This is a genomic window from Achromobacter sp. 18P8.1.1 (assembly GCF_057799415.1).
In genome coordinates, this window is record NZ_JBYOKH010000020.1 from 1 (window position 1) to 56124 (window position 56124).

Annotated in this window: 54 protein-coding genes and 3 pseudogenes (1 of these 57 only partly in view); 24 read left to right on the forward strand and 33 right to left on the reverse strand. The window is 60.0% G+C overall.

What is annotated here, in order from left to right:
- Window positions 1–153: 153 nt before the first annotated feature.
- On the forward strand, window positions 154–1299 hold the full coding sequence (locus AC27VE_RS14515) for an alpha-hydroxy acid oxidase (protein ID WP_006225193.1): 1146 nt from the start codon (window positions 154–156) through the stop codon (window positions 1297–1299).
- A gap of 66 nt (window positions 1300–1365) precedes the next feature.
- On the opposite strand, the gene AC27VE_RS14520 is transcribed toward AC27VE_RS14515, so the two are convergent.
- Both AC27VE_RS14520 and AC27VE_RS14525 read right to left on the reverse strand, forming a co-directional pair.
- Window positions 1366–2298: a 2-hydroxyacid dehydrogenase gene (locus AC27VE_RS14520; protein ID WP_280030121.1), complete on the reverse strand. Its 933-nt coding sequence runs from the start codon at window positions 2296–2298 to the stop codon at window positions 1366–1368.
- A gap of 109 nt (window positions 2299–2407) precedes the next feature.
- Window positions 2408–3307 carry a LysR family transcriptional regulator gene (locus AC27VE_RS14525; RefSeq protein ID WP_088591205.1) on the reverse strand — a complete coding sequence of 300 codons (900 nt, stop codon included), beginning with the start codon at window positions 3305–3307 and terminating at the stop codon, window positions 2408–2410.
- Window positions 3308–3418: 111 nt separating this feature from the next.
- Here AC27VE_RS14525 and AC27VE_RS14530 point away from each other — a divergent pair, with 111 nt between their 5' ends.
- Window positions 3419–4447: an NADP-dependent oxidoreductase gene (locus AC27VE_RS14530; protein WP_280030124.1), complete on the forward strand. Its 1029-nt coding sequence runs from the start codon at window positions 3419–3421 to the stop codon at window positions 4445–4447.
- A gap of 14 nt (window positions 4448–4461) precedes the next feature.
- On the opposite strand, the gene AC27VE_RS14535 is transcribed toward AC27VE_RS14530, so the two are convergent.
- Window positions 4462–4884, reverse strand: coding sequence for a hypothetical protein (locus tag AC27VE_RS14535; protein WP_488704254.1), 423 nt, complete (start codon window positions 4882–4884; stop codon window positions 4462–4464).
- Window positions 4885–4896: 12 nt separating this feature from the next.
- Window positions 4897–5832 (reverse strand): hypothetical protein, encoded by a 936-nt coding sequence (locus AC27VE_RS14540; RefSeq protein ID WP_488704255.1) that lies wholly within the window; start codon window positions 5830–5832, stop codon window positions 4897–4899.
- 174 nt (window positions 5833–6006) lie between these two features.
- On the opposite strand from AC27VE_RS14540, the gene AC27VE_RS14545 reads away from it, so the two are divergent.
- Both AC27VE_RS14545 and AC27VE_RS14550 read left to right on the forward strand, forming a co-directional pair.
- Window positions 6007–7920, forward strand: a complete 1914-nt coding sequence (locus tag AC27VE_RS14545; RefSeq protein ID WP_488704256.1) for a B12-binding domain-containing radical SAM protein — start codon at window positions 6007–6009, stop codon at window positions 7918–7920.
- Window positions 7921–8076: 156 nt separating this feature from the next.
- On the forward strand, window positions 8077–8460 hold the full coding sequence (locus AC27VE_RS14550) for a hypothetical protein (protein WP_488704257.1): 384 nt from the start codon (window positions 8077–8079) through the stop codon (window positions 8458–8460).
- A gap of 30 nt (window positions 8461–8490) precedes the next feature.
- On the opposite strand, the gene AC27VE_RS14555 is transcribed toward AC27VE_RS14550, so the two are convergent.
- Entirely contained in the window at window positions 8491–9276 is a 786-nt protein-coding gene (locus AC27VE_RS14555) for a DUF899 domain-containing protein (protein ID WP_488704258.1), read from the reverse strand.
- Between the two features lie 178 nt (window positions 9277–9454).
- Window positions 9455–10111 (reverse strand): DUF7716 domain-containing protein, encoded by a 657-nt coding sequence (locus AC27VE_RS14560; protein ID WP_488704259.1) that lies wholly within the window; start codon window positions 10109–10111, stop codon window positions 9455–9457.
- Window positions 10112–10288: 177 nt separating this feature from the next.
- Between AC27VE_RS14560 and AC27VE_RS14565 the strand changes: the two genes are divergently transcribed.
- The gene (locus tag AC27VE_RS14565; protein ID WP_035213300.1) at window positions 10289–10498 is read left to right on the forward strand and encodes a hypothetical protein; all 210 of its coding nucleotides are present in this window, start codon (window positions 10289–10291) and stop codon (window positions 10496–10498) included.
- Between the two features lie 33 nt (window positions 10499–10531).
- Here the strand turns inward: AC27VE_RS14565 and AC27VE_RS14570 are convergent, their stop codons facing one another.
- The 3 genes from AC27VE_RS14570 to AC27VE_RS14580 all read right to left on the reverse strand — a co-directional run bounded on the left by AC27VE_RS14570 (window position 10532) and on the right by AC27VE_RS14580 (window position 13036).
- Entirely contained in the window at window positions 10532–11107 is a 576-nt protein-coding gene (locus AC27VE_RS14570; protein ID WP_488704260.1) for a hypothetical protein, read from the reverse strand.
- A gap of 132 nt (window positions 11108–11239) precedes the next feature.
- Complete coding sequence (locus tag AC27VE_RS14575) at window positions 11240–12178, reverse strand: tetratricopeptide repeat protein (protein WP_488704261.1); 939 nt, start codon at window positions 12176–12178, stop codon at window positions 11240–11242.
- A gap of 528 nt (window positions 12179–12706) precedes the next feature.
- Window positions 12707–13036, reverse strand: coding sequence for a YciI family protein (locus tag AC27VE_RS14580; RefSeq protein WP_488704262.1), 330 nt, complete (start codon window positions 13034–13036; stop codon window positions 12707–12709).
- A gap of 782 nt (window positions 13037–13818) precedes the next feature.
- On the opposite strand from AC27VE_RS14580, the gene AC27VE_RS14585 reads away from it, so the two are divergent.
- From AC27VE_RS14585 to AC27VE_RS14610, 6 genes and pseudogenes are all read left to right on the forward strand, one after another.
- A complete protein-coding gene (locus tag AC27VE_RS14585) occupies window positions 13819–14244 on the forward strand; it encodes a hypothetical protein (protein ID WP_488704263.1) in 426 nt (141 codons plus the stop codon).
- 260 nt (window positions 14245–14504) lie between these two features.
- On the forward strand, window positions 14505–15467 hold the full coding sequence (locus AC27VE_RS14590; RefSeq protein WP_488704264.1) for a hypothetical protein: 963 nt from the start codon (window positions 14505–14507) through the stop codon (window positions 15465–15467).
- 407 nt (window positions 15468–15874) lie between these two features.
- Window positions 15875–16642 (forward strand): hypothetical protein, encoded by a 768-nt coding sequence (locus AC27VE_RS14595; protein ID WP_488704265.1) that lies wholly within the window; start codon window positions 15875–15877, stop codon window positions 16640–16642.
- Between the two features lie 675 nt (window positions 16643–17317).
- On the forward strand, window positions 17318–18610 hold the full coding sequence (locus AC27VE_RS14600; RefSeq protein WP_488704266.1) for a hypothetical protein: 1293 nt from the start codon (window positions 17318–17320) through the stop codon (window positions 18608–18610).
- Window positions 18611–18760: 150 nt separating this feature from the next.
- Window positions 18761–18937, forward strand: a pseudogene (locus tag AC27VE_RS14605) (macro domain-containing protein); the annotation flags it as partial.
- 198 nt (window positions 18938–19135) lie between these two features.
- On the forward strand, window positions 19136–19768 hold the full coding sequence (locus AC27VE_RS14610) for a hypothetical protein (protein ID WP_315139131.1): 633 nt from the start codon (window positions 19136–19138) through the stop codon (window positions 19766–19768).
- Between the two features lie 65 nt (window positions 19769–19833).
- Here the strand turns inward: AC27VE_RS14610 and AC27VE_RS14615 are convergent, their stop codons facing one another.
- The 12 genes from AC27VE_RS14615 to AC27VE_RS14670 form a co-directional block, all read right to left on the reverse strand.
- Window positions 19834–20145 carry a hypothetical protein gene (locus tag AC27VE_RS14615; protein WP_488704267.1) on the reverse strand — a complete coding sequence of 104 codons (312 nt, stop codon included), beginning with the start codon at window positions 20143–20145 and terminating at the stop codon, window positions 19834–19836.
- A gap of 275 nt (window positions 20146–20420) precedes the next feature.
- A complete protein-coding gene (locus AC27VE_RS14620; RefSeq protein ID WP_488704268.1) occupies window positions 20421–21284 on the reverse strand; it encodes a class I SAM-dependent methyltransferase in 864 nt (287 codons plus the stop codon).
- Between the two features lie 105 nt (window positions 21285–21389).
- The gene (locus AC27VE_RS14625; protein ID WP_488704269.1) at window positions 21390–22565 is read right to left on the reverse strand and encodes a CMD domain protein; all 1176 of its coding nucleotides are present in this window, start codon (window positions 22563–22565) and stop codon (window positions 21390–21392) included.
- Between the two features lie 24 nt (window positions 22566–22589).
- Window positions 22590–23930, reverse strand: a complete 1341-nt coding sequence (locus tag AC27VE_RS14630; RefSeq protein WP_488704270.1) for an acyl-CoA thioester hydrolase/BAAT C-terminal domain-containing protein — start codon at window positions 23928–23930, stop codon at window positions 22590–22592.
- 4 nt (window positions 23931–23934) lie between these two features.
- Window positions 23935–25506, reverse strand: a complete 1572-nt coding sequence (locus AC27VE_RS14635; RefSeq protein WP_280025934.1) for an ABC transporter substrate-binding protein — start codon at window positions 25504–25506, stop codon at window positions 23935–23937.
- A gap of 83 nt (window positions 25507–25589) precedes the next feature.
- Entirely contained in the window at window positions 25590–26606 is a 1017-nt protein-coding gene (locus AC27VE_RS14640) for an ABC transporter ATP-binding protein (RefSeq protein WP_280025935.1), read from the reverse strand.
- On the reverse strand, window positions 26603–27610 hold the full coding sequence (locus tag AC27VE_RS14645) for an ABC transporter ATP-binding protein (protein WP_006227051.1): 1008 nt from the start codon (window positions 27608–27610) through the stop codon (window positions 26603–26605). The genes AC27VE_RS14640 and AC27VE_RS14645 overlap by 4 nt, the downstream gene beginning before the upstream one ends.
- Complete coding sequence (locus AC27VE_RS14650) at window positions 27607–28524, reverse strand: ABC transporter permease (RefSeq protein WP_280025937.1); 918 nt, start codon at window positions 28522–28524, stop codon at window positions 27607–27609. The genes AC27VE_RS14645 and AC27VE_RS14650 overlap by 4 nt, the downstream gene beginning before the upstream one ends.
- A complete protein-coding gene (locus AC27VE_RS14655; protein WP_006227053.1) occupies window positions 28521–29495 on the reverse strand; it encodes an ABC transporter permease in 975 nt (324 codons plus the stop codon). Before AC27VE_RS14655 ends, AC27VE_RS14650 begins: the two co-directional genes overlap by 4 nt.
- Window positions 29492–30973, reverse strand: coding sequence for a SidA/IucD/PvdA family monooxygenase (locus AC27VE_RS14660; protein ID WP_488704271.1), 1482 nt, complete (start codon window positions 30971–30973; stop codon window positions 29492–29494). Before AC27VE_RS14660 ends, AC27VE_RS14655 begins: the two co-directional genes overlap by 4 nt.
- On the reverse strand, window positions 30970–31947 hold the full coding sequence (locus tag AC27VE_RS14665) for a LysR family transcriptional regulator (protein WP_488704272.1): 978 nt from the start codon (window positions 31945–31947) through the stop codon (window positions 30970–30972). The genes AC27VE_RS14660 and AC27VE_RS14665 overlap by 4 nt, the downstream gene beginning before the upstream one ends.
- A 377-nt stretch (window positions 31948–32324) precedes the next feature.
- A complete protein-coding gene (locus AC27VE_RS14670) occupies window positions 32325–32891 on the reverse strand; it encodes a sugar O-acetyltransferase (protein WP_488704273.1) in 567 nt (188 codons plus the stop codon).
- Window positions 32892–33141: 250 nt separating this feature from the next.
- On the opposite strand from AC27VE_RS14670, the gene AC27VE_RS14675 reads away from it, so the two are divergent.
- Window positions 33142–33351, forward strand: coding sequence for a hypothetical protein (locus AC27VE_RS14675; protein WP_088587078.1), 210 nt, complete (start codon window positions 33142–33144; stop codon window positions 33349–33351).
- 15 nt (window positions 33352–33366) lie between these two features.
- Here the strand turns inward: AC27VE_RS14675 and AC27VE_RS14680 are convergent, their stop codons facing one another.
- Both AC27VE_RS14680 and AC27VE_RS14685 read right to left on the reverse strand, forming a co-directional pair.
- A complete protein-coding gene (locus tag AC27VE_RS14680; RefSeq protein WP_488704274.1) occupies window positions 33367–33966 on the reverse strand; it encodes an OmpA family protein in 600 nt (199 codons plus the stop codon).
- 2 nt (window positions 33967–33968) lie between these two features.
- A complete protein-coding gene (locus AC27VE_RS14685) occupies window positions 33969–34505 on the reverse strand; it encodes a hypothetical protein (protein ID WP_488704275.1) in 537 nt (178 codons plus the stop codon).
- A 659-nt stretch (window positions 34506–35164) separates the two neighbouring features.
- On the opposite strand from AC27VE_RS14685, the gene AC27VE_RS14690 reads away from it, so the two are divergent.
- Window positions 35165–35566 carry an Imm1 family immunity protein gene (locus tag AC27VE_RS14690; protein WP_488704276.1) on the forward strand — a complete coding sequence of 134 codons (402 nt, stop codon included), beginning with the start codon at window positions 35165–35167 and terminating at the stop codon, window positions 35564–35566.
- An 18-nt stretch (window positions 35567–35584) separates the two neighbouring features.
- Here AC27VE_RS14690 and AC27VE_RS14695 read toward each other — a convergent pair whose 3' ends face one another.
- Together AC27VE_RS14695 and AC27VE_RS14700 are read right to left on the reverse strand one after the other, a co-directional pair.
- Entirely contained in the window at window positions 35585–36550 is a 966-nt protein-coding gene (locus tag AC27VE_RS14695) for a 2-hydroxyacid dehydrogenase (RefSeq protein WP_488704277.1), read from the reverse strand.
- A 45-nt stretch (window positions 36551–36595) separates the two neighbouring features.
- The gene (locus AC27VE_RS14700; RefSeq protein WP_315131298.1) at window positions 36596–37591 is read right to left on the reverse strand and encodes a Bug family tripartite tricarboxylate transporter substrate binding protein; all 996 of its coding nucleotides are present in this window, start codon (window positions 37589–37591) and stop codon (window positions 36596–36598) included.
- 178 nt (window positions 37592–37769) lie between these two features.
- Here AC27VE_RS14700 and AC27VE_RS14705 point away from each other — a divergent pair, with 178 nt between their 5' ends.
- The gene (locus AC27VE_RS14705; RefSeq protein ID WP_006224228.1) at window positions 37770–38654 is read left to right on the forward strand and encodes a LysR family transcriptional regulator; all 885 of its coding nucleotides are present in this window, start codon (window positions 37770–37772) and stop codon (window positions 38652–38654) included.
- 28 nt (window positions 38655–38682) lie between these two features.
- On the opposite strand, the gene AC27VE_RS14710 is transcribed toward AC27VE_RS14705, so the two are convergent.
- Window positions 38683–39063 carry a DCC1-like thiol-disulfide oxidoreductase family protein gene (locus AC27VE_RS14710; protein WP_006224229.1) on the reverse strand — a complete coding sequence of 127 codons (381 nt, stop codon included), beginning with the start codon at window positions 39061–39063 and terminating at the stop codon, window positions 38683–38685.
- A gap of 141 nt (window positions 39064–39204) precedes the next feature.
- On the opposite strand from AC27VE_RS14710, the gene AC27VE_RS14715 reads away from it, so the two are divergent.
- Complete coding sequence (locus tag AC27VE_RS14715; RefSeq protein ID WP_488704278.1) at window positions 39205–40257, forward strand: D-cysteine desulfhydrase family protein; 1053 nt, start codon at window positions 39205–39207, stop codon at window positions 40255–40257.
- A 4-nt stretch (window positions 40258–40261) separates the two neighbouring features.
- Here the strand turns inward: AC27VE_RS14715 and AC27VE_RS14720 are convergent, their stop codons facing one another.
- Both AC27VE_RS14720 and AC27VE_RS14725 read right to left on the reverse strand, forming a co-directional pair.
- A complete protein-coding gene (locus AC27VE_RS14720) occupies window positions 40262–41665 on the reverse strand; it encodes an HdeD family acid-resistance protein (protein WP_427962018.1) in 1404 nt (467 codons plus the stop codon).
- Between the two features lie 160 nt (window positions 41666–41825).
- A complete protein-coding gene (locus AC27VE_RS14725) occupies window positions 41826–42443 on the reverse strand; it encodes a DUF2239 family protein (RefSeq protein ID WP_488704279.1) in 618 nt (205 codons plus the stop codon).
- Window positions 42444–42696: 253 nt separating this feature from the next.
- Here AC27VE_RS14725 and guaB point away from each other — a divergent pair, with 253 nt between their 5' ends.
- Together guaB and guaA are read left to right on the forward strand one after the other, a co-directional pair.
- Entirely contained in the window at window positions 42697–44157 is a 1461-nt protein-coding gene (gene guaB / locus AC27VE_RS14730) for an IMP dehydrogenase (protein ID WP_006224233.1), read from the forward strand.
- A 103-nt stretch (window positions 44158–44260) separates the two neighbouring features.
- The gene (guaA, locus tag AC27VE_RS14735) at window positions 44261–45853 is read left to right on the forward strand and encodes a glutamine-hydrolyzing GMP synthase (RefSeq protein ID WP_006224234.1); all 1593 of its coding nucleotides are present in this window, start codon (window positions 44261–44263) and stop codon (window positions 45851–45853) included.
- Between the two features lie 273 nt (window positions 45854–46126).
- On the opposite strand, the gene AC27VE_RS14740 is transcribed toward guaA, so the two are convergent.
- Complete coding sequence (locus tag AC27VE_RS14740) at window positions 46127–46510, reverse strand: helix-turn-helix transcriptional regulator (RefSeq protein ID WP_488704315.1); 384 nt, start codon at window positions 46508–46510, stop codon at window positions 46127–46129.
- A 461-nt stretch (window positions 46511–46971) separates the two neighbouring features.
- On the opposite strand from AC27VE_RS14740, the pseudogene AC27VE_RS14745 reads away from it, so the two are divergent.
- Window positions 46972–47362, forward strand: a pseudogene (locus AC27VE_RS14745) (ATPase).
- 73 nt (window positions 47363–47435) lie between these two features.
- Here the strand turns inward: AC27VE_RS14745 and AC27VE_RS14750 are convergent.
- Window positions 47436–47804, reverse strand: a complete 369-nt coding sequence (locus AC27VE_RS14750) for a DUF2513 domain-containing protein (RefSeq protein ID WP_488704280.1) — start codon at window positions 47802–47804, stop codon at window positions 47436–47438.
- Window positions 47805–47900: 96 nt separating this feature from the next.
- Between AC27VE_RS14750 and AC27VE_RS14755 the strand changes: the two are divergent.
- Window positions 47901–48989: pseudogene (locus tag AC27VE_RS14755) on the forward strand (IS3 family transposase).
- 218 nt (window positions 48990–49207) lie between these two features.
- On the opposite strand, the gene AC27VE_RS14760 reads toward AC27VE_RS14755, so the two are convergent.
- The gene (locus AC27VE_RS14760) at window positions 49208–49924 is read right to left on the reverse strand and encodes a hypothetical protein (protein WP_488704281.1); all 717 of its coding nucleotides are present in this window, start codon (window positions 49922–49924) and stop codon (window positions 49208–49210) included.
- Between the two features lie 319 nt (window positions 49925–50243).
- Here AC27VE_RS14760 and AC27VE_RS14765 point away from each other — a divergent pair, with 319 nt between their 5' ends.
- Window positions 50244–50714, forward strand: coding sequence for a hypothetical protein (locus tag AC27VE_RS14765; protein WP_488704282.1), 471 nt, complete (start codon window positions 50244–50246; stop codon window positions 50712–50714).
- 1031 nt (window positions 50715–51745) lie between these two features.
- Complete coding sequence (locus AC27VE_RS14770; protein ID WP_488704283.1) at window positions 51746–53218, forward strand: Eco57I restriction-modification methylase domain-containing protein; 1473 nt, start codon at window positions 51746–51748, stop codon at window positions 53216–53218.
- Here AC27VE_RS14770 and AC27VE_RS14775 read toward each other — a convergent pair.
- Together AC27VE_RS14775 and AC27VE_RS14780 are read right to left on the reverse strand one after the other, a co-directional pair.
- On the reverse strand, window positions 53207–54079 hold the full coding sequence (locus tag AC27VE_RS14775) for a hypothetical protein (RefSeq protein ID WP_488704284.1): 873 nt from the start codon (window positions 54077–54079) through the stop codon (window positions 53207–53209). The two genes, AC27VE_RS14770 and AC27VE_RS14775, sit on opposite strands and share 12 nt — an antisense overlap.
- A 14-nt stretch (window positions 54080–54093) precedes the next feature.
- The gene (locus AC27VE_RS14780; protein WP_488704285.1) at window positions 54094–54309 is read right to left on the reverse strand and encodes a helix-turn-helix domain-containing protein; all 216 of its coding nucleotides are present in this window, start codon (window positions 54307–54309) and stop codon (window positions 54094–54096) included.
- A gap of 680 nt (window positions 54310–54989) precedes the next feature.
- Here AC27VE_RS14780 and AC27VE_RS14785 point away from each other — a divergent pair.
- From AC27VE_RS14785 to AC27VE_RS14795, 3 genes are all read left to right on the forward strand, one after another.
- Complete coding sequence (locus tag AC27VE_RS14785) at window positions 54990–55301, forward strand: hypothetical protein (RefSeq protein ID WP_488704286.1); 312 nt, start codon at window positions 54990–54992, stop codon at window positions 55299–55301.
- 273 nt (window positions 55302–55574) lie between these two features.
- Entirely contained in the window at window positions 55575–55991 is a 417-nt protein-coding gene (locus tag AC27VE_RS14790; RefSeq protein WP_488704287.1) for a helicase HerA domain-containing protein, read from the forward strand.
- 108 nt (window positions 55992–56099) lie between these two features.
- Window positions 56100–56124, forward strand: partial view of a hypothetical protein gene (locus tag AC27VE_RS14795; RefSeq protein WP_488704288.1) — the beginning only. Its footprint extends 209 nt past the window's final position; only the first 25 of its 234 coding nucleotides appear in the window; its start codon is at window positions 56100–56102; its stop codon lies beyond the right edge, outside the window.

Genomic DNA, 56124 nt, shown 5'->3' on the forward strand with positions numbered 1-56124 from the left:
CCCCCCGCCCCCCCGCCGCCCCCCCCCCCCCCCCCCCCCCCCCCCCCCCCCGACCCTGCACGTATGGGGCGGGGGTGCGCTTGACTCCCTGCCTGCGCGGCAGGGCAAACCGGTACGCGTGCCCGCGCGGGCAGCGTTGATAAGGGTCTTCCGATGCGTCTGAACCAGTGCCAGAACTTCCACGACTTTCGCCGCATGGCGCGCCAGCGGTTGCCCGGCCCCATCTTCAACTACATCGACGGCGCCGCCGACGATGAAACCACCTACCGGCGCAACACCGACGCGTTCGAAGCCTGCGACCTGGTGCCTGACGTGCTGCGCGGCGTGGCCCAAGTGGACATGTCCGTGACGGTGATGGGCCAGAAGCTGGCGATGCCCGTCTATTGTTCGCCGACGGCCCTGCAGCGCCTGTTCCATCACGACGGCGAGCGGGCCGTTGCGGCGGCGGCCGGCAAATTCGGCACGATGTTCGGCGTGTCGTCGCTGGGCACGGTCAGCCTGGAGGAAGCCCGCCAGATCAGCGGCGGCCCCCAGGTCTACCAGTTCTACTTCCACAAAGACCGCGGCCTGAACCGCGACATGATGGTCCGCGCCAAAGAGGCCGGCGTCCAGGTCATGATGCTGACCGTGGACAGCATCACCGGCGGTAACCGTGAACGCGACAAGCGCACGGGCTTCGCCATTCCGTTCCGGCTTAACCTGGCGGGCATCGCCCAATTCGCCGCCAAACCGGCCTGGGCGCTGAACTATGTCACGCACGAACGCTTCCGGCTGCCGCAGCTGGACGGCCACGTCGACATGGGCGGCGGCGCCATGTCGATCAGCCGCTATTTCACCGAAATGCTGGATCCGGCCATGTCATGGGACGACGTCGCCGACATGGTGCGGCAATGGGGCGGCCAGTTTTGCCTCAAAGGCATCATGTCGGTGGAAGACGCCAAGCGGGCCGTCGACATCGGCTGCACCGGCATCGTGCTGTCGAATCACGGCGGGCGCCAACTGGACGGCTCGCGCAGCGCTTTCGATCAACTGGCGGAGATCGTCGACGCGGTGGGCGACCGGATCGACGTGATGATGGACGGCGGGGTGCAGCGCGGCACGCATGTGCTCAAGGCGCTGGCGCTGGGTGCCAAGGCGGTGGGGTTGGGCCGCTACTACCTGTTCCCGTTGGGGGCCGCCGGCCAACCCGGCGTGGAGCGGGCGCTGGATTTGATGCGGATCGAAATCGAGCGCGCCATGAAGCTGATGGGGTGCCGGACCGTCGCTGAACTTCAGCGGCGGCATTTGCGGTTCCGTTGAACGGTTGCGTTGCCGGCCGCCGCGGCATGCGCGGCGGCTTGCTTGCCGCGACACCGGGCAGTGAATCTATACGGGCGTGACGGCGCCGCGGCCAGAGAAGTGGCCTTCGATGTTCTCCAGGAAGATCGTGAATTGCGCGTCGATGGATTCGGGCGACCAGCCCGCCAGGTGCGGCGTCAGGATCAGGTTGTCCAGGCCGATCAGTTCGGTGGGCGGCTTGGGTTCGCTTTCGTAGACATCGATGCCGGCGCCCGCGATGACTCCTGTGGCCAAGGCCGATGCCAGCGCCGGCGTGTCCACAATGCTGCCGCGGCCCACGTTGACCAGGAAACCCTCGGCGCCCAGCGCCTGCAATGCCGCTGCATTGATCGCGTGGTGCGTGGATGCACCGCCGGGCGCGGCGCAGACCAGCACATCGCTCCATTCGGCCAGCGCCAGCAGGCTGTCGAAGTACTGGTAGGGCGACCCGGCCTTGGGGGTGCGGTTGTGGTAGCCGATCGGCATGCGGAACGCGCTGGCGCGCGTGGCCAGCTTTTCGCCGATGGCACCCATGCCGAAGATGCCCAGCCGCTTGCCCGAGACATTGGGAGGCGGCGTGATCGCCGTGCGCCACACCCCGTCGCGGCAAAGCTGGTCCAGCTTGCGGAAATTGCGCATGCAGGCAATCACCAGGCCCATCGCGTGGTCGGCCACGCATTCGTCGTTGGCGCCGCGGCCATTGGTGACGACGATTCCGCGTGCGCGGGCCGCATCCACGTCCACGGTCTCGTGACCGACACCCATGCATGACACCAGTTCAAGCGCCGGCATCGCGGCGATTTCGGCGGCGGTCAGCCCGATGGTGCCGATGGTCAGCACCGCCTGAAAGCGCGAGGCGTGCGCGGCGATGGCCGCTTGCCGTTCTTCGGGCGTGGGCGCATAGGTGACGTCGTAGCGCTGCTTCAGGCTTTCAAGGTTGGCGGGCACCACGGGGCATAGGACAAGCAGGGATGTCTTCATTTCCGGTCTGCAAAAAAGGCAAGGCCGGGCGGTGCCCGGCGGAAGGTTTGGCTAGGGGAAAAACTATATGCCTTTTCGCACGGCCTGTCCGCGTGGCGGGGCGTCGGCGTCAGGTCGCGAGCAGTTCCGTGTGGCGCGGCAGCCTGGACGCCGTCCAGCCCTGCAGGCTTTCGCGCAGCAGCGACACGGCGGCCCGGCCGCTTTCGTTCAGCCGCGTCGATGCATACATGCCGAACTGGGCGTTCAGGCTGGACGCGCCGTCCGGCCCGATCGAGATGACGCGCATCGTGTCCGGTCGTATGCACTCGGTCGTCAGTACCGCCACGCCCAACCCGTTTTCCACCGCCGCGATGGTGGCGCCCACGTTGTGACTGGTCAGCGAGACCCGGAAGTCGCGTCCCGCCGCAGTCAGTTCATCGAACACCAGCCGGCGCCAGGAGCAGGGCTCGGCATACACGATCACGTCCAGCGGCTGGTCGGGGCGTGGCACGTCATCGATGCCGCACACCCAGTGCAGATCCACCGACCAGGTCTCGACGGGTTCATCCACAAAGGCGGCGCAGACGCCCAACGCCACATCCAGCGTGCCTTCCTGCCAGCGCGCGGCCAACCGTTCGCCGTCGTCGACCACCACTTCCAGATGCAGTTGCGGGCACGAACGTTTCAACCGGCCCAGGGCGGCCGGCAAGGCCGCTACGGCAACGTCTTCCGACAGCCCGATACGCACGCTGCCGGCGACGGCACGCTCGCGCAGCCGAGCCGACGCCGCCTCGCCCAGCGCCAGGATGCGGTGGGCGTAGCTCAGCAGCAGTTCGCCTTCGGTCGTGGGCGACATGCCGCGGCCCGTACGGTGCAGCAACCGCTTGCCCACCATTTCTTCCAGCCGCCGGATCTGCGTGCTTAGCGCCGACTGCGCGCGCCCCGCGTGATCCGCGGCGCGGCTCAGGCTGCCATAGCGGCAAACGGCCACAAAGGTGCGCAGCAGGGCAGGGTCGAAATCGCCTGACATTATCAATCCGTTAAGTCTGAATTATGAGAGTTCAGTCTACCTTTATCTCTTGCGGGTGCCTAGGATCGAGTTGTCGCTAACCGACTGACCTCATTCACGGAGATTTCCCCCATGTCTGCCCCCCAAAATCTGCGCGTCGTCCTGGCTTCCCGCCCCGTCGGCCGCCCCAAACCCAGTGATTTCCGCTTTGAACATGCGCCCATTCCCCAGCCCGACAACGGCCAGGTCCTGCTGGAGACCCAGTATCTGTCCCTGGATCCCTACATGCGCTGGCGCATCAGCGCGGCCAAGTCCTACGCGCCGCCCATCGAGATTGGCGACGTGATCGTGGGCGGCACGGTCGCGCGGGTGAAAACGTCGCGCCATCCCGATTGGCGGGAAGGCGACATCGTCTTGGCGGAATCTGGCTGGCAACATTACGCGCTGTCTGACGGCACGGGTCTGCGTCGCCTGGACCCCGCCATCGCGCCGCCATCCACCGCGCTGGGCGTGCTGGGCATGCCGGGCCTGACGGCGTACGTCGGTCTGCGCAACATCGGCCAACCCAAACCCGGTGAAACCGTCGTCGTCGCAGCAGCCAGCGGGGCGGTGGGCTCGGTCGTGGGCCAGATTGCCCGCATCCAGGGCGCGCGCGCCGTCGGCATTGCTGGCGGCCCGGAGAAGTGTGCCTTCGTGAAAAACGAACTGGGCTTTGACGCCGTCGTCGACCACCAAGCGCCTGATTTTGCAGAGCAATTGGCCAAAGCCTGCCCGGACGGCATCGACGTCTACTTCGAGAACGTCAGCGGCCATGTATGGGACGCGGTGGTGCCACTGCTGAACAATTTCGCCCGCGTGCCGGTGTGCGGGTTGATCGCCAATTACAACGACGGCCCGTCCACCCTAAGCGGCCCGGACCGCCTGCCCGGCACGATGCGCGAGATCCTGGCCAAGAGCGTCACGCTGCGGGGTTTCATCGTGTACGAGTTCGCAGATGCGCAGCAGGACGACTTCCTGCGCCAGGCGGGGCAGTGGATTCAGGAAGGTAAGCTGCGCTGGCGCGAAGACGTGGTCGATGGCCTGGAGCAAGCGCCCCAGGCGTTCATCGGCCTGCTGGAAGGAAAGAACTTCGGGAAACTGGTGGTAAGGGTAGGGCAGTAGCGGTTTCCCACCCCTTACGCTTCAGTCCGCCACGGCTTGCGGCGTCGCGCCTTCGGTTTAGGCACCACGCCCAACCGCGGGTCGCGCGCCAACGCAAGTTCCACTAGCTGCGCCGCGATCGCCTCGAAGGACTCGTCGGTCTGGGGCAGGTACAGCCACTTCCCGAGTTCCGGATGCGGGTTTAGGCTGGGAATATCCACCATCAGCGCTGCCTGCCGTTCATGCGACGTGCACACCATGACGCCGTTCCACGGCTCGTCCCGGTCAGCCACCACCAGGTACAGCATGTCGTCCAGGTAAGCGGCGTCGCAGCCGAACATCTTCCGGCGGACATAGCTGGCATCTTGCTCCAGGGGATCAAGGATCCACAGCAGCGAGTTCTGACGAACGGTGCGCTGCTTTCTGGGCGGGGCGAAAGGATCGGGTGCGTTGCGCATAGGAATCTGGGCCTACTCCAGGCCGGGGTCGGCTTGAACCAAGTGCTTCCAGGGGAAGACGTTCTGATCAAAATGGCTGACGTAGCCGCCTTGGGTCGCCTGTATCACCATGAATTGCAGCGACGGGCGCATGGCTCGCAGCGCGTGCAATTGTTCCAGGCTCAGGCAGGTGTTGCGCAGGCGCAGGCTATGCACGGGATCCAACGCGGCGCTGGCGAACAGCCTTTCGTAGGCGGCAAATGGCGTTACGGCGGTTTCAGGGCGGGACCGCGCCCAGGTGAACTGCAGTTCGCTGGACTCCGTGAAATCCAACAGCCCCAGCGTGGGCAAATTGCCCGAGGCTGCCAGGTTGTCGATGAAACCCTGCGTATCCGAACCTCCACCGATCCGCATTATCGACAGCTGGGGCAAGGGCACCTGGAAGAACGTCGCGTCCGGCGCGTTCGGCACCACCAGATCGCTCAAGTAAGGTGCTTTGGCGGCAAACCGCGCGATCTCGCCGCCTTCCTCCATGATGCTGCCGGCCCGCACGATCATCGACGTGTTGTGGTCCTCGGGGGCGGTCGGCCGGATCGACAAAAACCGCAAGCGCGGGAATTGCACCCCACTGTCCAGCAACGGCGTGAATTCCCACTCGCGCGTCCCGTTCGCGCCTTCATCGGGGCCGGTGAACGCCAGGGACACTAGCGTGTCGGCCACCTCTTGCCGGGCCAGGCATTCCAACGTCCACTCGAAAGGCTCGTCCCAGCTACCGCCGAAATACTCCACATGCAGGCCGCCATGCAGCGGCGCGATCGTCAGATACTGATAGAGGCTCGTCCACAGCGGCAAATCCGGCTGGTCGATATCCGCGTCCAACTCGTTTGCGGCGTCAATCGTGAACGCATGAATTCGTCGCTGCAGCGCCATCAGGGCCTGATAGCCGGGCGTGGAGAACAGGGTTGTCATCTAGGCTGTGTCGCGGATGGGCTCGCAGGGGGCGGATGGCGGGAAAGCGGACGCGCCCGTCGCCAGGAAACCGCCAGTTTAGCGGCCCGCGGCGCAGGCAGCGGGGGCTTGGCCCGCCGCACTGCCTATAATTCCCCCAATCCCCGCTTTTTGACGGCAACCCTGCCGTGCCTCATGTCCACCTCGCCTGTACGCGTGCTGTCGGTCATCCCGCCGATGACGCAGTTGAACACCCCATACCCGTCCACCGCCTACCTGACGGGCTTCCTGCGCTCGCGCGATGTCACTGCCTTCCAGGAGGACCTGGCGTTGGCGCTGGTGCTGCGCCTGCTGTCCACCGATGGCCTGCGTGCCGTCGCGGAGCGTATCGAGGCGATGCCGATCGCCAAGCACACGCCGCCCATCCAGGCGTTTGTGGCCATGCAATCGCGGTACCTGTCCACGATCGGCCCCACGATCGCCTTCTTGCAAGGCCGTGACTCCACGCTGGCGCACCGTATCGTCGGCCGACATTTCCTGCCCGAAGGCCCGCGATTCAGCTCGCTGGACGTCTACCTGGACGAAGAGGGCGGCGACCCCTTGGGTTGGGCCTTCGGCGCGCTGGGCCTGCACGACCGCGCCAAGCACCTGGCCACCCTGTACCTGAACGACCTGGCCGACGTGCTGCGGGACGCCATCGATCCGCGCTTCGAATTCGTGCGCTACGCCGAGTCCCTGGCAGGCAGCCAGCCCACCTTCGACCCCTTGGCCGACGCCCTGGCGTCCCCGCCGACACTGGTCGACGACACGCTGCAAGCACTGACGCGTGAAGCCCTGGCCCGCCACACGCCCACGATGGTGCTGCTGTCGGTGCCGTTCCCCGGCGCCGTCTACGCCGCCTTCCGCATCGCCCAAACCATCAAGGCGCAAGACCCCAGCATCATCACCGTGCTGGGCGGCGGCTTCGTCAACACCGAACTGCGCGAACTGAAAGACCCGCGCGTCTTCGACTACTTTGACTTCGTCTGCCTGGACGCCGGCGAACGGCCCTTGCTGGCCCTGCTGGAACACGTGCAAGGCAAACGCTCGCGCCAACGCCTGGTCCGCACCTTCCTGCGCGACAAAGACTCGGGCGCCGTCCAGTACGTGAACCTGGTCGAGCCCGACGTAGCATTTGCCGAAGTGGGCACGCCCACCTGGGACGGCCTGCCGCTGGACCGCTACCTGTCGCTGCTGGACATGCTGAACCCCATGAACCGCCTGTGGAGCGACGGCCGCTGGAACAAGCTGACCGTGGCGCATGGCTGCTATTGGAAGAAATGCAGCTTCTGCGACGTCAGCCTGGACTACATCGGCCGCTACGAAGGCGCATCGGCCTCCGTGCTGGCCGACCGCATCGAAGCCATCGTCCGCGAAACCGGGCAGACCGGCTTCCACTTCGTGGACGAAGCCGCACCACCCAAATCGCTGAAAGCCCTGGCCACCGAACTGATCGACCGCAACGCCGGGATTTCCTGGTGGGGCAACATCCGATTCGAAAAAACCTTCAGCCCGGAGCTATGCGAGCTGCTGGCCGACAGCGGCTGCATCGCCGTGTCCGGTGGCTTGGAAGTCGCCTCAGACCGGCTGCTGAACCTGATGAAGAAAGGCGTATCGGTGGACCAAGTGGCCCGCGTCACGCGCGCCTTCACCGACGCCGGCATCCTGGTGCACGCCTACCTGATGTACGGCTTTCCCACGCAAACGGTGCAAGACACCGTGGACGCGTTGGAATACGTGCGTCAATTATTTGAAAACGGCTGTATTCAAAGCGGGTTCTTCCACCGCTTCGCCTGTACGGTGCATTCCCCGGTGGGGAAGAACCCCGAGGAATACGGGGTGACGCTCAAGCCTCTGCCCGATGTGACGTTCGCCAAGAACGATATCGGTTTTCATGACCCGACAGGTGTGGATCACGATGCCTTGGGTCGTGCGCTGAAGAAGGCGATTTATAACTACATGCACGGCATCGGTCTGGAAGAAGACGTGCGGACGTGGTTCCCGTTCAAGGTGCCGAAGACGACGGTGTCGCGGAACAAGATTGCCAGGGCGTTGAGTCAGCAGGGGTAGGCAGCGTTCCTGCCTGGGCGATAACCCCTTGGATAGCGGTAGTGTCGTGCTTGCTGGCGTACAGGAACGGCAGGTGCGCCTCAAAACATAGCGCCGGGTATTATGGCGATCGACGTGTTCACGGACCGACTGCCCCGGTAGTCACAAGGTAGCTCGATGAGAAAACATATTGCACTGCTGGCGCTACCGACCGCGCTCCTGGCCGGATGCGGCCCGAACAAAATCATCGTGGATCTGCCTTCGCCCCAGGGCCAGTACCACGTTGAGGTCCGCAAATGCCCCCAACCTGGCTCCATGACTCGGACCGAGCAAACCCAGGTCTCGGTCTTGAAGTCCGGCACCTCAGAGAATTGCCAGTCCGCGGTGAACGCGCTGGCGCAATTCAAATCTCTTTCGCCGGACGACCAACTACAGTTGGAATGGCTTTCCGATGCGGAGCTTAGAGCTTGGCATCCCGGCTTTGATCCCAAGTTCGGGCCTGCCTCTGCCTCATACAAGGCTGATAATCCGGTCAAGATCATATTCGCGCCGGCCAAATAATCAGCGCGTCGCGTTCGACAGGAGCGGCGGCTACGTCGACGGCTTAGCGCCGTCGCAATGGTTCCGGAACGCCTTCTCGCCCGCATCAGAGATTTCTACCCACTTCTGATCCGGCGGGGCGTCCGCGACGTAGCTGTCGTGCCAGTTCCACCACTTATAGGTCTGCGTCTGCGGATACCCCTCGGGTGAGTCCTCCCAGACCTCTTGCCGGCCCAGCGGCGTGATGTCCAGATAGTTCCACGTCCCGCCCATCTGCTCGTCACCGCGGTTATTCAGAAAGTACGTGCGGAACACACGATTGCCATCGCGGAAGAACACGATCGTCCCGTGCCATTCGTCCACCCCGAAGTCTGCGTCGAAACTGTCGGTCAGCGTGAACCACGGCATGTCCCAGCCCATGCTGGCCTTCAAACGGGCGATGTCGGCTTGCGGGGCGCGTGACACGAAGACCAGCGTCGTATCACGGGCATTCAAATGCGCCAGATGCGCGACCTGATCCGCCACCATCGAGCAGCCACGGCAGGCGTGCTCGGGCCAGCCATAGACGCCAGGCTCGAAGAAGGCGCGGTAGACGATGAGCTGCCGGCGGTTGTCGAAAAGGTCGAGCAGGGTGAGCTTGCCATCCGGGCCTTCGAAGACGTATTTCTTGTCGACGGGTGTCCAGGGCATGCGACGACGTTCAGCCGCTAAGGCGTCGCGGGCGCGGGTTTGGGCTTTCTCTTTCAGTAGGAGTTGCTGGCGGGCGGATTCCCATTCGTCGGGGGTGACGATGGGGGGCGTTTGCATGGGGCCGGTGGGTTGGATGGGAGCGGTCATGGCGTTGATGCCTCCGAGTGTGGATACCTCTTGCTGGAATGAACGAGGGATCGCGCGGCGGTCCGTCGTTGGATGATGCTGAGGGATAGTGTTGCACCGGGAGGCGGGCGGCGGGAGTAACAAATGTGGCGCTATTTCAGTGGCTTAGCGGGCAACCGGGGCTGGGTCGAGCGCGGATCTAGCGACCCTTTTGCCAAACGAACGATACGTGCGTCGTTCGCTGCAACGGCAAACCAATACTGGCAAAGCGCGCCTCGATACGCTCGCACTCCCGCGCATCAATGCGTTCTCCGAGCACCAATGGAAGCCGCCTGCAACGATTAAGGGCGTCCGCTACGCCGATCTGGAACAGATCAGCCGTCGCGCGTGCCGCCGCAAGCACGTTGTCCATTGGGCACGACACCAGTTCAAGATCGAATTCTGCGAATAGGTCACGGGATATTCCCGGTGATGGCTGCGGCTCGCTGTCACCGCCATAAAATTCCCCGCGATCAAGAAACGCGTCCTGCTCAGCATAGTGTTCGAGCGCAGCCGCATAGTCTTCAAGCCGCGAAAGCGGTTGTTGGCGCTTCTGGACACTCAGCACGTCGGCGAAGGTGGCGGCCTCTAGGTAAGCCACCAGCCCGTGCGCAACCGCGAAGGCGGGCGGTTGCGCGCCATCTCCGTCAAGCTCGAGTTCCGTTTCGTCGTCCCTGGAAGACAAATAGATCTGGGCTTCGACCAGCGGAACCCCATCTGTCGCGTAGACCCAGCAATAGCGGTCCCACACATCCCTATCGTCGTGACACGCTGCAATGGCTTCGATGCTGTCGAGAAGGCTTAAACACTCACGCATGAAAATGATCTGTCCAAAGTAATGATGATGCCACCCTGTGGTTACACCATGCCGAAACAATGTGGCCGAGCCAGGGTTCCGCTGACCTGCAGCCCTAGTCTGACACCATTTTTTACCGACTTACCCAGCCGCCATGGTGATCGCGACCCGTACACTATCCGATCATCAAGGAGCGATATGTCGATGCAAACGTTGGGCCGTTACGGGGTGGTGCTGTTTCTTGCTGCCCTGAGTTCAGGGTGTTCTTCAGTCATTGGCGAGTGCGGACTTGTTCGCAGCAGCTGCATGTATGAGGGCCAGTACGAGCAGGGCGAGGAAGACTATGCCGAAGCGGAAGCGAAGCGCTTGAACAAGCAGTCGACGGATCAACTGCGCCGAAGCAATTGATACCCAGGCCGCGCCTGTCCCGCTTGTGAGGTCTTACTCTGACGCTTGCCAGTTTCGGAAGTGTTCGAACAGACGAAACCCAACATAAGTTTCGCGGTCGGGTTGGCGACGCCGGTAGTAGCAATCCCAATAGCTGGTCATGCGTTGCTGCGCCAACGCCAGAAAGGCAGGATTGTCTCTAAGCACCGCGCCGTAGACGTGCTTGTCCAGCAAGGGCAAGCAGGTCTCGATTTCCTGCAGGATTTCAATGACGTATTCGCTGCAAAGCTGCAGCAGGAAAGGCGCAACCCAAGGCTTCGAATCCCCAGCCAGCCGCTCAATCTGGCGTTGGCGCACGTGGCCATCGTGATGACGCGACTGTATGCACGCGTAGAGCAGCGCCTGGGATTCGTTCAACTGTGAAAACAGGGAATTGTCGCCTCGATGTTGAACGCGATAGGGCAGCGTCAATGATGCTTCCTGCACAACAACGGACAATCCGCGGCCTCTCATGACGCTGGGGCAGATGTATTCGGCGATCAGCGCGACATCGGGTTGCAGGTGCGCGGGGAATGCCGATGTTAGAAGCGCCGTTTGCTCTAGGGAGGCCTTGTGCTGGCGAGAGGGCATGGTGGGAAATAAAGTGTCAGGCTGCAGTTTGGCATGGGAAGCCTAGGAAAAATTGCAGTCTGGTGCCTATATTCTGTGAAGTGCCGCTCGCACCCGGTAGCCGGCTGCCGCAGGTTATCTATTGTCGAGACCTTAAAGATCTGCCTCACTCAGACGCGGCTTCAGGGCTGCGGCGCGCGCGATGTCGGCGTCTGCTCCAGATGCGTCTCCCAGTTGCCGTCTGACCAACCCGCGACCCAGAAATGCTCTTGCGTCTTGGTCTTGGGCTAATACATGGTCGAAGTCGGCCAACGCGCTTTTGAGCTGTCCGAGCTTTCTAAGTACGTTGCCCCGCTTCGTATAGTTGGTGATGTTGTTGGGCTTAAGGCGAATGGCCTCATTGATATCCTCCACAGCTAAATCCAGTTCCCCCAATTTCTCATAGCTCGCCCCACGCATGGCATATAGCGCAGCGCCGTGATACACGGGGCCGCCCTTTTTTTCGTCGATCAGGGTGGTATAGATGCTGGCGGCGTTCCGATAGTCTTTCTCTCGATCGTACAGCCACGCGACCTGGAGGTTATCCATGCCAAGGTCATCCTCTTGCGTCAGGGCGGCAGCAAGTTGATAGTTGGATATCGCTTGTTTGGCATCTGTATCGTAGAAGTGGTCGCCCAGATAGCGGTACGCCGTGGGCTCTTTCGGGTCGGTTCTTATAGCTTCCCGATAACGCTCTACCGAGCGAGATGCCAAGACTGCTTGCTCGTCAGCGCTCCCCCCGCTTGCCATGCGGTCATAGGCAAGGCCCTCGTGCGCAATTGCCCAGGCACGAAGCGCCGTGTCATTCCCGGCAGCCGCTCTTAACTTGATGCAGGCGGCAACAACGGCATCCAACGGGGTGCCCAAGGAAAAGCCGCAGTTGGCGCGCAGGTCAGCAAGGTTCAGCGGCGGGGCCACGACGGTGTCTGCGGCCGGTTGCGTGGGTTCCCGTGGGAGCGAGATGCCGGCAAGCGCGGTGGCTGCGATCAGAAGGGACGACGCACTGCTGGCGAAAGCTAAGGACAAGGTGCGTGCGCATTGCGTGGTAGACAAATGAACTCCTGGTCCTCGGGCTATAGAGTGAAACCACATAGTGATTCTGGTTGGCGATATTGTGCTATGCGCGATCCAAAATCGGGAAAACATACCTTGAATCAAGTCAGCTTAGATGCCGCTGGCATCATCCTCTACGACGCCGTCGAAACTGCATGACGCGCCAAGGTAATGAGAGCATCCGGCAACATCTTCAAGCTTCATCTTGTACTTGTCCAGCTATGCAGCGCTGTGGCGGCCTGTTCGTCAAATTGCAGCCTGACACCATAAATTCCGGAGAATGGGCGCGATTACCGGATATTGGAGCTGGATTGGCAGTACAGCCTGGCGATGGAGTTTCGGATGGTGCGGACGGAATGGTTGGATGATGGCAGTGCGAGGGGGCTGGCCAGGTTGATCGAGGGGCTGACCGGGCAGGTTATGGTTTGCAGCCATCGGCATTTGTGAATGCGGGGTAGGGGATGGCGCTGGGTTGCTATTCCCTTGTTCTTGCAAGACATAAATCTGCCGTGCGAATGAGAGGTGTCGCTACGGCTGTTCCAGCGGCCACACCTCAACGACGCCGTGCGCGACGGCGCAGGGCGTTTGCGACACCATCGCTATGACCTCGGCCATGTCGGCGGCTTCGATGATGGCGAAGCCGGCGACTGGCAAGGGTGATTTCATGAATGGGCCGGGTGTTGTTTCGATCCCGGTGGCTACGGGATTGCACACTTGCACTGGTTTGCCTGCAATGCCCGTCAACACTCCTTCTTTCTGCAATTTTGCGTCGTGCGCATGGGCTGCGTTTCGGATTGCCGTTGGGGTGCGATCGTAATCCTTCTTGTCTCCATATCCGATCGTCACGAACTTTGGCATGGGTTGTCTCCTTTGCGTATGGGAAAAAATATTCTGGGCTGAAATTTGCAGAAAAAATGTAGTCTGACATTAAGGCTTCCAATTTTAAGGCTTGCTACTTTTCGGATTTCAGTCAAAATACTTCCCCGCTAGAAGAAAAAAGGAATCCATATGTCAGATATTCAAGCAGGCTCCGTAGTCGTGTTGAACAGCGGGGACTCCCCCGTGCTGACTGTGCAAGAAATTACGCACGGAGGCAAGCAAGCTAGCGTAATATGGTTTGTTAATGGTCAAATTAATCAACACTATATTCCACTTGCTGCCTTGCGATTGGTGGAAAATTAAAAAAGTAGATGTGTAGGATTGATACTGCTACGTCTGGACCGAGCCCCGTCCCGTCGCGCTAGATGCTGTCAATTGCATAGATCAAATCACGTTGCATGCCGTGAGGACCCTTCCACTTGGTGAGGAACAAGATGTTGTGCTGCAAAGCTGCAAGCCAATGGATTTTTGCGATCACGTATAGATACGTCTAGAGCGAGGTCAGGAGGGGTCTGATGTCCCAAAACCCTGTGCTATTGCCATGCGGTCGAACGCAGCCCTAGTGAAGGTACTGAACTCTTCGTCACCAGAATACATGTGTTGATTTGAAAAAAGGTGCCAGCCTACAATTTAGCTAGTTGAATTGTAGGCTGGCACCTTTTTTTTGGGGGGGGTGCAAGCAAATGCCTAACTCATCATTTCCGCGGACAGCCTACAGCGGCCGCCGAATTCAAACCCTATACCCAAGCGAGGCGAAGTGCATGATTGAAAGAGTTCAAAAGACTGCGGCAGTCCTTCGCGATATTGGCGTAATCATCGGTGTGCCTGGGATTCTATATTTGGGCAGCCAGCTCTACGGGCTTCAGCAGCAGAGTATGCAAGCGCAGATCGGTGCGTTAAAAGAGCAAATCGAAACACTGAAGGAGCGGCAATATGATCGTGCAGCTACTGTCCTAAAGGCACAGAAAGAAGTGTCTGAGGCCGAGCTAGACGCGATTCAACGTTCAATCAATATGCTCGGTGGGAAGCAGATCAATGTGCGAGACTTCAGCAACAAGCTCTTGTGTCTCAACCTCAAGGGCTCCAGGAGTGAAGAGGCGATCCGAGACACGGTTGCTGCGAGCGACAAGCGTCTAACCCCTACATCAAGCGAACAGTCTACGGCTGCCGCTCATGTCGAACGTTAGCTGTCTACGCTCTCATCACTACAACTCGTCCAGATGAATTTGCCGCAGACCCGTTCGTAATAAAGGTGTCCAAATAATGGTGTCAGATTACAGTTTCGCTCTTTAAATTGTAGTCTGACACCATTAATACGCGGGTCGGAAGCGGGCCTTCGCTGGAAACAGTTCCCGGCCAAGAGCAGCCAGTCAGCGTCTACTAAACCAATAGGTGATTTAGTATGATGCGCTCAGTGTTATGAAAAGGCATCGCCTAAGAAGTGGTCATGATTAAACCGCCGTTCAAAATTCTTAAATCTCATCTGGAAGATGCATTTTTCATCACAACCGAAAAATTGTATAGGGAATTCGAGGAGCCTCTAGGGAAGGTGGAAAGATTCAAAAACGGCCGGATATATTTTATTATCAAACGACGAAAGGCGCGGTTTTCTAGTATTCGTCTAAGCAAAAAATGCCAAATCGTGTTTAAGTATTCCTCACAGTGCATGTTGTCGCGCCCGCACAAGATCGACATTGCACAACTTATGCATGCCGCACCGGCTATTAATAAAGAATACTTTCCGACCCCGGCTGATCTGCAATCAATGATTCAATATGTCAAGTCCGCGGATGAGTACAAGCGCCTGCTGACGCGAAATTCCTTGGTTGCAGCCATTATGCCGGGAAGTGGGGAAAAGGAACGCCCGGATCGGGCGATCGCTTTTCATTTCCTAACACCTGCGGACCCAATGCCTAAGAATGAGAATAGGCATATCATCTTTGCCTATCAACTGCTGCGCGTTACCGACGACCTTCCTGAAAAATACGAAGTCATGTACATCGGCAAGGCTATGGATCTGTCTGACAGAATGGATGGGCACAAGCGGGTGCAGCAAGCCCAGTCAGAATGTGGGGACGGTGAGGAAATTTATCTATACTTTTTCACGCCACGATTTGAGGCAGTGGAGTCACGCGATGGCATGGTCATTCAGCACCCTAACGACTATCAGAACCTTGGGGAAGAAAATCTCGTGCTTGCCGCCGAGGCCGGTTTCATAAATTACTTCTCACCTGAAATGAATGTTCAGAATAAAACGACGGACCTGCGTAAAAGCAAGGCTCTAACTCGCTTGAAGAATTTGAAATACACTCATTTTATTTCCGAATGTAATTTCGATGAACCTGATTATGCGTTCGAAACGATGAAAATCAGTAAGAATGGCAGGCATGAGAAAATTTACTCGCTCTAACTTACGTGTTCGAGGTTGAAGTCGAAGCGAGGCCCCTCAAAATTGAGTTTAATGTCTGCTTTGGGTCGGGAGTGGTCTGTCGTCATAGACGGCTCCCGGCCATAAGCGGTCGGCGCTCTCAGCGCCTCCAAGTGACAGCCGCAAACTGAGAGCAGCAGCTCGACCTATGTATCGCGAATTGCCGGTCTTACTGAGATCAGGCACGTAGTCAGTCCAACAGGGAAATCCCCGCTTCCTGAAACCAGCCAGTAGCTTTGATTGCTTCGGCTGCGGCAGCGCGATTTCCGCCCATAAAATAAAGGTGTCATACTATAATTTCAAAAATTAAGGTACCAGACTGCAGTTTAAATGGCCAAATTGTAGTCTGACGCCTTTTTACTCCGCGAAAATCTAGGCCGTGCAGAGCCTTGCTTTCGCCAATTGACAGCGTACGCGACATCGATTTTTTCCGTCGAAATAAAGGTGTTTTCAAGTGCTCGGGCAATCGAAAGAGTTGGTATACCAATGAAAAACTGTTGTTCTTGGCTCCCGGAGGCAACTGCAATCGCTGGTATGGCGATCGGCGCAGGAGTGGCATTTCAGGGATGGCCGAATGTGGAGGGTCAAACTTGGCGGCCTGGGTTCAGGCGGTTGGATCTGTCGGAGCAATTCTTGTTGCGGTGTGGGTTGCCCATGATCAGCACCGCAAAGCTGAAGCGCGTGCGCTTCAGCAAGAGGCCCAGGAATTGAGGAACTTTCTGTCCGGCGTGCGCGAGGAATTACGAGTTCATTGGGAGATCTACCAAGAGCAGGTAGGAAATGATCTCGATGTGCACAAGGAGGGTATGCCTTTTTTGAATTGGTGGCCATTGCCAATGCAACCCTTCAAGTTCTACAGGGCTGGAATCGATAAAATTGGAAAGCTAAAAAGCGACGGCCTTCGGCGCGAGTTAATTCGGGTCAATGTCGTCGTGGAGGGGTTGTTAGCGACATATCAAACGCACAATAGTCTGCTAGATGCATATCAAAACAGAGCGACAGTACTAAGGGAGTCTGAGTCTGAGCCAAATCGGCTTGCTGCGCAGGAGGCCGAGGATGAATTAATTCAATATTCGAAATCTCTACTTGATCACCATCGGCAGGCTAAAAGAGACGTTTCGAACGTGGATGCGCTAATCAGCGGCGAGTTGAAATGACGCGAGCCGGATCATATAAAGATCGAATAAAGGTGTCATGCTAAAATTCAACTCGCCAAATTGTAGTCTGACACCTTTTTCGTGAGACCCCTCCCAGAAATATATGTGGAAATAATAGTTAAATTGCAGTCTGGCATGTATTTGTTGAGTGAAGCCGAGCGGCGTTCTTTGTTCACCAAAGAATGGAAAAGACTGGTATGGAGTCTCCGTGGTCGCTTAGCCAATTGTCAGTTGCGGCGGACTGTGTAATACGCCCGCTGGAAATACAGTGCCAGACTGAAATTGCGATCAGGCGAACTGGGGAAATTGCAGTCTGGCACCTTAATTTTTAATTTTGACGGCGGCTTCAGTTGGCGCAGCGCACCCTATCTTGGATGTTGGCATATCATCCGTCCGAATCTTCTAGAGAGTATGGAACTATAGAGTTCGAATCCGGGCTGTGGCACATCTAGTCGTGAGACATCCCTATATGTGGTGCGTTGGCGGGTGGCATCGATAGTGGACCACAAAGCGTCAAGTGGTCCCTGATTTCGAGTTGCGCGCGCGGTGTCTACGGTGATACTGGATGCTGCTACACCTGGATGTTAAATCTGACGAAAAGTGCTTGGCCACGGCTTTAACGGGAAAGCTGACATTGGTGATCCACGTTTTTGATCGAATAAGTAAGAAAAGAAAATGACAGCCAAAAAACAAGCGATCGTACTTATTCACGGTATTGGCGAACAGCGGCCAATGGGTACGGCAACGACGTTTGCGGAAACGATCGCCGGCGATGATAGGATTTATTATAAGCCTAGCAATTACGGTCTTCGGGGTGAGATCAACAAAATTTCAATTCAAAAGAATAAGAATAGACCGACGACTGATATTTATGAATATTATTGGGCGCACGAGTTCAGGGACAATAAGCTGTCAACAATCCATAATTGGCTTTTTCATCTGGTTGTTGAATGCGCAAAAAAACTGATCGGTCGGGCGACGTCATCGCCTGGCAGTTCCCAGGAAGAACCGCTGCCTGTTAGCAAGGAAGGGTGGGTCGTGTTTGTGGGCTGCGCGTATGGCGCAGCGCTGATCTTGATCGCCGCCCTAGCGATCTTCGCCTCCCAATCCCTGACATCGCTGGTGGTGGCGGCCATCGCCGGGTATGGCGTCTACAAGCTGTTGCTGAGCAATATCCTGCTCGGGTATCTCGCGGACGCAGCGAAGTATTTGTCTAACCATCCCGACAATATCAGTGCCAGGGAGCGCGTCCGCTCCGGCGCAATAAAGCTGCTTCGCGACCTGAACGAGAGTGAGGATTACGATAGAGTCTTGGTGGTGGGGCACAGCCTGGGATCTGTAATAGGTTCGGACGCGCTGACTCAGTATTGGCATGAGGTCTGTGATAAAACCACTCATCGCGCCGATGGCCGTATCGGCCTTAAAGAAAAATGCGATGCGTTCATCTTGCTGACGGAAAATCCGTCGCAGCCGAATTTCATTTCGCAGTTTCAGATGCATCAGCGTCTGATGCGCGAGGCATTGGTTGAGTCAGGTTGTCCATGGAAGATCACCGATCTGGTAACTATCGGTTCGCCCTTGTCCTTTGCGAACTTTCTTCTGGCTCGCAACGATCATGATTTTCGATCGAAGACCGCGAAAACACGGCAATTGCTGCTTTGTCCTCCGCCGGGCAGGGCGAAAGATCATTTGTATTTGGGCCCGCCGGAAGGCGTCCCGCCCAGATCCTCGCGATACCCGGCGGCCTCGACCGCGTTCTTGTATACCCGCTGGACGAATTTGTACGGCACGAAAGACCTGATCGGTGGCCGAATTGCGCCGCTCTATGGGATTGGGGTCCTGGACGTAAAGGTGAATAGCACCGGGCGCTTCAGAGCACATACCGAATATTTTTCCGGACGCTCCGAAAAGATCTCCAATCAATTGCGGTCCGCTTTGAAGCTGGAAACCGGCCTGCATAGGGATTAGTACTCCTATCTCAAGGTGTCAGGCACTAAGGCGCCCAGTCTGACACTCTTATAAAATCGAACAGACGGCGTCTGCGATCTAGCGCGAAAATACCTGTTTCCGGGGAAAAGCGTGCCCACCGGCCTACGCGCCATCCGTTCCGATAACACCATGCTTCAGGTGGACGCTATCGTCAATGCCGCAAACCCCTCGCTGCTGGGCGGTGGCGGCGTCGATGGCGCTATACATCGCGCCGCAGGCCCGGATCTTGTGCACGAATGCCGGCTGCTCGGCAGTTGCAAGACTGGCGACGCGAAGGTCACCAAGGCCTATCGTCTCTCCGTTCGGAATAAAGGTGTCAGACTACAATCTAACTCGCCAAATTGTAGTCTGACACCTTTTTTTTGACAGCCCGCGTATCCGAAAATTTTAGGTGCACCTAAACTTGTACAAGCGGCTTCTTCCCAAAGTGTAGGATTAGGCTAAATCTGTTTCAGGCAACAAACCTTAGCATGCATTATGTTGCCTATTTGGAGCTAGAATCATATGAGCAGTCCTTCATTTACTCCATCCCCGGAAACGCATGTAGGTGTTGGCGGCGATTTCGCACGCGTGTTTGACACTCAGGACTATCTGATCATGTTCAACTCACTTGATGAGGTGAGCGTGGTTCTTCGGGCACACATGATTCTGGAAGAATTTATTAATATTTGGTGCGGCCGAGTTACCGATACGGAAGACCTATTCGCCGGCACGTTTGTGCCGTTCAAAACTAAATTAATCGTTGCGCGAAATTTGGGCCTGGCTTCGGAGTATGAAGATATCCTTGATCGGTTCAATGAAATAAGAAACCGTTACTCGCACAGGCGCAAATACGCGCTTGAAGAGTCCAGGTTGAATAGCATTAAGGATAAAGTTAACGCTCTCCATTCAGAGCCACCCATGCTCCCGTGCGAGGAATATCACCTATATGCTCAGGGCCATGATCAGTTTGGTCGTCCGCAGGAGATCCGCCACGAGTGGTCTTCAACTGATATGAAGAAGAAGGTCCTTTTGGTTGTTGTGCAACTCGTCATGAAGCTTGTCCAGTGGATGCAGGTTGAGTTCAACCGCAGAGGCATCCAGTACAGCCTAGTGACTTGGCCCGCTGCAGAGCAGTCATCGTCTTTGGTCTCTTGAACTTCCACTTCGGGTCGTAAGCCGACTCACGGACAGTGGTTTCTGCGCTTGCTGCCATGACGGCGCTATTGGGGCGAAGTCCCTGCTTTGGAAAATAAGGAATCTACCGGCGGTTTATCCATTGAGCTTGCTGCTATATCAGCGATCTGATGGCACAGGCTCTCCACTCCGCCCATCAAATTCGATACCACCCAACCATCCAATGGCCTTGCCCCCGTAGCCCCAGGTTCATTCGCACTATTCCCCACAATCCTCGTAATAGCCCAAATCCCCGAGCAAGCCCGCTCAATCTTCCTCAAATCATCAAACCGCACAACACCAAACTCCGGATCATCCGGCGTGGCCCAGCGGTCATAGGTAAAAGGGTGGTCGCTCATTCGGACGCTCCGTTGCAGTTGACGCGATGAAAGAAAGAAGACCGCCATTGCGGCGGCCAGTTGTTCTGCCTTTCCGGCTGTCAACCCGGGCTATCCTTTGGACTACGCGGCGAGTATGCCCCGTTAGGCGACGGACGCGAAGCGGTTCCGTGCCAAATTGATCACGCTTTCTCTTAAGTAAGCGCAATCGAGGAGGACTGCTGATCAGGGAAGGATCAGCAGCCCACCACCAGCAAAAGCTATCTCTGGTTCATGCCAATCAGCCAAGCAAATCCCTACTCAGCGACGGCCGCCGGTGCCACCGGCACAAAAAACCGATCCTTCAACTCCTGCAATCCAATCCTCTCCAACATCTCCGTCAACCTCTCCGCAGGCTTCCGGGTCGGCAGATTCTTATACTGCGCCACGATCAGCTCATTCTTCATCGAATGCTCCCACCCGACCAACTCCGTCACGCTAACCTGATACCCATGCGCCTCAAGCTGTAAACACCGCAGCACATTCGTAATCTGGCTACCAAACTCCCGCGTATGCAGCGGATGCCGCCAAATCTCGGCCAGCGGATCAGCCAGCGCCTTGCCTTTATTCTTCCGTAGCACCGAAGCCACCTCCGCCTGGCAGCAAGGCACAACGACGATGTACTTAGCCTTCTTCTCCAACGCAAAGTGAATCGCGTCATCGGTGGCGGTATTACAAGCGTGCAGGGCGGTGACAACATCAATCGTCGCAGGCAACTTATCCGACGTGATCGATTCCGCCACAGAGAGATTCAAGAACGACATCCCGGCAAACCCCAACCGCTTCGCCAGTTCCTCTGACGACTTCACCAACTCCTCGCGAGTCTCGATCCCATAAATATGGGACCCATTCCCGACGGCATCCTTCTGTTCCTTGAAGAACAGGTCATACAGAATGAACCCCAGGTACGACTTACCAGCCCCATGATCGGCAAGCGTGACCGCGCCGCGTTCTTGTTGGACGTCTTTCAGCAGCGGCTCGATGAACTGAAACAGGTGATAGACCTGCTTCAATTTACGGCGGCTGTCCTGGTTCATCTTGCCGTCGCGGGTCAGGATGTGCAGGGCTTTGAGGAGTTCGACGGACTGGCCGGGGCGGATGTCGTGGGTTTTTTCTGACATGGGGGAAGGCAAAGCGCCCCGCTAGTGGCGGGGCGCGTAGTGGCGCGGAAAGCGTCAGTTTAACGAAAACGCTGACGTGGCCGCAGGGCGGCGGTAAAGCGGGTCTTAGCCGACGGTGGCAAAAACCGGTTCGCCCAGGTTCAGCATCAAACGATTTGCCCAGGCGAAGATCGCGTCCGAGTGCAGCAGGTCCAGCACTTCGCCTTCGCTCAAGCCCGCATCCTTCAATGCCTGGATGCTGTTGGCGTTGACGTCGGCCTGGGCTTCGGTGATCTGGATCGAGAACTGGGCAATCGCCAGTTCACGCGCCGTGGTGCCGGCGGTGTAGGGGTCTTCGAACACTTGCGCGATCACTTCATTACGCTTGGCCAGTTGTTCGAAGCGCTGCGCGTGGACGGATGCGCAGTACACGCAGCCGTTCACACGCGAGACGACCGTGGAGCCCAGCTCGCGTTCGGCGCGCGACAGGCCGCCTGGGGCGTACATGATGGCGTTGAAGGCGGTGGAGCGCTGGCGCAGGATTTCCGGTTGGTGGACCAGGAACAGGTAGTAGTCCGAGACCTTGGCCTTGGGGTGGCTTTCTTCCAGGACGGCGACTTGTTCCGGGGTGGCGGTGTCGACGTTGACGACGTCGAGCCATGCCTTCCACTCCAGCACTTCGTTGGTGAAGCCGTGGGCCTTGATGACAGCGCCGGGTTCGGTGGCGGTGGTGTTGGGTTCGAAGGGCGCGGGCGGGACGGCGTCGGCGCGGGGGGCTTGGCCTTCCAGGTCTTTCATCGCGGCCAGGCCCGCGACCAGACGGGTCTGGTACGACAGGAAGGCGATCAGTTGCGACAGGGTGACCACCGCAGGCGTGGTGACGCCGGCTGCGGGCAGGGTCTTGAGCGCGGCTTCGTCGCCTTCGACGGGGTTTTCGATCAGCTTGCGCGTGAATTCCAACACTGCAGCCAGGCGCGGGGTGGAGGCGTCTGACGGCTTGCCGGATTCAGCAACGGCGATGTCGGCGGGGGCAGCGTCCGTTTCCGCCAGGCGTGCGCGGTAGTGCGAGGCCAGCAGCGGCGACGGGCTGATGCGGGTGGCGTACAGCGCGACCAGCAGGCGTTCGGTCAGGGACAGGCCGGGCAGGGCGGGGTCGAACAGGGCGTCGTAGCTGCCTTGCGTGGCGGCGGCGACTTTTTCGCGTTGGTGGCGAACCTCAAAAGTTTTGCTGCCGGGGGTCAGGCCGACGAGCTTGTCGACCAGATCATTGACGGCGTCATAGACGATGGGTTGTTGTGCCATGGGGATGTTCTCCTTGGTGTCTGATCAGCCGGCGTTGCCGGAAGTGCTTGCCGAATCCGCGCCAGCCGAAGCCGCCCGGGCCTTCACCGCCGCGTCCAAAAACTTCTTCACACCTTCCCACGATTCCTGGTCGGCGCGAGCGTTGTCCTTGGGGTTCCCGCCGCTGGTGCTGATCTTGCCCGACACGGGGTGGGCGTAGACGAGCTGGGTGGTGGGCACGTACGGGAACAGGATCGAGTGGCCGCCGTTTTCGTAGTCCAGCCATTCGACCGGGTACGGGTGCTGCACTTCAGCCAGCTTGTCCTGCACCATCTTCGAATACAGGCTGGACGGCCACGAGCCGTCATCGGTAGCCGACAGCAGCATGACCGGGCCTTCGATGTCTTCCACGCGAATACGGGCGCGGGCCACGGCGTCGGGGTCTTGCAGCGCGGTCAGGATGGCTTTCTCGTGACGATGCGGCGAGGGGCCTTCGTCAAACGGCGCCCACGTCGCGGTACGGTTGTTTTCCCAGACGTGGGGGATGGGCTTGCCGCCCAGCAACCACGTGGGGCCTTCGCGGCCGATCTTGGGGTCGCAGGCGTTCTGGCCGCTGTGGACGACGGCGCCGGGTACGTAGGCGACGACGGCGGACACTTCCTTGGGGAAGGTGGCGCCCAAGAGCAGCACGAGTTCACCGCCGCGCGACTGGCCGCTGATGGCGACAAAGTCGTGCCTGGGTTGAACCTTTTTGCGCAGCCAGCGCAGGCCGGTCTGGAAGTATTCCAGCGGGGTGTTTGAGATGTAGTCGGACAGGCCCGGCGCCTTGAAGTAGGCCAGTGCAAAGGCGGCGTAGCCGCGGGATGCATACAGCGCTGCGCGCGGTTCGTTGATGCCGCCGCCGGACCCGTTCAGGATCATGACGGCGGGATGCGAACCCGGCTTGCTGCCTGCCGGCAGGTACAGCGTGCCGACCAGGCCTTCTTCGCGGACCTCGTGGCGGGTGACGCCGTCCAGCGCCAGCCGTTGCGTGAAGCTGGCTTGCGCCTGCGCGCCGGCCACGCGGGCGACCACGTCGGTGACGAGCGCATCAGTCACCGGGTGGTTGAAGTGTTCGCGGCTGGGCGAGTCCACGGGCGACTGCGACCAGATCAGGCCCATGGGGGCCAGACCCTTGTAGTCGCCCGAGACGGGCGCGTCGCGGGTAAGGTCGACGGCGCCGTCGTCGCCCGCCGTGTAGGCGGCCTGGGCTTGCCAGAGCACGCCGTTGCGGCGGGTCAGTGTGGTGATCTCCACCGTCTGGCCGGGTTCGACGTGTTCAACCCGGATCTGGCGCGGGACGTCGATCAGGGCGTCCGCGGGGGTGATGGTTAAGGTCGGCACCATGGCTTTACTTGCCCGTGTCCTTGGTGACCATCATGGCGGCCGTGCGGTCGCTGGTCATCGGGGTGACCTTCAGGCCCTTCTTGGTGGCCCAGATGTTCTTGTAGTGGTACAGCGGGATGATGCCGACGTCGTCAGCCACGATCTTGACGGAGTCGCGCAGGATGGCTTCACGCTTGGCGACGTCGAATTCCGAGGTGGATTGTTCCAGCGCGGCGTCTACCTTGGGGTTGGTGTAGTGGCCCCAGTTGGAAGCGCCCAGGCCCTTCTTGGCGTCGACGGTGGCCAGGATGTTGACCAGCGCGTAGCTGGCTTCACCCGTGCCGTTGCCCCATGCCAGCATGCTGACGGCGAATTCGTTCTTGTTTGCGCGGCCCGAATACACGGCCCACGGCACGACTTCCACTTGGGTCTTCACGCCGATGCGGGTCCAGAACTGCGCAACCGCCTGGGCCGTTTCCGGACCTTGCGGGTAGCGGTCGTTCGGCACGTGCATGGTCAGCTTGAAGCCGTCGGGGAAGCCCGCTTCGGCCAGCAGCTTCTTGGCTTGTTCGACGTCGTTGGGGATGTCCTTGACGTCGGGGTTGTAGCCGAAGGTGCCCTTGGGCATCCACTGGTTGGCTTCGGTGGCGGCGCCTTGCAGGATGCGGTCGGAAATGGCCTTGCGATTGATCGCCAGGTTCAGCGCCTTGCGCACGCGCAGGTCCAGCAGCGGGTTCTTGTCCAGCGGCTTGCCGTTGTTGTCGGTGATGTACTGGTTGGGCGCGGGGTTGAAGCTGGGTTGCAGGATCATGACGCGCAGGCCGTCGTACGGGTACACCGAGATGTTCGAGGCCTTTTGCAGCTTGGCCAGGTCCGACACCGAGACCTTGTCGATCACGTCCACATCGCCCGCCAAGAGGGCGGCGGTGCGGGAGGCGGCGTTGTTGATGTAGCGGTAGTTAACCTTGTCCCAGGTGGCTTTGTCGCCCCAGTAGCCGTCGTTGCGTTCCATGATGACGCGGTCGCCCGGCGTGTAGGACACGAACTTGTACGGGCCCGTGCCGATGACGGCCTTGCCCGAGTTGTAGTCTTCGGTGGTCGACTTTTCACCGACGTGCTTGCTGACGACGTGCACCGACGCCAGGTTCAGCGGCAGGTCGGGGTTGGGGGCCTTGGTCTTGACGATCAAGGTCAGCGGGTCCTTGGCGGTCATCGTGTCGATGGTGCGCAGGTAGCCGGCGTAGGTTGCCACGCTGCCCGGCACGGCGCGCGCGCGGGTGTAGGAATAGATCAGGTCGTCGGCGGTGAACGGCGTGCCGTCCTGCCACTTGACGCCTTCACGCAGCTTGAATTCCCAGGTGGTGTCGTCCAGCGGCTTCCAGCTGACCGCCAGGCCCGGCTGCAGCTTGTTCCACTTGTTCTCGATCAGCAGGTCCCAGAAGTGCAGGGCCACCGAGCGGTCGCCGGCGTGGTTGTTCAACTGCGGGTCCAACGACGACAGCGGGTCGGCAAAGCCGATCGTCAGGTTGTCGGCGGAAGCGGCGGCGGATGCGCCGAGGATGGCGGCGGTCAGGGTCGAAAGAATCAAGCGTTTCATGTTCGGGGTCCTTGGTAGGGGGGGAACGAAGTGCAGTGTTCCGAAGGCTGCGCTGTGTTTGCGTACAACGCAGCCGATTAGGTTCAGGCCATGTCGTTCAAATGACAGGCGCTTAAATGGTTGATGGCGATTCCCTTCAACGTGGGAACCTCGGTCTTGCAGCGCGGCATCGCATGCGGACATCGCGGATGGAAATGGCAGCCGCCGGGCGGGTTCAGCGGGCTGGGAATCTCGCCCTTGATCGCGGTAAAGATCTTGTGGCGCGATTTCAGGCTGGGGATCTCCGCCAGCAGGGCTTGCGTGTACGGGTGGTTGGGGCGCTGGAAGACTTCTTCCACCGTTGCCGTTTCCACGACGCGGCCCAGGTACATGATGACGACGCGGTCGGACAGGTGCTCCACCACGCCCAGGTCATGGCTGATGAACAGGTACGTCAGGTTCAGTTCTTCGCGCAGGTCCATGAAAAGATTCAGGATCTGCGCCTGGATCGACACGTCCAGCGCGGCCACGGCTTCGTCGCAGACCAGCATGGACGGTTGCACGGCAAGTGCGCGGGCGATGCCGATGCGCTGGCGTTGGCCGCCACTGAACTGGTGCGGATAGCGTTGGCGAAGCGCAGGGTCCAGGCCGGCGCGTTCCAGCTGGGCGCTGACGTAGTCGTCAAAGCCCGCGTTGTCGACCAGGCCGTGGATGCGGGCCGCTTCGCCGACGATTTCGTCCACGCGCAGGCGCGGGTTGAGACTCGCGTACGGGTCCTGGAAAATCATCTGCACGGTCAGGCGCGCGGCGTGGGCGGCGGCCGAGTTCATGTCCGACGGGCGCACGCCGTTGATGCGGACTTCGCCGCCCGACGGCGTCAACAGGCCCGCTGCGATGCGGCCCAGCGTGGACTTGCCGCAGCCGGATTCTCCGACCAGGCCAACCACTTCGCCAGGGTTCACGATCAGGTCGACGTTGTCCACGGCGCGCGTGATGGCGGGCGGCTTGGACAAGCCCAGCTTTTGCATGGCGCGGCCGGCGGCGCCGATCTTGCGTTCGCCAAAGCGCTTACTGACTTGCGCAAGGTCAATCAGCGGGGTGGGGGCGGCTGATAGAGTCATGCCGTTACCTCGCTGGTTTGGATCGTGGGATGGAAGCAGCGCACTTTATGTTCGGGCAAGGCTTGGGTAATGCCGGGTTGCTGACCACAGGCGGCGGTGGCGCGCGAGCAGCGCGCGGAAAACGCACAGCCGGCGGGCAGGTGCAGCAGGTTGGGCGTCATGCCGGGAATCTGGCGCAGGCGCTGCCCGCGCTGGTTGTTGCTGGGCAGGCTGTCGATCAGGCCCACCGTGTAGGGATGCTGCGGACGGTCCAGCACGTCGTCGACCTTGCCGTGTTCGACGATGCGGCCGGCGTACATCACGGCCACGTCGTCGGCCAAGCCGGCCACGACGGACAGATCATGCGTGATCCAGATCAGGCTGGTGCCGTGTTGCTGCGCCAGCTTTTGCACTTCGGACAGGATCTGCGCCTGGATGGTGACGTCCAGCGCGGTGGTGGGCTCATCCGCGATGATCAGGTCGGGGCGGTGCAGCATGGCAATGGCAATGGCCACGCGCTGGCGCATGCCGCCCGACAACTGATGCGGGTAGGCCAACAGGCGCTCTTCCGGGCTGGGAATACCCATCATGCCCAGCGTGTCGCGGGCCAGGGTACGGGCTTGAGCCTTGCTCATCTTGTTGTGGGCGCGCACCGTTTCGATCATCTGCACGTCCACCCGCAAGACGGGGTTCAGCGTCATCATCGGATCCTGGAAGATCATGGCGATGCGGTTGCCCTGCAACTTGCGCAGCTCGCGGGGCGACAACTTGGTCAGGTCGCGGCCCTGGAACAGGACTTCGCCGCCGACGATGCGGCCCGGCGCGTCCACCAGGCCCATGATGGAAAAGCCGGTGACGGATTTGCCCGAGCCGGATTCGCCGACCAGGCCCAGGATCTTGCCGCGCTCCAGCGTGAACGACACGTCGTCCACTGCGGGCAGCACGCCCGCGCGGGTATGGAAGTGGGTGCGCAGGTTGCGCACCTCAAGCGTGGCCGGCGCGCCGGTGGCGGTGCGGTCGGTCATTTGTGGGTCCTCGGGTTCAGCACGTCGCGCAGGCGGTCGCCCACCAGGTTGATGGCGACGATGGTGATCAACAGCGCGATGCCGGGGTAGAAACTGATCCAGTATTCGCCGGACAGCATGTATTGGAAGCCGTTGGAAATCAGCAGGCCCAGCGACGGTTCCGTCACGGGCACGCCCAGGCCCAGGAAGCTCAGGGTGGCTTCCAAGGTAATGGCGCGCGCGATCTGCAGGGTGCCGATCACGATCAGCGGCGGCAGGCAGTTGGGCAGGATGTGCTTCAACATGATCCGCCAGTTGGGGATGTCCAGGCAGCGGGCGGCTTCCACGTATTCGCGGCGGCGTTCCACCAGGGCCTGGCCGCGCGCGGTGCGGGCGTAGTAGGCCCATTCCAGGATCACCAGCGTCAGCACCACGTTGCCCACGCCTTTGCCCAGGTAGGCCAGGATCATCATGGCCACCAGGATCGACGGGAACGACAAGATCAGGTCGACCAGGCGCATGATGATGGCATCGACCTTGCCGCCCGCGTAGGCGGCAAGCAGGCCCAGCAGCGTGCCGACAATACCGGCGATCACGGCCGAACCCACGCCCACCATCAGGCTGATGCGCAGGCCATACAGAATGCCGGACAAGAGGTCGCGACCCTGGCCGTCAGTGCCCAGCCAGTAGTGGAATGTGCCCAGGCCGTTCATGGAACCCGGCGTCATGCGGGAATCCAGCACGTCGATCTGCAGCAGGTCGTACGGGTTCTGCGGCGAGATCCACGGCGCGAAGATCGCGGCCAGGATCAGCAGCGTGGCGATGACCAGACCAAACACCGCCGTCTTGGACGACAGGAATTCGGTCAGGTTACGGCGCCAGGGCGATTCGCGGCGCAGGGCGGGCGCGGGCGTCGGAGTAGAAGTGGCGCTCATGCCGAGCCCTCCAGCCGTACCCGGGGGTCCAGCACTTTATAAAGAATGTCCACGATCAGGTTCAGCGTTACGAACAGGCACACGACCACGATCAGGTAGGCGACGATCACGGGGCGATCCAGCGCGTTCAGGCTGTCCAGGATCAGCTTGCCGGCGCCGGGCCAGGAAAAGATGCTTTCCGTGATGACGGCAAACGCAATGGTCGAACCCAGTTCCAGGCCCAGCACGGTGACCAGCGGGATCATCGTGTTGCGCAACACGTGCACACAGACCACGCGGAACGGCGACAGGCCCTTGGCGCGGGCGAACTTCACGAAGTCCAGCGGGATCACGTCGCGCACGCCGGCGCGCGTCAGGCGGATGACCAAAGAAATCTTGAACAGCGACAGGTTCAGCGCCGGCAGGATCAGGTGGCGCCAGCCATCGGCCGTCAGCCACGACCACTGGAAGCCCAGGAACTCCACCGTCTGTCCGCGGCCGCTGGCGGGCAGCCAGCCCAGCGACACGCTGAACGTCATGATCAGCATCAACGCCACCCAGAAGGTGGGCAATGAGAAGCCGACGATGCTGCCAGCCATGATCATCTTGGAAAAGCGGCTGTCGGGATACAGGCCTGCCACCAGGCCCAGCGGCAGGCCGATGATGACGGCCAGCAGCAGGGCGCTGATCGCCAGTTCCAGGGTGGCCGGCAGGCGCTGGATCACCAGTTCGATGGCGGGGATGTTGTAGACGAAGCTGTTGCCCAGGTTGCCGTGCAGCGCCCCGTTCAAAAAGCCCAGGTACTGCTGCCACAAGGGCTTGTCCAGACCCAGTTCCGCGATGATGCGGGCGCGGTCCACCTGGTCGACGTCCTGGCCGATCAGGATGTCCACGGGGTTGCCGATGGCGTGCAGGCCCACGAAGACGATCAGCGTCATCAAGAAAACAACCACGACGGCTTGCGCCACGCGGCGTAGCAACCAGCCGGTCATTGCGCGGTCTCCGCCTGCGGTGCCGGGGCCGGGGCGGGCGGCGGGGCCGGCGTCCATTCATCGCCGAACACTTCCGGTTCGGAAAACGCTTCCATATTCGCGTAGTACGTTTCGACGTCCTCGCGGTAGAACAGGCCCGCGATGCCTTGCGCCAGGCGCTTGGCGCCGTCGCTGATGGCGGGGATGTCGCCCGAGATCGTGCCTTGCGTCAGCGCGGCCGGGTACGAGAAGCAGTGCACGCGGTCCAGGCCCGGGCAGGCGCCGGGGACCTTTTCCTGCAGTTCGAAGACGGCGCCCAGGTCGGGCGAATCGTGCAGTTCCTGGTCTTCTTCGCCTGCGGGCGGAGTGAAGCGGTCGCCCCAGTTGCGCACGTGGGGCGCCAGCGGCGCGAATTCCGGGCGCACGGTCCAGTCGATGCGGAAGCCCGTCGAGAAGATCAGGAAGTCCAGCACGAACACACCCTTGGGCGTGGTGACGTGGATCTCGTCGCCGACCATTGCCAGGTCCTGCACGCCACAGCCCAGGTTGAAGCGGGCGTTGGGGAAGCGAGACACGCGCAAGGTGCTGCCGCGCGGGGGCGGCACTTGCGCGGCGTTGATGTAGTGGCGGATCTTCCACTTCCACTCGTCGGGCAGCGTCAGGTGGCCGTGGGTCAGGCCCGGGTTGCCTGCGCCTTTGCCCTTGTTCACGCGCGGAATGTCGTTGCGGCGGATCAGCAGGTCGACGCTGGCGGCGCCGGCTTCCAAGGCGGTCGCGGCGCTGTCCATGGCGGACGCGCCTGCGCCCACGACGCCGACGCGCTTGCCGGCCAACGTGGCGTAGTCCATCACGTCGGACGAATGCGCCCAACGGTCGCGCGGCAACTTCTTTGCAAAATCAGGTACATAGGCGCCGCCCAGGCCGTCGCGGCCGGTGGCCAGCACGACGCGGCGCGCCAGCACCGTGCTGCGGCCGGCGGGGGATTCGATGTCAAGCTGCACCAGGCGGTCGGTGCGCGGCTGCACGGACAACACGCGGTGTTCGTTGCGCACGTCCAGGTTCAGCACGCGGCGATACCAGCGCAGGTAGTCCATCCACTGCAGGCGCGGGATCTTGTCCAACGCTTCCCATTCAGCCGAGCCGAATTGCGCTTCGAACCAGGCGCGGAACGTCAGTGCCGGCAAGCCCAAAGCAGGGCCCGTCAATTGTTTGGGCGAGCGCAGCGTTTCCATGCGGGCGGTGGTGGCCCAGGGGCCCTCATAGCCTTCGGGCGCCTGATCGAAGATCGGCGCGGCGATGCCCAGATGCGTCAAAGACGCCGCGGCAGCCAAACCGGCCATGCCGCCGCCGATGACGACCACGTCCAGGACTTGCTGGCCGTCCACCAGGCGCGGCGCGACCCAGCTCTTGGCGGGAATTTCCAGCCAGGACAGGTCTTGCCGCAGGCGCGCTTCCAGCGCGGCTAAGCCTTGCGGCGGGGTGGCAACAGGCAGATTCATAGTGCGGGGGTTTCCATAACAGGGGCGTCATCACCGTAAATCGACTGCAACAGCGCTGAGTGCTCGCACGCGTCGTGCAGCACAAAGCCGGGCAGCAGGGCGGCGGCGGCATTGGCCAGCGCGTCGGCCATGGCCTGGCAGGCCGGCGTCAGGGGTTGCGACTGCGGGGTGATGACCCCAAAGAAAAAGGGGATGTCCAGGTCGATGGGCCGAATTGCCACGCCCGGCATCGGGACGCCGTAAGCGGTAATCGGTTCCAGCACCGACACGCCAAGTCCGGCGCGCACGGCGGCCAGGGCGTTGACGGACGAATTGGTTTCGATGGTGCCTGGCGCATTACCGTCCGGGGCCAGCGCGGCATCCAGCCGGCGGCGCAGGCGATAGGGATTGGCCATGGTGATCAGGCGGCGTCCGGCAAGCGCCGTGACGGGCACCACATCGAGAGCGGCCAGCGCGTCGTCTTCCGGCAGCGCGACGACACAGGGTGCCTGCCCGATCCAATGCACGTTCAGGCCGCGATGCTCCAGCGGCAAGCTGGTGGCGCCCAACTGCGCGGCGCCGCTCAAGACGGCGTGCACGACACGTTCGGGTGAAGCGCTGCGCACCTGGATGCGTGTGCCGGTGGTCTGGGATTCAATGCGCTTGAGCGCGTCGGGCAACAACCCGGCAGCCAGGGCAGAGGTGGCGGCCAGCAGCAGCGGCTTGGCTTGCCCGCGGGCGATCTCTTCGGCGCGGCCGCGGATCTGCTGCAGGCTGGCCAACGCGCGTTCCACGTCGTCATACAGCAAGAAGCCTTGCTCGGTCGGCGTCACGCGGGGGCCGCTGCGGCTGAAGAGCGCGTAGCCGATCTCGGCTTCCAGCTCTTGCAGCAGGCGGCTGATGGCCGGCTGCGAACGCCCAAGCAAACGCCCGGCAGCGGTGACGCTGCCTGTAGACATGACGGCCGCGAAGGCCTCGAGTTGACGTAGTTCCATCTGTCTTGCTTTATGCTCAGAGCGAATTCTTGCCCGGCAAGTATGCGCGCTGCAAATAGTTAAAAGGCATAAGTAAATTCCCTAAGTGGGGATTTCCTGATGCCTTTTCATTACTTCCAGTTATTTCAAGGGCTTAGCGGGTTTTCCCTAAAGGCGTTTTCTGGGCGCGGGGAAATTTGGCGTGACCTTGGCGTGAGATTTCAGGCGGCTGCAGGCGGGCCGCCAGCATGCAAAGCGAGGCCCCGTGGGATGGGGGCCTGCGGGGCGTCCTGCCGGCTAGACAATAAGAAAGGGCAGCAGGATGATGCCGTGAAGCAGTACGAATGCGCCGAATATTGCCATGTGAGGTCTCCTGGTTCTGACGAGTCGTTGCCACTTCAACGGTTGACGGGGCGGGCGGGATTGCCCACCACGGTTGCGCCGGCGGCAATATCGCGGGTGACCACGCTGCCCGCGCCAATGATCGCATCATCCCCAACCGTTATGCCGGGCAAGATTAGCGCGCCAGCGCCGATCCAGACATTCGCGCCGATGCGGACCGGGCGGCCGAACTCCAGTCCCGCGTTGCGGGTGGCAGCATCGCGCGGGTGGTCCGCGGCCAGGATCTGCACGCCGGGCCCGATCTGGGTCCGGTCGCCGATGGTCACCTCGACCACGTCCAGAATCACGCAGTTGAAGTTCAGGAACACCCCGGCGCCCAGGTGGATATTGAAGCCGTAGTCGCAATGGAATGGCGGGCGCACCACGGCGCCTTCACCCACCGATCCCAGGCGTTCCCGCAAGAGCGCGAAGCGCGGCTCGGCAGGCTGGGCAAGGGCGGCGTTGTATCGCGCCAGCCACGCCATGGTGGCCGCTTGTTCCTGCTGGATTTCTGCGGCGGTGGGGTCGTACAGGGCACCCGAGCGCATTTTCTCGATCTCGCCGCTTACTTGTATAGGGGGCATGGAATTCCTTTGCCAAATCGGCATGCCTGGTGGATGGGTGAAGGGCTTGTTTGCGAACCCTTACATCGCTGTTACGACTCCGAAGATAGGATTCTCATAACTTAAAAATCGGAACGCATAATGAATAAGCAAAATCCCCCGCCCGAACCCAAAAAGCGACGCTGGCCATTTGGCAATTGGGAAGACCAGTCATAAACGCGCCGCCGCTGCCGCGCGCAAACACATCAATCAATAGTCATTCGGAGGCCTGATGGATTGCTCAGTCGAAGGAAAGGTTGCTTTTACCAACGGCCATTCGTACCACTTCGCCACCGTGGATGCTGCCTTGGCTTTTGCCGAGTGCGTAAAAAGCTCGCAGCAGCCTGATCAGTGTGCCGCCACGCATGGCAGTACGCAAATGGTGAAGCTGGAAGAGGTCAAGTCGAAAGAGGAAGAAGACGAAGAAGAGCGCGACCGCTAGGTCCGCCTTGCTTAATCAGTGCTTGGGCAACACGAATTCCACCCGGCGGTTCTGCGCGCGCCCCTTCGGATTGTCAGCGCCATTGGCCAACGCGTTGGGCTGCACGGGCCGGGTGTCCCCGTAGCCCTTGGCCGCCAGGCGCGCCTTATCCACGCCGTGATTCGCCAACCATTGCAAGACGGCGTTGGCCCGCTTCACTGACAGTGTCTGGTTATACGAGGCCGTGCCCTTGGAATCGGTGTGGCCCTCAATGGCGACGCGGCCGGCGGGGGCCGCCTGGATTGCCCGCGCAATATCCTGCAGGGCGGGCTCGGCGGTGGGCCGGATAGCGGCCTTGTCGAAATCGAACAGCACGTCGCCCAGCATCGATACCGTGACGGCGTCCTTGTCCTGCCGCACCGACAAGCCTTCGTGGCGGCCCGCCAGATCGCTTATCTGCGCGGATAGGTCCGAGACGCCCGCACCCGTGTCTGACGGGAATCCCTTCAAGTCCAATATGGTCGCCTGCAAGTCCAGGACTTCCGCCTTATACGGTGGCTCTTGCGCAGCGGCGCCGTGGGCCAAGATCAGTAGCGCTGCGGCCAGCGCGGCCGGAACATACCGGGCGGGGGCCATAATCAGCGGTCTGTGATATTGATGGCGTCGAAAGTCTCGACACCCGGTATGGTCAAGGACACCTCTGTAATGTCTTTGGGCGGCGCGGGGAATTTGCCCTGCCAGGCGCCCGCGATCGGCGCGTCTTTCGAGGTTTTCAGCACCAGTTTCGGATTGGTCAGCGGCTTATCGTTGCTGTCTTTCAGCAGCAGGTGCTTTTTATTGCCGGCGATTACATAGAAGCTGTCTTCGTAATCGTTTTTCGTGATCTGCGAATACACCATTTCCGTCTTGCCGGGCACGATCGGTTTGAACCGGACCTTAAGGGTCAGGATATCGCCGCTACGCACCGCTTCAACCACCTGGCCTTCGGCCGTGCCGGTTTCCGTCAGGCCCGTCGCCAGCGGTTTGGTGCCTGTGGCCTCGGTTGCGGCCTGGGCATGTGCGGCCTGGCTGAAACTGGCTAACGTCAACACTGCGCCCAACGCACAGGCCGCCACGGCGGGTCTGATGGGATTCACGATAAGCCTCCTTGATTGATCCGGTTGGATCAGACTCAAGCTATCGGCCTAATCCAATGGGCGATAGTCTGCTTTCGTGGCGCATATTTCAATGCGATTATTTTCCAAATCGTTACCGTGATAAGGAATGCGCAGCGGCCCTCGGAAGAGGGCGTGCAAGGGGAAGCGGGGGCACGCTGCGGGCCATAACGGAAACTGGATGGCCCGCGGCGCAAGAAACATGTGGTTGTATTCTTTCGCCGGCGGCCCATCGACGTGCCTGTTGATTAACCGGGCCTAACCGCCGCGATGTCCACCGTGATACCGGGGCGCGGACATATTGCGCGGGCTTTCTTTATGCTGGGCACTGGCCAGCGCCTTGCGCCGGGCCTCTTCTTGCAGATGATCCGCTTTGGCGCGGTCTTTTTCGGCGTGCGGGGAAACCGGAGCGTCGGGGGCGGCGGGGGCTTGCGGAGAGCGAGGGGTATGGGACGTCATGATGCGTACCTGTTCAGGTGACGCGGCATATGCCGTTCAAATACGGTACACCCGGGGCGGCAGGGATTCCAGCGGTCAATCGCAACAGCCCGCTTAGGGGGGAATTCGTATTTTGTTCCAACCCGGTAGACTGACGGGGCTGATGCGTGCATGGCGACACGCGGGCTATCCGGCCCGTGTGGGCGGCCGGCTTGATAACCATAATCGGGGGATCCGAATTCATGAAAATAAAAAAACTCATCGAAGAACGCCGCCAAGGCGAACGGGCTGCGGTCAGCGAGCGTGCCGACCCCTCGGATGCGGAATTGCTAGCCGCGCTGGACCAGTTGAATGGGGCGGAATTCAGCTCCATTGCGCTGGTGACGGAAGACGAAACCGTCATGGCGATCGGCGGCGGCGAGGGCGCCTATATCGTGTCCATCACCCTGGATGACGACGCCCGTATCTATACGCTGGTCGATCCCGCCAAATCCGAGGACCACGACCAGGACGTCGTGGTCGGCGGCCAGTCGGGCAGCTATCAGCAATACCAGTGCGTGGACCGCGAGCTTGCTCTGGCGGCGGTCAGGCATTTCCAGCAGGCGGGCGAGCCCTCTCCCGAGCTGCAGTGGGTCAGCGAATAGGCGGGGCCAGCCGTCCGGTCACACCACCCGAGTCAGCACCTTTTCATCTCGGAACCAGCCATCCAGGTTGGCGACCATCAAGTCCGCCATCGCGCGGCGGGTTTCGTGCGTGCCGCTGGCGATGTGCGGCAGCAGCACCACGTTGTCCATCGCGTTCAGCGCGGCCGGCGTTGCCGGTTCGTGCTCGAACACGTCCAGGCCCGCGCCGGCGATGCGTTTGTCCTGCAAGGCGCTGACCAGCGCGATTTCGTCCACGACCGTGCCGCGCGCGATGTTGATCAGCCAGCCCTGGGGCCCCAGCGCGTCCAGCACTTCCGCATTCACCAGGTGGCGGGTCGCACTGCCTCCGGGCACGGCCAGCACCAGGAAATCGCATTCGGCCGCCAAGGACTTGATATCCGGGCAATAGCGGTAGCCGGCCGGGGCGTCGGCGCGCGGTTTGCGGCTGGTGTACAGGATTTCCATGTCGAAGGCCGCGGCGCGGCGGGCGATCTGCAGGCCGATGTTGCCCAGTCCGGCAATGCCGCAGCGCTTGCCGCTCATGCGTGTGGCAAGCGGAAAGCCTTCGTTCGGCCAGCGGCCGGCACGCACGAAGCGGTCGGCCTCGACGATGCGGCGCGGCGCCGCCAGCATCAACGCCAACGCCGTGTCGGCGACGCAAGCGTCCAGCACGCCGGGCGTGTTGGTGACGACCACGCCGCGTTCCTGGGCGGCTGCCAGGTCGATGGTGTCGTAGCCCACGCCAAAGCTGAAAATGCCCTCCAGCGCGGGCAACGCCTCGATCAGTTCGCGGGTGGCGCCGAAGCGGCCGCTGGTGGCGATGCCGCGAATGGACGGCCCATGTTCGCGCAGCAGGGCGGCGGGATCGGCGGCTTCCCACAGGCGGTGGACGCGATAGCGGAATTCCAGATCGGCCACCAGCTCGGGCAGCAAGGGGCCGACCATCAGCAGGTGGGCGGAGGAGGCGGGCAGGGAATCTGTCATGGATACGGCTTATGAGAAAGGCCCGGTGACCGGGCCGGATGGGGATCAGTTCGTCTGGATATTACGGGTCTTGATGATCTGCCCGTAGCGCGCGCGTTCGCTGGCGGCCAGCTCTTGCAACTGCTGCGGGGTGGAACCATGCGCGACCGCGCCTTGGGATTCCAGCTTGGTTTTCATGGCGGGGTCGGCAGCAATCTCTCGGATCGCTTGCGACAGCTTATCGATGACGGCGGGCGGGGTGCCGGCCGGCGCCAACACGGCGGTCCAGGATCCGGATTGCGCGTTCTTCACGCCAGCTTCATCAATGGTCGGCACGTCTGGCATGGCGGGCGATCGTGCGGCGCCTGTCACCGCCAGCGCCCGCAACTTGCCGCCTGTCACGTAGGGCATGGTTTCCAGCACCGAGGCGAACAGCATGTCCACGCGGCCCGCCATCAGGTCCGTCATGGCCGGGCCGCCGCCTTTGTATGGCACATGCATCAGGTCCACGCCGGTGGCTTGCTGGAAGATCTCGGCGGACAGGTGCGGGGCGCCGCCGGTGCCGGAACTGGCAAACGTGTGCTTGCCGGGTTCGGCACGTGCCAGCGTTACCAGTTCGGCCACGTTCTTGGCCGGCAGCCCCGTGGGCACGACCAGCACGAAGGGCAGGTCCGAGAAAAGCGAAACGGGGGCGAAGGCCGTCGCCGGATCCGAATGCAGCTTGTAGATCCACGGGTTGATGGCCAGCATCCCGGAATTGGCGAACAGCAGGGTGTAGCCGTCGGCCGGCGAACGCGCCACCAGATCTGCGGCGATCTGCCCGCCCGCGCCCGGGCGGTTGTCCACCACCACTGACGACGCCAGTTTGTCGCCCAGGGCGGCCGCCAGCAGCCGTGCCGAAATATCGGTGCCGCCGCCCGGTGAAAAGGGGACGATCAGGTTGATCGGGCGCTCCGGATACCCGGCGGCGCTGGCGTTACACGGCAACGCGGCGGTGGCGGCCAGGGCCAGCGCCGCGGCGATGAGCCGGACGCGTTGTCGCGCGATGGGGGTTGTCTCCATGTCTCTCTTCTCTTTTTTTGGTGTGGGAAGCGGCGTCTGCCGCGGAAAAGCGTGCTGCGTAGGTGCTCCTTTGATTCCTGCGGGCCGGCGGGCGGCCTTGTCGCCGAGTATAGAAACGGCTGTTGATGGATAGCCGTTCGAGCTATAAATAGCATTGATCAATTCAAGAGTTGAATCGATGGAATTCCGTCAATTGGAGTGTTTCATCGCCGTCGCCGAAGAACTGCACTTCGGCCGGGCGGCCGAGCGGCTATGCATGACGCAGCCGCCGCTATCCCGGCAGATCCAATTGCTGGAGCAGGATCTGGGCGTGACGCTGTTCGAACGCAATAGCCGGCAGGTGCTGCTCAGCGCGGCAGGCAGGCGCTTCTTGCGCGACGCGCGGCACTTGTTGGAATTTTCCGCGCGCGCCGCCGCTACCGCGCGGCGCACCTCCGGGGGCGAGGCCGGGCACATCACGCTGGGTTTCACCGCGGTCGCGTCGTACCGGCTGATGCCGTCGATGATCATGCAGGCGCGCAAGCTGCTGGCCGGCGTCGAGATCCAGCTTCGCGAAACCGTCAGCACCGATCTGGCGCGCCTGCTGCTGGCGCGCGAACTGGACGCCATCCTGGCGCGCAGCGTGCCGCAACAGGCCGGCATCGAATCGCGGCTGGTCGAACGCGAGCCCCTGGTGCTGGCGTTGCCCGCAGGCTCCCCCTTGTGCGAACACGACACCGTGCCGTTGCGCCTGTTGCAGGGCCAGCCTTTCGTGCTGTATTCGCCCCGGGAAGGCAAATACTTCTATGACCGCATCGTGGGGGCGTTCGGCTTGGCCGACGTGCAGCCGGACTACGTACAGCGTGCGGGGCAGACGCACACCTTGTTGGCGCTGGTGCGGGCCGGCTTGGGCGTGGGCATCGTGCCGGATTCGGCGCGGGAACTGCGATTTGAAGGGGTGGAGTTCCGGCCGATCGGCCAGCGGGATTTGTACGCGGACATGTATCTGGCCTGGCACGCGCAGCATGACAATCCGGCGCTGGACGCGTTCCTGCAGCGGGTGGCGGGCGTCGCGGCCAAGTGAGTAGACGGGGCGGCCGCGACGGCGGCCGTCACATCTGCATTTTCTTCTTGCCCAGCAAGGTCAGCGCCAGGCTTCTGCCTGTGCGCATGAAGGGGTAGAGCGCCGTCGACAGGCACGGGTTGCGGAAGACGGCGGCGTTGACGCTATTGAAGAAATCGTTGCCGGTGCTGATCAGCGCCAGCCGGTTGATGCAGTCGGCGCCCCAATAATCCTGGCCGTCCAGATGCAGCAACATGCCCTGGTTCAGGTCGTACCCCTGGGCCTTGTAGGCTACCGCCAGATCCGGGTGGTCGCGCATATTAAGCAGGTCGATAGGGCCCACGGCCTTCTGCAGTTGCAGCATCCGCACGTAGTTCGAGCAAAAGGGGCAGTCTCCGTCATACAGCAGGAAGTTCTTGGCGATGGCCATGGCGCACCCTATAGTTTTGCGCGGGCGCGGGAATCCCGCCCGCCTGTACCGATTAAAGCGCATTTCGTCCGTGATAAAAAAGTGCCCGACCCGTCGCGCTAGCGGCGCCCGCATTCGACACTCAAAGGGATGTACTTCAGCATGACCACCGCAAAGATTCCCCTGGACCGGTTTCCGACAGTCCCGCTCGTCGGCGCGCCCACGCCGATCCAACGCATGGATCGTCTGGCCGCAGCCTTGAAGGGGCGCCTGCAAGGCGTGCAGCTCTACGTCAAGCGCGATGATTTCATGCCCTTGGGCGGGGGCGGGAACAAGCTGCGCAAGCTGGAATTCCTGTTGGGCGACGCCTTGGCCCATGGCGCCGATACCGTCATCACCGTGGGCGGGCTGCAGTCGAATCATGCGCGCCTGACGGCGGCGGCCGCGGCGGTCACAGGCCTGGCCTGCGAACTGGTCCTGTCACGCGCCGTGCCCAGGGACGACGCAGAATACGAGCACAACGGCAACATGCTGCTGGACCCATTGTTCGGGGCCCGGGTCACTATCGCACCGGCAGGCACGGACAGTCTGACCGCCGCCCAGGCGCGTGCGGAAGCGCTGCGCGCCCAAGGTCGGCGCGTTGTCGTGCTTCCCACCGGCGGGTCGACGCCGCTGGGCAGCCTGGGATACGTCAGCTGCGCCCAGGAAATCCTGAACCAGGAACGCGAACTCGGCGTGGAGTTCTCAACCGTGGCGGTCGCCAACGGCAGCGGCGGGACGCAAGCCGGTCTGGTGACGGGCTTTCACGCGGCGGGCCGAGACCCCGGCCTGGTTCAGGGATATGGGGTTCTGGCCGTCGAAGCTCAGACCATCGCCACGACCCACGCCTTGGTGGCCGGCGCGTGCGAGCTGCTTGAGCTGGAGTCACCCGCCGTATCCGCAATCCGCGTGAATGGATCGCATCGCGGTGAGCACTACGGGGCGGCCACATCGGGAATGCTGGACGCGGTCACGACCGTTGCCCGGTCCGAGGGCTGGTTGCTGGACCCCGTCTACAGCGGCAAGGCATTCGCGGGCTTGCTGGCCGATATCGAACAGGGCAAATACGCGCCCGGCTCGAACGTGCTGTTCGTAATGACAGGCGGCCAGCCTGGCCTTTTCGCCTATCGCAGCGCCTTCGAGCCCACGCGGGCGACTGGCGCCGACCGCGGCTAGGCCTTCACGCTTCGGGCCCCGCACCGGGCAGGTCGGCCGACGCCTGTTGGCCGCGTTGCGCGGCGCCACGGTCCTGCGCCCGCCACCGCGCGCGCAATCCGGCGATCTGGCGCAACGCCTGCTGCGACATCTTCCACCAGCCGAACGGGCGCGGATCGGCCAGCATGCTCATGGCGCGGGCGTAGTCCAGTGTCAGCCCCGGCGTCCAGGCCATGGTCATGGCGCGCTTGCGGATCTGCGAGGCCACCCAAAGCTCTGGCGTCAACAGCAGCCGGATCAGCACGCGCCATCCCGCCCGGCTGCCGTGCAGCCGGCCCACCACGCCGTCCAGCGCGGCATCAAGCGCCCGCGCCACCGAGCTTGAACAATTGCGGTGGGTCAGGTTGTAGGTGCTGTTCTGCCGGTACTCGTTCCAGAACGCGGCCAGTTTGTCGGGGTCGTAATTCCGGATGCGCACGCGCATGGTGGACGGGCACCAGGCCTTGGATTCGGTCGCATAGTCGGGTTGGTAGACACCGGGGATGTCGTTGTCGGGCGTCGCGCGCAACAGGTTGCCGAACTCATCGGGCGACCGGTCGATTTCTTCCTTGGGATACAGGCTGATATAGATGCCTTCCGGGGACTCCAAGGCGGCGTGGCCGGTAGAGATCACGCCGTTCACATCGACGGCCGCGATGTAGCGGTCAACGACGGGATAGTTGCGCGTTTGTGCCTTGGCCGAGCCGGACGGCGTCCAGACGTGGACGGTCAGCGCCCGCTCGGAATCGGCGGGCGGGCCGTCCCACACGGGCGACGCGGCCGCCGGCGCGGCCGGCAGGAAATCCGAAGAATCGTTGGCGGCGAAGGCCGGGTTCGAGGCCAGGTGCTTGACGCGCCGCGCCAGCCACAGCAGTTTCAGGCCCGCAATGGCCAGGAACAGGCCCAGGCAATACGGCACCGTGCCGACGTAATTGGTGGGGTAGGGCTGGAAGAAGAAAATGGCCAGCAGGATTTCGGCCACCCCTCCGGCGAAGGCGTAGCGCCAGCGGTCGTAGCGCACGACATAGGCGGCCAGGCATTGCAGAACCCCGTCCATCAGGAACAAGGCGCCGAAGATCATCGATAGCGCGAAGTGCCCGTGGTGGTGCCCGATCAGGATCAGCGTGCCCGCCAGCAGCACGAATACACCCTTGGTGTAGCGCAAGACGCGCTGGCCACCCACGCCGGAAGAGGCGATCAGCAGCGTGGCCAGCCCTTCAATAATAAAGAGGACGGCAAAGGCATTCAGAGGGAAGTAGAGCGCGTTGTCCAACGCGTCGATGAAGACGCATATGCCTGCCGCCAGAAAGAATGCGCCGACTGCGAACAAGGCGCGCCAGCGTTTGCGCAGATAGGGGACTCCCAACAGCAGCAATACAAGTTGTGGCATGCCAGCGGTCCGGAAAGGGGAAGGCGGATACGAGCTCAGAACTGCATGGTACCGAAACCCGGTCGATTCTGAACACGTTAATGCAATCCTTCAATACGGTTTCCCATCCGATTCCGCAGACCGCAGGGCCGCCGGGTAGCGTGCCCTGCAACGATTCGTCTTAATCGGGCGCTGGCCAGGCCAGGCCCATCGCGTAGGCGCGCACGTCCTGCGGCCACGTGGCAATGCACTGCGCAAAGCGCTCGCGGTCGTCTGCATAGAGCGCCCGGGTCGCGTCCTCGAAACTGGCCAGGTTGCCGGCCATGCTGGACATGAATCGGTAGGCCGCTTCCTGGCGCAGGCGCTGCTCGTCCCGCGCCTCGTTGTCGCGGCGCGCCTGCTCGACCAGCTTGCGCAGCGCCACCGAGGCGCCGCCGGGTTGCGCGCCCAGCCAGTCCCAGTGCCGCGGCAGCAGGGTGACTTCACGCGGCACGACGCCCAGCTTTGGCCGGCCACGGCCGCGGGGTTGTGCATCCGCTGCATCGACAGCGTCGGGTTCGACGGCGGGCAAATCGGCGGCAGGCGGCGGCGCATGGCGCGCGGCGATTTGCGCGTCGTCGCCGCGCAAGTCCAGGTCCGTCTGTTGGCCCGTGCCGTCCTGAAAGACCAGCACCGCCTCGCGGTCGGACGCATTCGTGGCCCGTTTGACGGCCAGCGCCACGTCGGCCAGGGGCCCCGCGGCCAGGATGCGGTGGCCTTCGAAGGCGGTGTAGGAAAGGGGGGAGGCAGTGCTAGACATGGCGGTAGGGTTCCGTGCCCGAGTGGAGTTAAGCTGGTGCGGATTATGATCCGGGTAAAAATATAAGTCAATATTGCCCGGGTATAATTATCCTTCGAGTGAGATTGTTCACTAGAAATGGGGGTCGCATCGCCAGCCGGTTCGTTGCATTCGCTGACTTGCCAGACTGCAAAAATTCCGTACAAACCTAGGGTCAACACCTAGTCAAAACATGCAGGCGGCGTATAATCTTGCTTTGCGCCCGGAGTTACCCATGCGTCTCGTTCAAAAAGCGCTCACCTTCGACGATGTGTTGTTGGTGCCTGCGTATTCCGAGGTGTTGCCGCGCGACACCTCCCTGGCCACGCGCCTGACTCGCAATATCAGCCTGAATATCCCCCTTGTGTCCGCCGCCATGGACACCGTCACCGAATCGCGTCTGGCCATCGCCATGGCGCAAGAGGGCGGCATCGGGATCATTCACAAGAATTTGTCCGCCGATGCCCAAGCCCGTGAAGTGGCTCGTGTGAAGCGCCACGAATTCGGCATCGTGATCGATCCGGTCACCGTCACCCCCCAGATGAAAGTGCGCGACGCCATTGCGTTGCAGCGCCAGCATGGCATCTCGGGCCTGCCGGTGGTCGAAGGCCGCAAGCTGGTCGGCATCGTGACCAACCGCGATCTGCGTTTCGAAGAAAACCTGGATCAGCCCCTGCGCAACATCATGACGCCGCAGGAACGCCTGGTCACCATGAAGGAAGGCGCCACGCTGGATGAAGCGCAGGCCCTGATGCACAAGCACCGTCTGGAACGCGTGCTGATCGTGAACGACGGCTTTGAACTGCGTGGCCTGGCCACCGTCAAGGACATCGTCAAGAACACCGAACACCCGATGGCCAGCAAAGACGGCCAAGGCCAGTTGCGCGTTGGCGCAGCGGTTGGCGTGGGCGCCGGCACCGAAGAGCGCGTGGAAAAGCTGGTCGCGGCAGGCGTTGACGTCCTGATCGTCGACACGGCCCACGGCCACTCCAAGGGCGTGCTGGAAGGCGTGCGCTGGGTCAAGCAGAACTACCCCAAGGTTGAAGTCATCGGCGGCAACATCGCCACCGCCGCCGCCGCGCGCGCGCTGGTCGAGTACGGCGCCGACGGCGTCAAGGTCGGTATCGGCCCTGGCTCCATCTGCACCACGCGTATCGTGGCGGGTGTGGGCGTGCCGCAGATCCATGCCATTTCCGAAGTCGCCAAGGCGCTGGAAGGCACGGGCGTTCCGCTGATCGCCGACGGCGGCATCCGCTACTCGGGCGACGTCGCCAAGGCGCTGGCCGCCGGCGCATTCGCCTGCATGATGGGCGGCATGTTCGCCGGTACGGAAGAAGCACCGGGCGAAGTCGTGCTGTTCCAAGGCCGCTCGTACAAGTCGTACCGTGGCATGGGCAGCCTGGGCGCCATGACGGACGGCTCGGCCGACCGCTACTTCCAAGACCCGTCCAACAACGCCGACAAGCTGGTTCCGGAAGGCATCGAAGGCCGCGTCCCCTACAAGGGCAGCGTCCTGGCCATCATCTTCCAACTGGTCGGAGGCATCCGCGCCTCGATGGGCTACTGCGGCGCCGCAACCATTGACGACATGCGCACCAAGGCCGAATTCGTGGAAATCACCTCTGCTGGTGTCCGCGAGTCCCACGTGCACGACGTGCAGATCACCAAGGAAGCGCCTAACTACCGCGCCGACTGATCTACACAGTCAACTACAATGTCATGCATTACGCACCGGCAGAATCGCAAAATCTTGTAGCGGTTCTGCCGGTGCGGTTTTATTTCTAACGGGTAGAGTCTCCATGCACCAGCGCATCCTCATTCTTGACTACGGTTCGCAAGTCACCCAGCTGATCGCCCGCCGCGTGCGCGAAGCCGGCGTCTATTCTGAAGTTCACCCGGGCGACGTCGACGACGCCTTCGTGCGCGAACAGATGGCGCAAGGCCTGAAGGGCATCATCCTGTCGGGCAGCCACGCTTCCGCCTACGAAGAAGGCTCCATGCGCGTGCCGCACGCCGTGTTCGAGCTGGGCGTGCCTGTCCTGGGCATCTGCTACGGCATGCAGTCCATGGCGCAGCAACTGGGCGGCGTGGTCAGCTTCTCGGACCACCGCGAATTCGGCTACGCCGAAGTCCGCGCTCATGGCCACACCAAGCTGCTGGACGGCCTGGCCGACTTCACCACGCCTGAAGGCCACGGCATGCTGAAGGTCTGGATGAGCCACGGCGACAAGGTCACCGAGCTGCCCCCGGGCTTCAAGCTGATGGCCTCCACGCCGTCGTGTCCCATCGCCGGCATGGCCGACGAAGACCGCCGCTTCTACGCTGTCCAGTTCCACCCCGAAGTCACGCACACCGTCCAAGGCAAGGCCCTGTTGGCCCGCTTTGTGAACGAGATCTGCGAATGCCAGGGCGACTGGAACATGCCCGACTACGTCGCCGAAGCCGTTGCCCGCATCCGCGAGCAAGTCGGCACCGACGAAGTCATCCTGGGTCTGTCCGGCGGCGTGGATTCGTCCGTTGCCGCGGCGCTGATCCACAAGGCCATCGGCGACCAGCTCACCTGCGTGTTCGTCGACCACGGCCTGCTGCGCCTGGACGAAGGCAAGCAGGTCATGCAAACCTTCGCCGAAAACATGGGCGTGAAGATCATTCACGTCGATGCCACCGCGCAATTCATGGGCAAACTGGCCGGCGTCGCCGACCCGGAAGCCAAGCGCAAGATCATCGGCCGCGAATTCGTCGAAGTGTTCCAGGAACAAGCCGGCAAACAGCAAAGCGCCAAGTGGCTGGCCCAGGGCACGATCTACCCCGACGTCATCGAATCCGCTGGCGCCAAGACGGGCAAGGCCACCTCCATCAAGTCGCACCACAACGTGGGCGGCCTGCCGGACACGCTGAACCTGCAACTACTGGAGCCGCTGCGCGAACTGTTCAAGGACGAAGTCCGCGAACTGGGCGTGGCCCTGGGCCTGCCGCCGCAGATGGTCTACCGCCACCCGTTCCCCGGCCCCGGCCTGGGCGTGCGGATCCTGGGCGAAGTGAAGCATGAGTACGCTGAGCTGCTGCGCCGCGCGGATGCGATCTTTATTGAAGAACTGCGTAATACCAAGGACGAAGCCAGCGGCCTGACCTGGTACGAGCTGACGTCCCAAGCGTTCGCCGTGTTCCTGCCGGTCAAGTCGGTGGGGGTGATGGGCGATGGCCGCACGTATGAATACGTGGTGGCCCTGCGTGCGGTGCAGACGTTCGACTTCATGACCGCCGACTGGGCGCCGCTGCCGCATCCGTTGCTGGCTCGGGTTTCGTCGCGGATTATTAATGAAGTCCGCGGGATTAACCGGGTGGTGTACGACGTGTCGAGCAAGCCGCCGGCGACGATTGAGTGGGAGTGATTTAAGGTCCTTGGGGGACTATCGTCAGCTATCGAAAAATGACGTAACGTATTGATTTAAAAGGAATTGCGTCGCGGCAGCTATCGGTAACTATCGCCGGGCAGCGGAACAGGTTGACGATAGAACTGACGGTCAGAACCGGGGGTCCGATCAAGACCTTCCCGTTGGCGCGGGTGGCCTTGCAAGTCAACGTGGCGAAGGAAGGGCGGCGGCTGCCGCGCTCGGAGTCAACGGAGCTGGAAGCCTTGGTAGGTTGAAGGCCGTTGTCCGGCCTCATGCCTCGCTCGAACCCGCCCGCACAGGGCGGGTTTTTCGTTGGTGGACATCCGGCCTGGCGGTGTGGCCGCGAGGTGCCTGCTTTCGTTCTTCGACCCATGCCTCCACTTCGGCCAAGTCCCACACCACGCAGCGCGGCGTCAGGTTGAACCTGCGCGGGAGCTCGCCGCGGCGCTCCATTTCGTAGATCGTCGTTTCGGCCAGGGGGACGATCTGCCGCAGTTCATGGCGGCGGATGGTGCGGCGGAAGGGAAGGGGGCTGCACTTCGGGAACTGGGGCAGCGCCTCGTAGGCTTCCGTGCCTGGTAAGGGAAGTGACTGGCCAGTGTTGGCGCCGGCTGCGTTGGATGCTTGCGGTAGCTGTTCCACCTCGTACTCCATGAACTTGCTGCATGGAGGCATGGTGCGGTTCAGCACCTATCGCGACAACTTGCTGTGGCGTAGAGGGGAGAACTCCGTGCGTTCATAGGCGCATGTGCAGGGCGGAGTGCCAAACGCTGGGGCGTCCCGGCGTTCCGCCGGCGCGCTGTCGTGCTGCGCATCGAGCCTCGCTGCGCGAGTCTCGCCCCATGCGGGCTTCCATCGTTCCCTCGCTTTGCTCGGCTGACGCCCTCGACCCTTTCGGGCCTGCGCGCTCCGCTTGCCGAAAAACCCAGCGTGTCTGAATGGTGTGAGGGGGGGGGTCTTGCTGTGTCCCTTCACCGTATCACGGCGGTCTTGCCGTCAAGGGCTGCGCGCCGATGGCGCTTGCGTCCTGGCGGCCGTCTTCGACCCCTGACTGCTGCGCTGCGCCGTGATGGCGACGGTTCCGGACAATTCTGCCTGAGTAACCGGAGACCATCATGGAAGACAAATCCTACGTTTCGCTGGAACAGCGCGCGTGCCTTGTGTGGTGCTTCTTTCGGCACTGGCAGCCTGCTGCTGGACAAGCGCCTGCGCGCGAGCATGAAGCGCCATACGACGACGGGCTGGGGCCTGTGCCTCGAACATCAGAAGCTATCCGACGATGGCTTTGTCGCGCTGGTTGAGTGCGACCCCGAGCGCAGCGGCGTGGCGGCGGGTGGCCGCCTGAAGCCCGAGCGGGCGTACCGGACAGGCCGCGTGGCGCATCTGCGGCGCGCGGTGTTCGCTCAGGTGTTCAACGTGCCGATCGACGACAAGCAGGCTTGCGTGTTCGTCGAGCCTGGCGTGATCGACCAGTTGCAATCGATGACGGCACCGGTGGCAAGCTGATCGCGCCGCGCTGCTTTCGGCACGCCGCTCCTATTGGGGCGGTGTGCCGTGTCTTGCGTCGTAAGCGGTTGCGCTACTCACCACCGCCGACGACCGCGGCCAATGCGGCGCTGCCCAGCGCCTTCACTGCGTCAAAGGTCAGCTCAATGCCCTTGTCCTTCGCAGTGGTCTTGATGCGCTCCCAAATGGCCTTGCTTCGGATCGTTTCCAACAGCTCATGTCCAGCCCAGGTTAGCCCTGTCGCAAGGACAGCATCGCCACTCATACTGCTGGCATCGGCGCCTTCGACATATCCCGCCTTCCATAGCAGGACGCCGTGGGCAGCTTTCTCTGGCTCCGAGCTTCCGCTGGCGTGGCCGTACTGGATCTCCTCGAATCGCGCGCTATCCAGGGCTTCGACTTCGATCAACACTTCACGAATGAGATCCCAGTTTCTTTTCATTCGGTCTCCACGTACTCGGGGTGACTTGAGGTGGTAATCCCCCCGCAAAAGCGATGAGGTCAGAAGTAGAATTTTGTCGTTGAGGAGTTCTACCGCATGAAGAAGTCGAGATTTACGGATAGCCAGATCATTGAAGCCATCAAGCGCGTGGAGGCTGGTCTTGCCGTTCCTGAGCTGTGCCGAGAACTGGGCATCTGCTCGGCTACGTTCTACAAGTGGCGTTCCAAGTATGGCGGCATGGACGTATCGCTGATGGCGCGGATGAAGGAGCTGGAGGCCGAGAACGCCCGGCTGCGCAAGATGTACGTCGAGGAGAAGCTCAAGGCCGAGATCGTGACGGAGGCGCTAGAAAAAAAGTGGTGAGGCCATCTCGCCGCCGCGAGATGGCCCAACGTGCCGTGCAGGATCTTAGCGTATCGATCCGGATGGCCTGCGAGGCGTTCGGGGTCAGCCAGACTTGCTATCGGTATGTCGCCAAGACGGACGCCGAGAACGAGGAGGTCGCCAACTGGCTGCTACGTCTGACATACAACTACCGCAACTGGGGCTCTGGTCTGTGCTTCCTGTATCTGCGCAATGTTCGAGGCTTTGGCTGGAACCATAAGCGTGTGTACTGGATCTATCGAGAGCTCGAATTGAACCTGCGGATCAAGCCGCGCAAACGGCTGATTCGGCAGACGCCCGAGCCACTGACCGTGCCGACCAACGTGAACCAGGTATGGTCGATGGACTTCATGCATGACCAGCTTGCCGATGGGCGCAGCATCCGCGTGTTCAACGTGATCGACGACTTCAGCCGCGAAGCGCTGGGCATTGAGGTTGACTTCTCGCTGCCGTCCGAGCGCGTGATCCGCACGCTCAAACAGATCATCGGCTGGCGGGGAAAGCCCTTGGCCATTCGGTGCGACAACGGGCACGAATACCTGAGCGCGGCAATTGTCGATTGGGCCGGGGCATGGGGCATAAAGCTTGAATATATCCCAGCCGGGCAAGCCACAACAGAATGCCTACGTCGAACGGTTTAACAGGACCGTGTGCTACGAATGGCTGTCCCAATATCACTGGGAAGATCTGGACCACGTACAGCGCGTCGCCACGCAGTGGATGTGGTCCTACAATCACGAGCGCCCAAATATGGCTCTGGGCGGATTTACCCCAAAACAGCGGTTGGCCATGGCCGCGTAGCCTTCCTACTTCTGGCAATCGCTAAAAATGGGGGGATTACCGCTTGACCCGCGCCGACAGCAAGCGCCCCGGCCTTGAACCGGGGCGCTTTGCGTTGTGTGGGGGCGCATCGAGGCGAAGGAAAACTGCGATCAGCACCGCGCCCAGGCCATCCCGTCCTGGGCACGGTGGAAAGCAAAACCGGGCGCGGCACTGGCCGTGCCCGGTTTTGAAACGAGCTATTGCTGGGAATTCGGAGTGTCAGATTGCGCATTCGTTGAGGAATGAGCCTCTTGTTCTCGTTGCCACTGACGACGCATCCGATTCGCTTGGCGACGCTCATGCAGCCTATCAAAACCACTAAACACATCTAATTTCGTGCGTTTTTGGCCTTTGGCAACTGGACTCCAGTTTTCTTCAATTTTCTTGATGTTTTTGGCGATCTCAACCAGTGGCTCATCTCCGAGACGACTGACTCCCTCATGGTCGAGCATACTCAAGGAGTATGAATTTTTCTGACGCTGTTGGCTGGACGCATCACGCTTCCAGCTAATGTCAACTTCGTAGGTTTTGCCCTTCAGTCGTCCGAATTCAGACAAATAACTCACCATGCCTTGACCGGGTTTGAGGACGCTGATTTTCTGAAATGGGATTTCGATCCGGTCTCCGCGTGCCTCCCCATTTTCTAGTGGAGGATCGAAAGCGATCGAAATGTCATATGCTGTCGCATTTCCGGTGTTGTCGATGTGAATATCAAAATGCCGCATTGACCACCGATTGGGAGTGAGTGTCACGACGACATGTGGTTGAGCCGCGGCTTCAGCCATTCTTGTCGTTTCATGCGCAAGAGTCTTGGTTACGCGCCATAGAAAAAAAGTTGCGACAGCGGTAACTATTGTTCCTAGGACACCGCCCAAGGCAATAACAGTATTAACCCAAGAGGGCATGCCTTCCATAAGATTTCCTCTAAATTATTCGGTGACGTATCGTTTCGTGGCAGTTTAGCGCGACCCACCAGAAACTATGAGCGTTCCGGCACGTTGCGCCGTCGGGCTTTGCTGGCTTCGCCCCGTGCCGACTTCGTCGTCACGGCCTGCGGCTTCAATCCCTAACGCAGCTTCGCGCCCCTGCAGGGCGCCGCGCGCTGCGCTTGCCCTCCAGGGGAAGCCTTGCGGACTATCCCCACCGCGCTGCGTTTGGCGCCCCTCGATACCGCCGAACCGGCGTTGCCGGATCAGGCCGAGCGATCGGTCCACCGCGATATCAGATGGCGGCGTGGAATTCTTCGTAGATCCCGCTCGGGTGAGAAAAACACTTTCTGATAGCCGCTACAGCTTTACGCAGATCGAAAAGTTGCTGGCCGAACTGCGAGCCGCAACGATCACAATTGAAACGCCGCAATTTGATTTTCCAATCATCGGCGGATTAGTCGACCAGGGTATCCCTTCACCCAAGACACGTCATGATCCTCTGACAGGGGGAGAGCGGAACCTATGGCGGGTGCGGCTTGGAATTGCGCTAAAGATGCTTCTTGAGCATGATCTGAGCCTCTACTACGATCCTGCCCCCATTGCCCGCCTCCAGCACGGCATCAGCCAAGCAGTAGCTCGACACGTGTTGAGCCACAAAGTAGTGCCAAGAGGCCGTTGGTATCTCGGTACTCTTATCGTGGCCGTTGCCGGTGATGCCCCAGCAAGGCAATGCGCGATGCACGATTCAGGCTCAGGGAAGAGGCAGAAAAACTGAAGGCGCTAGGTCTGATTATCGACGGCGTGAGGGTAATAAAAAGGAGTGCTGATAACGCTTAAAGCGTCGCACACCCGCCCGGAGTTAGCAGTTTATTCATGATAATCAGTAAAAGCGGGAAGTAGCCTTGAACTGTACCGGCTGGACGGCAAGTTGTGTGTTGTACGGGTGCGGGCAAGCCCGTACCCGTCCACCGCTGCCTTTTATTCGCCTTCGGCTCGACGTATCTTGCTCTGCGAGGCGCCCCGCCGCTGCGGCGTCTAATGGCAAAGGCACATAAACAACAGGAGTAACCATGCCATACCGCACCAATGAAAAAGCACCTGCTCGACGATGTGGGAAGCCAATAGGCGCGGACGCTGTTGATGTGGAGAGAATAATGTTGGAGTTTCGAAGGTTGCAGGGGGCCATAGGAACGAAGATGGGGGCGATTTTTAAAGCTCACAGGTAAATTTCAGCTCTGATCGCTTCCACAGGGATCGGTAGCCGCTTAGCTGTTTGTGTGACTGTTCTGAGTTTGACGCCACACTTGGTTCCTCAACGGATAGTATTAGCGGGCCTTAGCTCGTATGTTTCTAGGGTAAATGGTGAAAAGCAAATGAGAGATCGACCGCGCATTGAGGCAATGTCTGAGGCGCTTTGTGCCGACCCTGCATATGCGGCTGAATTACTTGCGGACGTTCTACGCGAAGGCAGCCCAGCAGAGTTGGCTATTTTTTTACAACAGCTAACCTTCGCGTTTGGGGCGCACGATCAACCCAGCACGCCTAGTGCCCGTGACCCATAGCGTGTGTGCTAACAGCAGGTTATCGGAGCAAAATTTTTAATGGAGGATACTGCAACATGAACTAATTTAAGCCCTCTCGTTTTACTGTGGTTTGCTCGGCGCGCATCGTTCGGATTGTCCAAAAGTGGAAATTATAGGGAAGGGCATGAGTTTCACGTGACTTTTCAAAGGAAATTTCGGTAGTAGACACATTAATAAATAAGATGGTATGATGTGTTTAAGTATCAATCTTAAGATAATTGTCATGAAGAAGAAAATCCTTAAACAGTATTTTACAGACGCTTTCGATATCAAATCACTGATGTGCCAGCTTTTAGGAGATGTCACAGATTTATCGCTACTTGAACCAAGTGTAGGCCATGGCTCATTCCTTTCAGGGCTTATTGGCAATCCAAGAAAAATCGATGCTGTAGATGTCGATGGTGATGCTCTCGAAGTTACAAGGGAGCGGTATAGTCATCTTAATCTTGCCCTACATCATAAAGATTTTATCAGGATTTTTGATGGCGACTTATTAAGCGTTAGGGATGTGATAACTGAGACACTATACGATGCTGTGATATCAAATCCACCATATGGATTGTACTTTGACTTGGATTTCAGACGTCAGCTCAAGAAAAAATATCCCAACTTTTATGTTAGGGAGTCATACGGTCTATTTTTTATGCTTTCGATTTTGCGATTGAAGGAAAATGGCCGTTATGTATTTCTTATTCCAGATACTTTTCTTACAAGTGTCTCTCACAAGCCGCTTAGAGAGTTCATAGCAAGCGTTGCAGCACCTTCCCACATTATTAGATTTCCTTCTAAACGATTTGAGACTGTAAATTTTTCATATGGAAATTTGTGCATTATTGCAGGGCATAGGAAGAAATTAGAGGAAAGCCATTCGGCTTATTGGAGTGATATATTCAGTGATAAGCAGCATCTAAATATAGCCGATGTCTCACAGTCGAGTGTGTCTGCTAAAATGCTTATCCAAGAAGTTTCCACGGGGTGGAGCCCTGGTATGTTTGGTGATAGCCAAAAAGATTCCAGTACTCATACGGTTCTTGGGGATCTCGCAGAATGTCGTACTGGTATTTACACTGGCGACAACGAAAGATTTATTGGGTTTGATCCTGCTCGCGTGACTCGAAGGATTAATGGTCACCCAATTGAGTGGGACGAAGTAAGAGATGATCAACTTAATGCAGAGGAAAAAGAATCTGGCATAAAGGGTGGAAAACTCTACGTACCAATGATCCGGGGAGGGCACAGGCAGCCATTTGAGCAACCTTCCTCCGCCATCCATTGGAGCGCAGAGTCCTTGAGTTTTTATAAAACGAATAAAAAAGCTCGACTTCAAAATGCTGATTTTTATTTTCGGCGCGGTATCTCCGTTCCGATGGTATCAACACGACGCATCTCCGCTGCCATGATGGAGAATGCTGTATTTGATCAAGGTGTGGTTGGAATTTTTCCAAAAGACGAGAAAGACATTCCTTTCCTACTGATTTATCTAAACTCGTCAGTGGCGTCCCGTAGAATAAAAGAAATTACGAATGGCAGCGCAAATAACTCAGCCAATTATCTAAAGCGACTTCCTGTGCCTAAGCTCACGGACGATCAATATAAGGCTGCTGCAGCGATTTATGCCGGTGCTCGGATTAATAACTCTCTGCCGCAAGAGTTGTGTGATAGTTTTATAGGGTCGATTGATTTGCTACCACTCTAGGTAGGCGCGAAGATCGGTTGTTTGTCTAGATAGATGGGTTATAAAATCACGAGAAAGGTCGCGATCCCAATCTATAATGTTTCTTCGAACTTGCTGGATGTCAGCGCCAGTGAGTTCGGAGATACGGTTGTAAGCGTTATCGCTTGTATGGACTTCCCATAGCCCTGCATTTTCTAAGACTCTAAGGTAGTGGTTGTTTGCGGACTGCCTGACGAGCAGTAGAAGTCGAGTGTTTAGGTTCCAAAGCTTGTACGCTCGTCCTACCGTCTGTAGCCGAAGCATATTCCCTTTTTCGTTCGATCCAAACCCGCTTTTGAAATCGATCACATGAGGGATCCCGTCAGCCTCAAATACTTCATCCTCCCTCATATTAATATCGCCGATAATGTCAAACAGAATTTCTATATCTGCTTGTAGTTCGGTTTTGCGAACGTGACCGCCAATGTTTTCGTGAAGGCGCGTTCGAAGTGTTCTTCGAACGTCATCGAAATTTGGATGGTTAAAGCGTTGTACGTTTGCCCTATTTGGGAAGTTCCAAGCGGCAGAACAAAAACCTTCCCATAATTCGCCTACCCGTCGAGAAAAAGCCATATATTCATACGGCCAAACTCTATTTCTATATTCCAGGCTTGCTACCGAGTAGCAGTATTGGAGCACTAGCGAGGCGTTGGTTTTATCACTTATAGGTAGTGAGGCGATCCGGTTAATCCATGCATTTCTTATCTGTCCGGCAATTGAGTTAACAGCCTGCGCCTTTTTTTGATGCTGGATTCGAAGGCCGATGATTTCATTAACTTCTGGAATTAGGTCGCGGTGGAAGTTTTCCAGAATTTCTTTTTTTAAATTGTTTAGATCCAACATTACTAATTCATTCCTTAGATTTTTTCAAATAATTCTGAAAGTGAGATCCCAAGCGCCTGTGCGAGACGGTATATATTTTTAAGCGCCGGGTTCCGCTCCCCGCGCTCAATTCCTCCGATATACGTTCGATCCAGCTCACACAAGTTAGCTAGTTGTTCTTGGGATAGCCCAGCACTAAGCCTTAAAATGCGAACCTTCTTGCCAAAATTTTTGCAAACAATATCGCTCACAGTTGTTCCTAGGAGTCTGGAATAATCGTGAACTTTACAGGATGATACTTATAAGTCTACGGACTATGGGTATCATGCGTGCTTGCTCTTCTTTGTTCCCATCAGAAATAGCGCTTGGTTATTACCGTCAACGCCTAAGCCGCAGCGTCTTTCCCATTTCCGAGGTGTTCAGCAGCGCAAAGACTCTTCGCCTAACCAGGCTTATCCCCCATCTGTTGAAACCTAACACGGGGATACCAATCGTGACGACAAACTATGATCGTCTCGTTGAGCTTGCCTGCGAGGAGGCTGGGCTAGGTGTTGATACGATGTTCTCTGGCCATTTTGCCGTGCGGCTTGATCCTCAGGATAGCTACTGGAGCTTCTGCCGTAGCGTCAAGCTAGTGGGTAAGAATGTGCGGTACAAATTTGCGTCGAAGGCAAACGTCTTCAAACCGCACGATAGCCTTAACTGATATCACCGCGAAGGCCATCCGGTACGCGACGCAGGATCACTGCCGCTTCCTCGACTCATCATCACGCCGGGGCTAAACAAATTCAGGAGCGGCTACAACAGCCCGTTCGTGAAAAAGCCAACGATGCTATTGACAGAGCTCGCTATTTTCTCATTCTCGGCTATGGCTTCAATGACGATCACTTAGAAACGCATCTGACCCCTCGAATCAAGTTAGGTGTGAGGAATGACCCATTGGCTTTCTCCTAAAGCGCGAAAGTTAGCTATCGAGCACAGGAACGTGATTGCGGCAGAGTTTCATCAGGAGGGTGACACCGTCGGCACCCGTTTCATTATCGACGGCGCTGAGATATTTTATCCCGAGATCGATTATTGGGTACCTAGACGGATTCGTGAAAGGAGTTCTATCCGCATGACTGGTGCAGCGATCGACTTTACAGATGATGATCAAATTGGACGCGTCGCCGGTGTTGACACCAGCCGTGTAGCCATTGACGTCACCAACTCCGAAATGCTGACACGCGTTGGTATTGGGTAGCTCATTGCGATTAGGGGAGTGACGCAGGCTGAACTCCTAATCGCGATGACTGATCGGGTTACCCGTTCACTCCGTGAAGAGCTTCCCGACCCCGCAGATGGTGATTTCGGAACGCTGACGGTCTCGCCTGCTGATCACATGCAGGCTTTTGTTATCGGCACCTATCGGACGATTGACGGTGACAAACTAGACACTTTTTAGCGCGGGGCAGATAGCTTCCCTCATATTGACTGAGAGTGCTTCGTAATCGAAGGAGCCAATCTGCAACGTTTCATGGGCATCTTGGGTGCAGGCCTCTCGGACGACGAGCGCTTAAAGCTAGGTACTTTCGTCGCCGACACGTTTCCCAACATAGTGGTTTTCGATATGCATGGCGAATACCAGCCGCTAGCAGACGAAAGCAAAGGTGGATTTGCAAAGCGGTTTCGCATCGCGGGCCCTGGCGACTTAGCCTTGCCTAAGGATGATGCGTTGTTCCTCCCATACTGGCTGCTAAACCGCGACGAAATGCTGTCGATGGTCTTGGACCGTAGTGATCAGAATGCGCCCAATCAAGCCTTTCGCTTTGCCCGGCACGTGCGTGAACTGAAGGGCATCACGCTAGATGCTTCGGGTAAGGCCAAGGTTCTTCACAGTCGATTCGCCGATCCCTTATGCCGTAACGAACTTGGTCGCTCGATTGAAGGTTGACAATACGACGAAAGGGGTCAGTGCTGCTGTAAAAAGCGAATGCGAAGATAAGCTAACGCGTTTCATTTCCCGACTCGAGGCGAAGCTGGACGATCGCCGATACGGTTTATGTTCTCGCCGCCACCGGAGTCGT

Bases quoted from the DNA above. Each gene is read 5' to 3' on its own strand.
- AC27VE_RS14515 (WP_006225193.1), top strand. From the start codon at position 154: ATGCGTCTGAACCAGTGCCAGAACTTCCACGACTTTCGCCGCATGGCG.
- AC27VE_RS14520 (WP_280030121.1), bottom strand. From the start codon at position 2,298: ATGAAGACATCCCTGCTTGTCCTATGCCCCGTGGTGCCCGCCAACCTT.
- AC27VE_RS14525 (WP_088591205.1), bottom strand. From the start codon at position 3,307: ATGTCAGGCGATTTCGACCCTGCCCTGCTGCGCACCTTTGTGGCCGTT.
- AC27VE_RS14530 (WP_280030124.1), top strand. From the start codon at position 3,419: ATGTCTGCCCCCCAAAATCTGCGCGTCGTCCTGGCTTCCCGCCCCGTC.
- AC27VE_RS14535 (WP_488704254.1), bottom strand. From the start codon at position 4,884: ATGCGCAACGCACCCGATCCTTTCGCCCCGCCCAGAAAGCAGCGCACC.
- AC27VE_RS14540 (WP_488704255.1), bottom strand. From the start codon at position 5,832: ATGACAACCCTGTTCTCCACGCCCGGCTATCAGGCCCTGATGGCGCTG.
- AC27VE_RS14545 (WP_488704256.1), top strand. From the start codon at position 6,007: ATGTCCACCTCGCCTGTACGCGTGCTGTCGGTCATCCCGCCGATGACG.
- AC27VE_RS14550 (WP_488704257.1), top strand. From the start codon at position 8,077: ATGAGAAAACATATTGCACTGCTGGCGCTACCGACCGCGCTCCTGGCC.
- AC27VE_RS14555 (WP_488704258.1), bottom strand. From the start codon at position 9,276: ATGACCGCTCCCATCCAACCCACCGGCCCCATGCAAACGCCCCCCATC.
- AC27VE_RS14560 (WP_488704259.1), bottom strand. From the start codon at position 10,111: ATGCGTGAGTGTTTAAGCCTTCTCGACAGCATCGAAGCCATTGCAGCG.
- AC27VE_RS14565 (WP_035213300.1), top strand. From the start codon at position 10,289: ATGTCGATGCAAACGTTGGGCCGTTACGGGGTGGTGCTGTTTCTTGCT.
- AC27VE_RS14570 (WP_488704260.1), bottom strand. From the start codon at position 11,107: ATGCCCTCTCGCCAGCACAAGGCCTCCCTAGAGCAAACGGCGCTTCTA.
- AC27VE_RS14580 (WP_488704262.1), bottom strand. From the start codon at position 13,036: ATGCCAAAGTTCGTGACGATCGGATATGGAGACAAGAAGGATTACGAT.
- AC27VE_RS14585 (WP_488704263.1), top strand. From the start codon at position 13,819: ATGATTGAAAGAGTTCAAAAGACTGCGGCAGTCCTTCGCGATATTGGC.
- AC27VE_RS14590 (WP_488704264.1), top strand. From the start codon at position 14,505: ATGATTAAACCGCCGTTCAAAATTCTTAAATCTCATCTGGAAGATGCA.
- AC27VE_RS14600 (WP_488704266.1), top strand. From the start codon at position 17,318: ATGACAGCCAAAAAACAAGCGATCGTACTTATTCACGGTATTGGCGAA.
- AC27VE_RS14610 (WP_315139131.1), top strand. From the start codon at position 19,136: ATGAGCAGTCCTTCATTTACTCCATCCCCGGAAACGCATGTAGGTGTT.
- AC27VE_RS14615 (WP_488704267.1), bottom strand. From the start codon at position 20,145: ATGAGCGACCACCCTTTTACCTATGACCGCTGGGCCACGCCGGATGAT.
- AC27VE_RS14620 (WP_488704268.1), bottom strand. From the start codon at position 21,284: ATGTCAGAAAAAACCCACGACATCCGCCCCGGCCAGTCCGTCGAACTC.
- AC27VE_RS14625 (WP_488704269.1), bottom strand. From the start codon at position 22,565: ATGGCACAACAACCCATCGTCTATGACGCCGTCAATGATCTGGTCGAC.
- AC27VE_RS14630 (WP_488704270.1), bottom strand. From the start codon at position 23,930: ATGGTGCCGACCTTAACCATCACCCCCGCGGACGCCCTGATCGACGTC.
- AC27VE_RS14635 (WP_280025934.1), bottom strand. From the start codon at position 25,506: ATGAAACGCTTGATTCTTTCGACCCTGACCGCCGCCATCCTCGGCGCA.
- AC27VE_RS14640 (WP_280025935.1), bottom strand. From the start codon at position 26,606: ATGACTCTATCAGCCGCCCCCACCCCGCTGATTGACCTTGCGCAAGTC.
- AC27VE_RS14645 (WP_006227051.1), bottom strand. From the start codon at position 27,610: ATGACCGACCGCACCGCCACCGGCGCGCCGGCCACGCTTGAGGTGCGC.
- AC27VE_RS14650 (WP_280025937.1), bottom strand. From the start codon at position 28,524: ATGAGCGCCACTTCTACTCCGACGCCCGCGCCCGCCCTGCGCCGCGAA.
- AC27VE_RS14655 (WP_006227053.1), bottom strand. From the start codon at position 29,495: ATGACCGGCTGGTTGCTACGCCGCGTGGCGCAAGCCGTCGTGGTTGTT.
- AC27VE_RS14660 (WP_488704271.1), bottom strand. From the start codon at position 30,973: ATGAATCTGCCTGTTGCCACCCCGCCGCAAGGCTTAGCCGCGCTGGAA.
- AC27VE_RS14665 (WP_488704272.1), bottom strand. From the start codon at position 31,947: ATGGAACTACGTCAACTCGAGGCCTTCGCGGCCGTCATGTCTACAGGC.
- AC27VE_RS14670 (WP_488704273.1), bottom strand. From the start codon at position 32,891: ATGCCCCCTATACAAGTAAGCGGCGAGATCGAGAAAATGCGCTCGGGT.
- AC27VE_RS14675 (WP_088587078.1), top strand. From the start codon at position 33,142: ATGGATTGCTCAGTCGAAGGAAAGGTTGCTTTTACCAACGGCCATTCG.
- AC27VE_RS14680 (WP_488704274.1), bottom strand. From the start codon at position 33,966: ATGGCCCCCGCCCGGTATGTTCCGGCCGCGCTGGCCGCAGCGCTACTG.
- AC27VE_RS14690 (WP_488704276.1), top strand. From the start codon at position 35,165: ATGAAAATAAAAAAACTCATCGAAGAACGCCGCCAAGGCGAACGGGCT.
- AC27VE_RS14695 (WP_488704277.1), bottom strand. From the start codon at position 36,550: ATGACAGATTCCCTGCCCGCCTCCTCCGCCCACCTGCTGATGGTCGGC.
- AC27VE_RS14700 (WP_315131298.1), bottom strand. From the start codon at position 37,591: ATGGAGACAACCCCCATCGCGCGACAACGCGTCCGGCTCATCGCCGCG.
- AC27VE_RS14705 (WP_006224228.1), top strand. From the start codon at position 37,770: ATGGAATTCCGTCAATTGGAGTGTTTCATCGCCGTCGCCGAAGAACTG.
- AC27VE_RS14710 (WP_006224229.1), bottom strand. From the start codon at position 39,063: ATGGCCATCGCCAAGAACTTCCTGCTGTATGACGGAGACTGCCCCTTT.
- AC27VE_RS14715 (WP_488704278.1), top strand. From the start codon at position 39,205: ATGACCACCGCAAAGATTCCCCTGGACCGGTTTCCGACAGTCCCGCTC.
- AC27VE_RS14720 (WP_427962018.1), bottom strand. From the start codon at position 41,665: ATGCCACAACTTGTATTGCTGCTGTTGGGAGTCCCCTATCTGCGCAAA.
- AC27VE_RS14725 (WP_488704279.1), bottom strand. From the start codon at position 42,443: ATGTCTAGCACTGCCTCCCCCCTTTCCTACACCGCCTTCGAAGGCCAC.
- guaB (WP_006224233.1), top strand. From the start codon at position 42,697: ATGCGTCTCGTTCAAAAAGCGCTCACCTTCGACGATGTGTTGTTGGTG.
- guaA (WP_006224234.1), top strand. From the start codon at position 44,261: ATGCACCAGCGCATCCTCATTCTTGACTACGGTTCGCAAGTCACCCAG.
- AC27VE_RS14740 (WP_488704315.1), bottom strand. From the start codon at position 46,510: ATGGAGTACGAGGTGGAACAGCTACCGCAAGCATCCAACGCAGCCGGC.
- AC27VE_RS14750 (WP_488704280.1), bottom strand. From the start codon at position 47,804: ATGAAAAGAAACTGGGATCTCATTCGTGAAGTGTTGATCGAAGTCGAA.
- AC27VE_RS14760 (WP_488704281.1), bottom strand. From the start codon at position 49,924: ATGGAAGGCATGCCCTCTTGGGTTAATACTGTTATTGCCTTGGGCGGT.
- AC27VE_RS14770 (WP_488704283.1), top strand. From the start codon at position 51,746: ATGAAGAAGAAAATCCTTAAACAGTATTTTACAGACGCTTTCGATATC.
- AC27VE_RS14775 (WP_488704284.1), bottom strand. From the start codon at position 54,079: ATGTTGGATCTAAACAATTTAAAAAAAGAAATTCTGGAAAACTTCCAC.
- AC27VE_RS14785 (WP_488704286.1), top strand. From the start codon at position 54,990: ATGACCCATTGGCTTTCTCCTAAAGCGCGAAAGTTAGCTATCGAGCAC.
- AC27VE_RS14790 (WP_488704287.1), top strand. From the start codon at position 55,575: ATGGGCATCTTGGGTGCAGGCCTCTCGGACGACGAGCGCTTAAAGCTA.